The sequence below is a fragment of the Nocardia sp. JCM 34519.1 genome (assembly GCF_020361265.1).
GTDB lineage: Bacteria > Actinomycetota > Actinomycetes > Mycobacteriales > Mycobacteriaceae > Nocardia > Nocardia arthritidis_A.
Map to the genome: position 1 here is coordinate 1 of NZ_JAIRBR010000036.1, position 43,639 is coordinate 43,639.

The 43,639-nt window shown below is 66.5% G+C and carries 46 protein-coding genes and 1 riboswitch; of the genes, 30 read left to right on the forward strand and 16 right to left on the reverse strand.

What is annotated here, in order from left to right:
- The first annotated feature begins 222 nt into the window (after positions 1-222).
- The 4 genes from LGY53_RS42155 to LGY53_RS42170 all read left to right on the forward strand — a co-directional run bounded on the left by LGY53_RS42155 (position 223) and on the right by LGY53_RS42170 (position 3,772).
- Positions 223-987 (forward strand): rhomboid-like protein, encoded by a 765-nt coding sequence (locus LGY53_RS42155; protein WP_225732282.1) that lies wholly within the window; start codon positions 223-225, stop codon positions 985-987.
- Positions 988-1,055: 68 nt separating this feature from the next.
- Positions 1,056-1,742 (forward strand): endonuclease NucS, encoded by a 687-nt coding sequence (gene nucS / locus LGY53_RS42160; RefSeq protein ID WP_225732283.1) that lies wholly within the window; start codon positions 1,056-1,058, stop codon positions 1,740-1,742.
- Positions 1,742-3,451: an endo-1,4-beta-xylanase gene (locus tag LGY53_RS42165; RefSeq protein WP_225732284.1), complete on the forward strand. Its 1,710-nt coding sequence runs from the start codon at positions 1,742-1,744 to the stop codon at positions 3,449-3,451. The genes nucS and LGY53_RS42165 overlap by 1 nt, the downstream gene beginning before the upstream one ends.
- A 21-nt stretch (positions 3,452-3,472) precedes the next feature.
- Positions 3,473-3,772: an ATP/GTP-binding protein gene (locus tag LGY53_RS42170; protein WP_225732285.1), complete on the forward strand. Its 300-nt coding sequence runs from the start codon at positions 3,473-3,475 to the stop codon at positions 3,770-3,772.
- 148 nt (positions 3,773-3,920) lie between these two features.
- Here the strand turns inward: LGY53_RS42170 and LGY53_RS42175 are convergent, their stop codons facing one another.
- The gene (locus LGY53_RS42175; RefSeq protein ID WP_167472533.1) at positions 3,921-4,916 is read right to left on the reverse strand and encodes a hypothetical protein; all 996 of its coding nucleotides are present in this window, start codon (positions 4,914-4,916) and stop codon (positions 3,921-3,923) included.
- A gap of 86 nt (positions 4,917-5,002) precedes the next feature.
- On the reverse strand, positions 5,003-5,464 hold the full coding sequence (gene mce / locus LGY53_RS42180) for a methylmalonyl-CoA epimerase (protein WP_225732319.1): 462 nt from the start codon (positions 5,462-5,464) through the stop codon (positions 5,003-5,005).
- 108 nt (positions 5,465-5,572) lie between these two features.
- Between mce and LGY53_RS42185 the strand changes: the two genes are divergently transcribed.
- The 3 genes from LGY53_RS42185 to LGY53_RS42195 all read left to right on the forward strand — a co-directional run bounded on the left by LGY53_RS42185 (position 5,573) and on the right by LGY53_RS42195 (position 8,091).
- Complete coding sequence (locus tag LGY53_RS42185; protein WP_225732286.1) at positions 5,573-6,751, forward strand: acetyl-CoA C-acetyltransferase; 1,179 nt, start codon at positions 5,573-5,575, stop codon at positions 6,749-6,751.
- A 61-nt stretch (positions 6,752-6,812) separates the two neighbouring features.
- Positions 6,813-7,181, forward strand: a complete 369-nt coding sequence (locus LGY53_RS42190; protein WP_225732287.1) for a DUF3817 domain-containing protein — start codon at positions 6,813-6,815, stop codon at positions 7,179-7,181.
- A gap of 61 nt (positions 7,182-7,242) precedes the next feature.
- Positions 7,243-8,091: a tetratricopeptide repeat protein gene (locus tag LGY53_RS42195; RefSeq protein WP_225732320.1), complete on the forward strand. Its 849-nt coding sequence runs from the start codon at positions 7,243-7,245 to the stop codon at positions 8,089-8,091.
- 61 nt (positions 8,092-8,152) lie between these two features.
- On the opposite strand, the gene glgB is transcribed toward LGY53_RS42195, so the two are convergent.
- From glgB to LGY53_RS42215, 4 genes are read right to left on the reverse strand one after another with little or no spacing between them, the layout of a single operon-like run.
- On the reverse strand, positions 8,153-10,309 hold the full coding sequence (gene glgB / locus LGY53_RS42200) for a 1,4-alpha-glucan branching protein GlgB (RefSeq protein WP_225732288.1): 2,157 nt from the start codon (positions 10,307-10,309) through the stop codon (positions 8,153-8,155).
- Positions 10,306-12,312, reverse strand: coding sequence for an alpha-1,4-glucan--maltose-1-phosphate maltosyltransferase (locus LGY53_RS42205; protein ID WP_225732289.1), 2,007 nt, complete (start codon positions 12,310-12,312; stop codon positions 10,306-10,308). The genes glgB and LGY53_RS42205 overlap by 4 nt, the downstream gene beginning before the upstream one ends.
- Before the next feature lie 54 nt (positions 12,313-12,366).
- On the reverse strand, positions 12,367-13,002 hold the full coding sequence (locus LGY53_RS42210) for a LysE family translocator (RefSeq protein ID WP_225732290.1): 636 nt from the start codon (positions 13,000-13,002) through the stop codon (positions 12,367-12,369).
- A gap of 48 nt (positions 13,003-13,050) precedes the next feature.
- On the reverse strand, positions 13,051-13,692 hold the full coding sequence (locus tag LGY53_RS42215; RefSeq protein ID WP_225732291.1) for a LysE family translocator: 642 nt from the start codon (positions 13,690-13,692) through the stop codon (positions 13,051-13,053).
- A gap of 121 nt (positions 13,693-13,813) precedes the next feature.
- On the opposite strand from LGY53_RS42215, the gene LGY53_RS42220 reads away from it, so the two are divergent.
- Positions 13,814-14,251, forward strand: a complete 438-nt coding sequence (locus tag LGY53_RS42220) for an N-acetyltransferase (RefSeq protein ID WP_225732292.1) — start codon at positions 13,814-13,816, stop codon at positions 14,249-14,251.
- On the opposite strand, the gene LGY53_RS42225 is transcribed toward LGY53_RS42220, so the two are convergent.
- From LGY53_RS42225 to LGY53_RS42235, 3 genes are all read right to left on the reverse strand, one after another.
- The gene (locus LGY53_RS42225; RefSeq protein ID WP_225732293.1) at positions 14,230-15,603 is read right to left on the reverse strand and encodes a cytosine permease; all 1,374 of its coding nucleotides are present in this window, start codon (positions 15,601-15,603) and stop codon (positions 14,230-14,232) included. The genes LGY53_RS42220 and LGY53_RS42225 overlap by 22 nt on opposite strands.
- Positions 15,594-15,711: riboswitch (TPP riboswitch) on the reverse strand. Its footprint overlaps the gene before it by 10 nt.
- 367 nt (positions 15,712-16,078) lie before the next feature.
- The gene (locus tag LGY53_RS42230; RefSeq protein WP_225732294.1) at positions 16,079-17,413 is read right to left on the reverse strand and encodes a tyrosine-type recombinase/integrase; all 1,335 of its coding nucleotides are present in this window, start codon (positions 17,411-17,413) and stop codon (positions 16,079-16,081) included.
- 30 nt (positions 17,414-17,443) lie between these two features.
- Positions 17,444-18,103: a helix-turn-helix domain-containing protein gene (locus tag LGY53_RS42235; RefSeq protein WP_225732295.1), complete on the reverse strand. Its 660-nt coding sequence runs from the start codon at positions 18,101-18,103 to the stop codon at positions 17,444-17,446.
- A gap of 148 nt (positions 18,104-18,251) precedes the next feature.
- Here LGY53_RS42235 and LGY53_RS42240 point away from each other — a divergent pair, with 148 nt between their 5' ends.
- Genes LGY53_RS42240 through LGY53_RS42250 form a run of 3 tightly spaced genes read left to right on the forward strand, consistent with a single transcriptional unit; the run spans position 18,252 to position 20,634 of the window.
- Complete coding sequence (locus LGY53_RS42240) at positions 18,252-18,449, forward strand: helix-turn-helix domain-containing protein (RefSeq protein ID WP_308103110.1); 198 nt, start codon at positions 18,252-18,254, stop codon at positions 18,447-18,449.
- Between the two features lie 53 nt (positions 18,450-18,502).
- Positions 18,503-19,222 (forward strand): bifunctional DNA primase/polymerase, encoded by a 720-nt coding sequence (locus LGY53_RS42245; RefSeq protein ID WP_225732296.1) that lies wholly within the window; start codon positions 18,503-18,505, stop codon positions 19,220-19,222.
- Positions 19,219-20,634, forward strand: a complete 1,416-nt coding sequence (locus LGY53_RS42250) for a DUF3631 domain-containing protein (RefSeq protein ID WP_225732297.1) — start codon at positions 19,219-19,221, stop codon at positions 20,632-20,634. The genes LGY53_RS42245 and LGY53_RS42250 overlap by 4 nt, the downstream gene beginning before the upstream one ends.
- Positions 20,635-21,036: 402 nt before the next feature.
- On the opposite strand, the gene LGY53_RS42255 is transcribed toward LGY53_RS42250, so the two are convergent.
- The gene (locus LGY53_RS42255; protein ID WP_225732298.1) at positions 21,037-22,194 is read right to left on the reverse strand and encodes a helix-turn-helix domain-containing protein; all 1,158 of its coding nucleotides are present in this window, start codon (positions 22,192-22,194) and stop codon (positions 21,037-21,039) included.
- 172 nt (positions 22,195-22,366) lie between these two features.
- On the opposite strand from LGY53_RS42255, the gene LGY53_RS42260 reads away from it, so the two are divergent.
- From LGY53_RS42260 to glgP, 4 genes are all read left to right on the forward strand, one after another.
- Positions 22,367-22,708, forward strand: a complete 342-nt coding sequence (locus LGY53_RS42260) for a hypothetical protein (protein WP_225732299.1) — start codon at positions 22,367-22,369, stop codon at positions 22,706-22,708.
- A gap of 5 nt (positions 22,709-22,713) precedes the next feature.
- A complete protein-coding gene (locus tag LGY53_RS42265) occupies positions 22,714-23,010 on the forward strand; it encodes a hypothetical protein (protein ID WP_225732300.1) in 297 nt (98 codons plus the stop codon).
- Positions 23,011-23,139: 129 nt separating this feature from the next.
- The gene (locus LGY53_RS42270; RefSeq protein WP_225732301.1) at positions 23,140-23,409 is read left to right on the forward strand and encodes a hypothetical protein; all 270 of its coding nucleotides are present in this window, start codon (positions 23,140-23,142) and stop codon (positions 23,407-23,409) included.
- A 481-nt stretch (positions 23,410-23,890) separates the two neighbouring features.
- Positions 23,891-26,461, forward strand: a complete 2,571-nt coding sequence (gene glgP / locus LGY53_RS42275) for an alpha-glucan family phosphorylase (protein ID WP_225732302.1) — start codon at positions 23,891-23,893, stop codon at positions 26,459-26,461.
- 14 nt (positions 26,462-26,475) lie between these two features.
- Here glgP and LGY53_RS42280 read toward each other — a convergent pair whose 3' ends face one another.
- Positions 26,476-26,898, reverse strand: a complete 423-nt coding sequence (locus LGY53_RS42280; protein ID WP_225732303.1) for a hypothetical protein — start codon at positions 26,896-26,898, stop codon at positions 26,476-26,478.
- An 87-nt stretch (positions 26,899-26,985) separates the two neighbouring features.
- On the opposite strand from LGY53_RS42280, the gene LGY53_RS42285 reads away from it, so the two are divergent.
- Positions 26,986-27,558, forward strand: coding sequence for a TetR/AcrR family transcriptional regulator (locus tag LGY53_RS42285; protein WP_225732304.1), 573 nt, complete (start codon positions 26,986-26,988; stop codon positions 27,556-27,558).
- Between the two features lie 43 nt (positions 27,559-27,601).
- Here the strand turns inward: LGY53_RS42285 and LGY53_RS42290 are convergent, their stop codons facing one another.
- Positions 27,602-28,288 carry a DUF3108 domain-containing protein gene (locus LGY53_RS42290; RefSeq protein ID WP_225732305.1) on the reverse strand — a complete coding sequence of 229 codons (687 nt, stop codon included), beginning with the start codon at positions 28,286-28,288 and terminating at the stop codon, positions 27,602-27,604.
- A gap of 211 nt (positions 28,289-28,499) precedes the next feature.
- On the opposite strand from LGY53_RS42290, the gene LGY53_RS42295 reads away from it, so the two are divergent.
- The 3 genes from LGY53_RS42295 to LGY53_RS42305 all read left to right on the forward strand — a co-directional run bounded on the left by LGY53_RS42295 (position 28,500) and on the right by LGY53_RS42305 (position 31,086).
- The gene (locus tag LGY53_RS42295) at positions 28,500-29,861 is read left to right on the forward strand and encodes an NCS2 family permease (protein ID WP_225732306.1); all 1,362 of its coding nucleotides are present in this window, start codon (positions 28,500-28,502) and stop codon (positions 29,859-29,861) included.
- A 186-nt stretch (positions 29,862-30,047) separates the two neighbouring features.
- On the forward strand, positions 30,048-30,581 hold the full coding sequence (locus tag LGY53_RS42300; protein ID WP_225732307.1) for a DoxX family protein: 534 nt from the start codon (positions 30,048-30,050) through the stop codon (positions 30,579-30,581).
- 103 nt (positions 30,582-30,684) lie between these two features.
- Positions 30,685-31,086, forward strand: a complete 402-nt coding sequence (locus tag LGY53_RS42305; protein WP_225732308.1) for a RidA family protein — start codon at positions 30,685-30,687, stop codon at positions 31,084-31,086.
- 4 nt (positions 31,087-31,090) lie between these two features.
- On the opposite strand, the gene LGY53_RS42310 is transcribed toward LGY53_RS42305, so the two are convergent.
- The 3 genes from LGY53_RS42310 to LGY53_RS42320 form a co-directional block, all read right to left on the reverse strand.
- Complete coding sequence (locus LGY53_RS42310) at positions 31,091-31,780, reverse strand: methyltransferase domain-containing protein (RefSeq protein ID WP_225732309.1); 690 nt, start codon at positions 31,778-31,780, stop codon at positions 31,091-31,093.
- 234 nt (positions 31,781-32,014) lie between these two features.
- The gene (locus LGY53_RS42315; protein ID WP_225732322.1) at positions 32,015-34,060 is read right to left on the reverse strand and encodes an ATP-dependent DNA helicase; all 2,046 of its coding nucleotides are present in this window, start codon (positions 34,058-34,060) and stop codon (positions 32,015-32,017) included.
- A gap of 73 nt (positions 34,061-34,133) precedes the next feature.
- Entirely contained in the window at positions 34,134-34,712 is a 579-nt protein-coding gene (locus LGY53_RS42320) for a nicotinamidase (RefSeq protein ID WP_225732310.1), read from the reverse strand.
- A gap of 98 nt (positions 34,713-34,810) precedes the next feature.
- On the opposite strand from LGY53_RS42320, the gene LGY53_RS42325 reads away from it, so the two are divergent.
- Complete coding sequence (locus LGY53_RS42325; protein ID WP_225732311.1) at positions 34,811-34,996, forward strand: hypothetical protein; 186 nt, start codon at positions 34,811-34,813, stop codon at positions 34,994-34,996.
- Between the two features lie 4 nt (positions 34,997-35,000).
- Here the strand turns inward: LGY53_RS42325 and LGY53_RS42330 are convergent, their stop codons facing one another.
- Entirely contained in the window at positions 35,001-36,335 is a 1,335-nt protein-coding gene (locus LGY53_RS42330; protein ID WP_308103111.1) for a nicotinate phosphoribosyltransferase, read from the reverse strand.
- Positions 36,336-36,507: 172 nt separating this feature from the next.
- Between LGY53_RS42330 and clpS the strand changes: the two genes are divergently transcribed.
- The 10 genes from clpS (at position 36,508) to rdgB (ending at position 43,512) form a co-directional block, all read left to right on the forward strand.
- The gene (clpS, locus tag LGY53_RS42335) at positions 36,508-36,828 is read left to right on the forward strand and encodes an ATP-dependent Clp protease adapter ClpS (protein ID WP_167472547.1); all 321 of its coding nucleotides are present in this window, start codon (positions 36,508-36,510) and stop codon (positions 36,826-36,828) included.
- 22 nt (positions 36,829-36,850) lie between these two features.
- Positions 36,851-37,420 (forward strand): DUF2017 domain-containing protein, encoded by a 570-nt coding sequence (locus tag LGY53_RS42340; RefSeq protein ID WP_225732313.1) that lies wholly within the window; start codon positions 36,851-36,853, stop codon positions 37,418-37,420.
- 63 nt (positions 37,421-37,483) lie between these two features.
- Positions 37,484-38,542, forward strand: coding sequence for a P1 family peptidase (locus LGY53_RS42345; protein WP_225732314.1), 1,059 nt, complete (start codon positions 37,484-37,486; stop codon positions 38,540-38,542).
- 117 nt (positions 38,543-38,659) lie between these two features.
- Positions 38,660-39,082 carry a Mov34/MPN/PAD-1 family protein gene (locus LGY53_RS42350; protein WP_225732315.1) on the forward strand — a complete coding sequence of 141 codons (423 nt, stop codon included), beginning with the start codon at positions 38,660-38,662 and terminating at the stop codon, positions 39,080-39,082.
- 36 nt (positions 39,083-39,118) lie between these two features.
- The gene (locus LGY53_RS42355) at positions 39,119-39,421 is read left to right on the forward strand and encodes a MoaD/ThiS family protein (RefSeq protein ID WP_225732316.1); all 303 of its coding nucleotides are present in this window, start codon (positions 39,119-39,121) and stop codon (positions 39,419-39,421) included.
- Positions 39,422-39,425: 4 nt separating this feature from the next.
- A complete protein-coding gene (locus LGY53_RS42360; RefSeq protein WP_225732317.1) occupies positions 39,426-40,388 on the forward strand; it encodes a PLP-dependent cysteine synthase family protein in 963 nt (320 codons plus the stop codon).
- A 226-nt stretch (positions 40,389-40,614) separates the two neighbouring features.
- Complete coding sequence (locus tag LGY53_RS42365) at positions 40,615-41,223, forward strand: rhomboid family intramembrane serine protease (protein WP_225732323.1); 609 nt, start codon at positions 40,615-40,617, stop codon at positions 41,221-41,223.
- 69 nt (positions 41,224-41,292) lie between these two features.
- Positions 41,293-42,057, forward strand: coding sequence for a cyclic nucleotide-degrading phosphodiesterase (locus tag LGY53_RS42370; protein ID WP_167472553.1), 765 nt, complete (start codon positions 41,293-41,295; stop codon positions 42,055-42,057).
- Between the two features lie 75 nt (positions 42,058-42,132).
- Positions 42,133-42,906: a ribonuclease PH gene (rph, locus tag LGY53_RS42375; RefSeq protein WP_167472554.1), complete on the forward strand. Its 774-nt coding sequence runs from the start codon at positions 42,133-42,135 to the stop codon at positions 42,904-42,906.
- A complete protein-coding gene (gene rdgB, locus LGY53_RS42380) occupies positions 42,907-43,512 on the forward strand; it encodes an RdgB/HAM1 family non-canonical purine NTP pyrophosphatase (protein ID WP_225732318.1) in 606 nt (201 codons plus the stop codon). It abuts the gene before it with no gap.
- Positions 43,513-43,639: the final 127 nt, after the last annotated feature.

The window sequence follows — 43,639 nt, forward strand, 5'->3', positions numbered from 1 at the left end:
CGCCGATGGTACTGCACTCGACAGGGTGTGGGAGAGTAGGACACCGCCGGAACATCTTTCACGAAAGCCCCCCAACAACTGTTGGGGGGCTTTCGTCGTATCCGGGGCCGGGCCGTAGGAGAGGATGCGCCGCTCCCAGTCTCCCAGCGTATTCACAGGGAACATGAAGCGCGCCCGGAGCGCTGGAAAAGATCATGGGTATCAGGTGGTGGAGAGCCGCCGGTGCCGAGCCAGACGGAGGTGGACATGGTCACCGCGACGACATCTGTCGATCGTGTGTCGACGGATCATGTTTCGGTCGAGTCCGATAAACCCTCGCGTCGTTGGCGTCTCCCGTTGCCGGTGACGCTCGGGTATCTGGCGGGCCTCGTCGTGGTCGCGATGGCGCTGTCCGCGTTGAGCGAATCCGAGCAGACCGGTGTCATCCTGCACACCAGCACGAACCTGCACAATCTGTTGCACGGACATATCAGCACGCTGTTCTCCAGCGCGTTCGTGATCGGCGACGCCGCCGTCGCGCTGACCATCCTCCCGCTGCTCGCCTGTCTGCTCGCGCTGGCCGAATTGCGGTTCGGTTCAGGACAATTGGTGCGTATTTTCCTGGCAGGTCATATCGGTGCCACGCTGCTCGTCGCGGTCGGGCTCTGGATCGCGGTGACCGCGGAATGGATGCCGCAGAGCATCGGCCGGGCAGAGGACGTCGGGATCAGTTACGGCGCGATGGCGGTGCTCGGTGCGTTGGTCGCGGTGTTGCCGAGGCCGTGGCGGATCGCCTGGATCGTCGGCTGGTTCGCGGTCGCCGTGGAAGGCGCGGTGGTCGGGCAGACGTTCACGAATGTCGGCCACCTGCTATCGCTGCTCATCGGTGTCGCAGCCGGCTACACGATGCTGCGCACCCGTCAGGTCGCCCGCCGCAGGTTCACAAAAGTGGAATGGCTGCTGCTGCTCGGCGCGGCCGTCCTGGCCGCCGGTCTCCTCCTGGGCTGACGCCGCGCCGCCGACACGCGCGGCGGGCTGCCGGAAACCGGTGCGGGGCGCTCGCCTAGAGTGCTTGGGTGCGCCTCGTGATTGCTCGTTGCCAGGTTGACTATGTCGGTCGGTTGACCGCTCATCTCCCGATGGCCCGCAGGCTGCTGCTGATGAAGGCGGACGGCTCGGTGCTTGTGCATTCGGACGGCGGCTCGTACAAGCCGCTCAACTGGATGAGCCCGCCCTGCTGGTTGGAGGAGCGCGACGGCGCCGATATTCCCGAAGGGGCGCAGGCGCTTTGGGTGGTCACCAATAAGGCGGGGGAGGAACTGCGGATCACCATCGAGGATGTCGAACACGACTCCTCGCATGAGCTCGGCGTCGATCCGGGTCTGGTGAAGGACGGTGTCGAAGCCCATCTGCAGGAACTGCTGGCCGAACATGTGCAGACGCTCGGCGCCGGTTACACGCTGATCCGCCGCGAATATATGACCGCGATCGGCCCGGTGGATCTGCTGTGCCGGGACGCGGGCGGCGCCACCGTCGCTGTGGAGATCAAACGGCGCGGCGAGATCGACGGTGTCGAACAGCTCACCCGCTACCTCGAACTACTCAACCGTGACCCGCTGCTGGCGCCGGTCGCCGGCGTATTCGCGGCGCAGCAGATCAAACCGCAGGCCCGCACGCTGGCCGAGGATCGCGGCATCCGCTGTCTCACCCTCGATTACGACGCCCTGCGCGGCACGGAGAGCAACGAGTTCCGTCTGTTCTGATGTCGGGCTCCAGACGCGCCAGAGCGGCGTTGGTTGTCGCAGGCGCGGTGTTGGTGGCCGCGGGCGGAGCCGCCTGTGCGGATCAGCACGCCGATGCCGCCGCTGCGGTGAAAGATCTGCTGCACGGCCATGATTGGACACATTTCACGGGTGCCGAGGTGGGTGTGGAGGGCCTGCGCATCACGCCGCTGGACCGAAAGATCGTGCGGCAGGACGGATCCGGTGGTCAACCGAATCCGCCGGTGAACCTGCGCGGGCCGCGGCTGCGGATCGACGGTGACTTCGAAGTGACCGCGACGATGCGCGATATCGGATCCCGCGGCGCGTATCTGCAGCTGTATTCGGGTGTTCCGGTCGTATACGACGAGTGGCGTTACGAGCCGCCGTCGCTGCGTTTCGGTATCGCGGGCGGCAAACTACAGGTGGCCGTGTGGGATGGGCGCTCGGACCGGCCCGCGCAGACCCGGTCGTTCGGCGCCGATCTGGCGGGCGCCGCGACGGTGACGGTACGCACCGACGGCAATATCGCCGTGCTGTCCATCGACGGCAAAGAGGTCGGTAGCGTGCCGGACGGCGATATCTTCGACGGCGCGACGGTCTGGTTCGGTGCGGACGCCGAACTCGACGGCGGCTGGACCCTGACCTCGCTGACCGCGCGCCCGGAGCCGGGGCGGCACCTTTCGGTGCTGGATTCGCTTGCACCGCAAGAGAGTTCGGCTTCGAAATCGCTGCGTACGGACGCGGCGAAACTGTCGCGGCCGTTCGAGATGGGTACGGCGCTGGCCAGTGGTCCGCTGGCGAGCGATGCGGACTATCGCGCCTTCGCCGCCGCCCAGTACGGAATGTTCACGCCGGAAAACGATTTCAAACCCCAATTCCTGCAGCCCCGGCGCGGAGTATTCGCCTTCGCCGAGGCCGACGGGCTCATCGATTTCGCCCGCGCCAACGCGATGAAGGTGCACGGGCACACCCTGGTGTGGCATGAGGCGCTGCCGCAGTGGATGCGCGAGGTGTCGGGCCCGGATGCGGTGCGACAGACCATGTTCGACCATATCGACGCGGTGGCCGGACATTTCCGCGGACAGGTCGCCGAATGGGATGTGGTGAACGAGCCGATCTCCGATGATCCGGCCGATTATGCCAACGGCAACAATGGAATTCGGTCCGCGCGCAATATCTGGTTCCAGGCGCTCGGCGAGCAGTACATCGACGAGGCGTTCCGCCGGGTGCGCACGGTGGATCCCGATGCGAAGCTCTTCATCAACGAATACGGTGTCGAGGCGGACGGGCGGCGTTGGGATGCGTTGCTGGCGTTGGTGACTCGGTTGAAGGAGCGCGGTGTGCCGATCGACGGCGTCGGCTTCCAGGGGCACGAATACACCGAGGATGACCGGATTTCGGGCGAAACGTTCCGAAAACACGTGCGCGCCTTGGCCGCGCTCGGCGTGCAGTCGCGGGTGTCGGAAATGGATGTGCTCGTCGAGCCCGATGAGCACGATATCCAGGCGAAGCAGTTCGCCGAACGGTTGGCGGTGTGCAAGGACGAACTATCCTGCACGAGCTTCAGCACATGGGGATTCACCGACAAATACGGATCGACCGCGACACCGCGAAAGTATCCGGTCGCACCTGCCGATGCGCTGCCCATCGACGCCCGAATGCGCCCGAAACCGGCCTATTCGGCCATGCTGGCCGAACTGCCCGGCTGAACCCTGTTTAGTCTGGTTGCTATGCCTCGACGAAAACCGCGCGCAGGCCGTCGGGAACTGTCCGGCGGCGCACCGCTCGGCGATGTTTTCGGCCGGACCGAGCCGGGTCCGGAAGGCGATGAAACCTACGTCGTGCGTACCGTTCCCGGTACCCGCGCCGTGAAAACTTATCGGTGTCCGGGCTGCGACCACGAAATCGTCCCCGGCGTAGCGCATATCGTCGCCTGGCCCGCCTACGGCGGCGAGGACGACCGCCGCCACTGGCACCGCGGCTGCTGGGACGGCCGCCAAACCCGCCGCATCACCCGCCGCTGGTCGTGAAAACCATTGGGCCGGAGCCGGAAACGCCGGATTGATCCAGACCATCTGGTATGTCTGATTGGCCCGCAAATAGGGAAAGCCGCCCCGGGGTGGGGCGGCTTTCGGCTGAGTGGTGGTACGTCGTCGCCGTTGTTTCTCGGATCCGACGTCAGGAGATGTCGGCGTTCTCGCGCTCGTCGGCGTCGATCTCCTCGTCGGAGCCGACCTCGGGGATGGCCTTGGTCCGCGAGCCCTGGACCGACTTCTGCGAGCCGCCGATGGATTTGCGCTGATCCGGAACCCCGTCCAGCAGTTCGCTTTCCCGGTTGACGGCCGCCAGCATGGCGGGCACCGAGTCGAGCTGGCCGCGGATACCGAGCAGCTGGGCCAGGACCCGGCCGCGCAGCACGCGCATCTCCTCGGCCAGTTCCTTGGCGTGCGCGATCTTGCGCTCGGAGGTCTGGGTGGCGGAGGTGATGAGGCGGTTCGCCTCGTCGGTGGCGTCCTTGATCCGCTGCGCCGCCTCGGCGCGGCTGGTGGCCTCCAGCTCCTCCATGGCGCGGGTGAGCTTGGTGCGCCGCTCGGCCATGGTGACCTCGAAGTCCTGCTGGGCCGCCTTGCGCTTGGCCTCGGCCTCCTTACCGAGGCGGTCGGCCTCGGCCTGCGCGGCCTCGATGATCTTCGCGGATTCGGTGCGCGCGTTGGCCAGGGTCTGCTCGAATTCGATCTCGAGCGCCTCGCGCTTCTCCTTGGTTTCCGCGAGCAGCGACTCGTATTTGCCGCGCATTTCGGTGGCCTGCTGCTCGGCGATCGACACCATCTCGGCGGCCTCGGCCTGCGCCAGCGCGCGGACCTCGGAGGCCTCGTCCGAGGCGAGGCGCAGCATGCGCGAGATGCGGTCGGACATACCTTCCGCGGTGGTCGGCGGAACGGAGAGCCGGTCGACCTCCTTGCGGAGTTCGTCGATCTCGTCCCGCGCGTCCTCGAGCTGCGCGGCGAGGTTACGTGCTTGTGCCGCAGCGGCATCGCGGTCGGTGGCGGTGACCCTTAGCTCCGCATCGAAGCGGTCGAAGTAGTTACGCACCTCGTCTTGCGCATAACCCTTGCGCACAACGGTGAAGGGCAGTGCAACGAAGCGATTGCGATCGGACTCAGGTGACGACATGGCACACAAACTACAGCCTACTGAGACCTCATGGTGACTCGACCGCGAATGTGATTCCAACGAGTTTTTTGGACCCGATCTTGATACTAGTGCGTAACATTCGCGTTCGGCTCGACCAGCTCGACCAGCACACCGCCAGCATCCTTCGGGTGGATGAAATTGATGCGCGAATCAGCGGTACCGGACCGCGGTTCGTCGTACAGCAAACGCAGTCCGCGACCGCGCAGATGAGTGGAGACGGCATCGAGATCGGTGACCCGGTAGGCGAGTTGCTGCAGGCCGGGGCCGCTGCGATCGATGAACTTGGCGATGGTCGACTCCGCGTTGAGGGGCGCCAGCAACTGCAGGGCAGTGGCGTCGTCGGCGGCGCCGGGGAGCGAGAGCATCGCCTCGTGCACGCCCTGGCTCTCGTTGACCTCGCGATGGGTCTCGATCATGCCGAGATTCTCGGCGTACCAGGCGATTGCGGCATCCAGGTCGGGTACGGCGATGCCGACGTGGTCGACGGCGATGACGTAGTCGCCCGGGATGAAACCGGATGGATCCATAACGTTGCTCACTACTCGAAAGTAGCGCGTACCTGCGTGTCGGGGTGTTGGCGACACCGGTTACCGTTGAGTACAAAGACCGTGCGATAGAAAGTGCGAGGCCTCGTCGTGACTACTTCCGTGATCGTCTCCGGTGCGCGTACCCCCGTCGGACGACTGCTCGGCGGGCTCAAGGACTTCAGCGGTTCGGCCCTCGGCGGGCTGGCCATCAAGGCCGCGCTGGAGAAGGGCGGCGTCCGGCCCGAGCAGGTCGATTACGTCATCATGGGTCAGGTGCTCACCGCCGGCGCGGGCCAGATCCCGGCCAGGCAGGCCGCGGTGGCCGCGGGCATTCCGATGGATGTGCCCGCGTTGACGGTGAACAAGGTGTGCCTTTCGGGCATCAATGCGATCGCGCTCGCGGATCAGCTGATTCGCGCCGGTGAATACGAGATCGTGGTGGCCGGCGGTCAGGAATCGATGAGTCAAGCGCCGCATCTGCTCGAAAAGAGCAGGGAGGGTTATAAATACGGCGATGTGACGCTGCGCGATCACATGGCCTACGACGGTCTGTACGACATCTTCACCGACCAGCCGATGGGCGCGCTCACCGAGCAGCGCAACGATCTCGACCCCATCAGCCGCGCGGATCAGGACGCGTTCGCGGCGGCCTCGCATCAGCGTGCGGCGGCGGCGTGGAAGAACGGCGTCTTCGACGAAGAGGTGGTGCCGGTGTCGGTGCCGCAGCGCAAGGGCGACCCGGTGCTGGTGACCGCCGATGAGGGCATTCGCGCCGACACCACGGTGGAGTCGCTGAGCAAGCTGCGTCCGGCGTTCCGCAAGGACGGCACGGTGACGGCGGGCAGCGCCTCACAGATCTCCGATGGCGCGGCCGCGGTCGTGGTGATGAGCAAGGCGAAGGCGCAGGAGCTCGGGCTGAGCTGGATCGCCGAGATCGGCGCGGCCGGTGTCGTCGCCGGTCCGGATTCCTCGCTGCAGGAGCAGCCGGCCAACGCGATCCTGAAAGCCTGTGCGAAACAGGGCATTTCGCCCACTGATCTGGATCTGGTGGAGATCAACGAGGCATTCGCCGCGGTCGGCGTCGCCTCGACCCGCAAGCTGGGGATCGATCCGGCGAAGGTGAACGTCAACGGCGGCGCCATCGCGATCGGGCATCCGCTCGGCATGTCGGGTGCGCGGATCCTGCTGCACCTGGCGCTGGAGCTGAAGCGGCGCGGCGGCGGGATCGGTGCGGCCGCGCTGTGCGGCGGCGGCGGTCAGGGTGATGCGCTGATCATCAAGGTGTAGCCGTAACGGTGTGAGCCGTTCGACTACGACCGCCTGTAGTGCATCGGGCAGAATGGTGCCCATGGGCAACTTCTTCGACTTGAGCACCGTGGCAAAGCGGTTCCGCCTCATCGCGGTGCTGGAGGCGATCTCCTGGGTCTTCCTGATCGTCGGCATGGTGTTCAAGCGGCTCCCCGAGCCGGTGACCTGGCCGGTCAAGGTATTCGGCATGACGCACGGGATCATCTTCATCCTGTTCGTGCTGACCGCCGTGCTCGCTGCCCGCGAGCTGGCCTGGACCTGGAAGACGACGGTGCTGGCGCTGCTGTCCAGCATTCCGCCGTTCTGCACCGTGCTGTTCGAAGTGTGGGCGGTGCGCACCGGAAAGCTCGGTGAGCTGAGCAACAGCGTCGCGAGCGATACTGCGGCCCCCGCATCCGCGACGTCATGACAAACTGGAAACCGTGACTCGACCTGCTTCCCGTCGTCCCTCGCCCGCCGTTGCCGCCGCCATGTCCGGTGCGGTGGATCTCTCCAGCCTGAAGCAGCCCGCCGCCACCGCCGCCGGGGCGCCCGCCGGCGGTTACGCGGTAGGTGAGGCGGACTTCGAAGCGAAGGTGCTGCGGCGCTCGCTGCAGGTGCCGGTGGTGGTGGTGCTGTATTCGCAGCGCAGCCCCGGCAGCGTCGAGCTGGTCCGCACACTGGAGCGGCTCGTCGAGGCCGACGGCGGAACCTGGGATCTGGCCACCGTCGAGGCCGAGGCCAATATGCGGATCGCGCAGGCGCTGCGGGTGCAGGGCATTCCGACCGTCATCGCCATCGCCGGTGGTCAGCCACTAGCGGATTTCGAAGGGGCGCAACCGGAACCGCAGGTGCGCCAGTGGCTCAACGCCGTCGTCGACGCGGTGGCGGGCAAGTTGGAGGGTGGTGCGCCCGCACCGGAGCCGACGGAGGATCCGCGATTCGTCGCCGCGGAGGAGGCGTTGGAGCGCGGCGATCTGGCCGGTGCCGAGGCCGCCTACGAGGCGGTCATCGCGGCCGAGCCGAATAATGAAGAGGCCAAGAACGCGCTGCGTCAGCTGCGTTTCCTGGCCCGCGCCCAGGAGGTGCCGGAGTCCGCGGTCGCCGCCGCCGACGCCGATCCGGCGAATCTGGATGCCGCACTCGACGCCGCCGATGTCGAAGTGCTCAATCAGCGGCCCGAGGCCGCCTTCGATCGCCTGATCGCCCTCATCAAGCGCACCAGCGGCGACGACCGCACCAAGGTCCGCACCCGCCTGCTCGAACTCTTCGAATTGTTCGACAAGGCAGAGCCTTTCGTCGTCGCGGCCCGCCGCAAACTGGCCACCGCCCTGTATTGATCCCGGCTGTTACTGAACCCGGAAGGCCCTCCGGCGCGGCGTCTTTCACGCCGCGCCGGAGTCACGGTTCGGGGGTGAGCCAGACGGCGCTGTTGGGGGCCAGGGCTACCACGGCGGAGGCGGGGCGGCCGTGCCATGGTTCGTCGGTGGCTTTCACGCCGCCGAGGTTGCCGATGCCGGAGCCGCCGTATTCGATGGCGTCGGTGTTGAGGATTTCGCGCCAGGTGCCGGTGCTCGGCAGGCCGACGCGGTATTCGCCGTGCACCGAGCCGGAGAAGTTGTAGACGCAGGCGACGACGGAACCGTCGGAGCCGTAGCGGAGGAAGGCGAGCACGTTGTTGGCGCGGTCGTCGGCCTCGATCCAGGAGTAGCCGCCGGGGGCGGTGTCCTGGCTCCACAGCGCCGGATGCGCGCGGTAGACGGTGTTGAGGTCCCGGACGGTGGTCGAAATGCCTTCGTGCAGGGGATTTTTCAGCTCGTCCCAGTCCAGGCCGCGGTCGTGCGACCATTCCCGGAACTGGCCGAAGTCCTGGCCCATGAACAGCAGCTGTTTGCCGGGATGCGCCCACATGTACGCCAGTAGCGCGCGCACCCCGCCCGCCTTCGCGAAATCGTCGCCGGGCATGCGGGTCCACAGCGTGCCCTTGCCGTGCACCACCTCGTCATGGCTGATGGGCAGCACATACGTTTCGCTCCACGCGTACACCAGCGAGAAGGTGATCTCGTTGTGGTGCCATGACCGGTGGATCGGGTCGCGGGACAGGAAGCCGAGGGTGTCGTGCATCCAGCCCATATTCCATTTCATGGTGAAGCCGAGACCGCCGACATCGGTGCCGCGGGTGACGCCGGGCCATGCGGTGGATTCCTCGGCGACGGTGACGACGCCGGGATAGCTTCGGTGCACGTTGTCGTTGAGGTCCTGCAGGAAGTGCACGGCCTCCAGATTCTCCCGGCCGCCGTACACATTGGGTTCCCAACCGCCCTCGGGCCGTGAGTAATCCAGGTAGAGCATGGAGGCGACGGCGTCTACCCGCAGCCCGTCGACGTGGAATTCCTCGATCCAGTAGCGGGCGTTGGCGACGAGGAAGTTGCGCACCTCATGCCTGCCGAAGTCGAAAACGTAGGTGCCCCAGTCGAGTTGTTCGCCGCGGCGCGGATCGGCGTGCTCGTAGAGCGCGGTGCCGTCGAACCGGGCCAGCGCCCATTCGTCGCGCGGGAAATGCGCGGGCACCCAGTCGAGGATGACGCCGATGCCCGCCGCGTGCATGGTGTCTACGAAGGCGCGGAAATCGTCGGGGGAGCCGAAACGCGCTGTGGGAGCGTAATAGGAGGTGACCTGGTAGCCCCACGAGCCGCCGAACGGATGTTCGGCGATGGGCAGCAGCTCGATGTGGGTGAACCCGGCCGCGTGCACGTAATCGGCCAGCTGCCTTGCCAATTCGCGATAGCCGAGGCCCGGCCGCCAGGAGCCGAGATGCACCTCGTAGATGCTCATCGGAGCCTGGGTCGGATCGGTCTGTGCGCGGGTTTCCAACCAGCCCTTGTCATTCCAGACGTAGTGGCTTTCGGTGACCACCGACGCGGTGGCCGGCGGCAGTTCGGTGGCGAAGGCCAGCGGGTCGGCGTGGTCGACGGTGCGGCCGTCGGCGCCGTGCACCCGGTACTTGTATTTCGTGCCGACCCCGACGCCGGGGATGAAGACCTCCCACACCCCGGAGCGGCCGAGTGAGCGCATCGGCGCGGTATTCCCGGCCCAGCCGTCGAAATCGCCGATGACGGTGACGCCCCTGGCATTCGGCGCCCACACCGCGAACGAGGTGCCGTGCACCTCGCCGTCGAGCGTGGTGTAGCTGCGCGGGTGCGCGCCGAGCGCCTCCCACAGCCGTTCGTGCCGTCCCTCGCCGATCAGGTGCAGGTCGAGTTCGCCGACGGTGGGTAGGAAGCGGTATCCGTCGGCGCCGATGACGGTTTGGCCGCCGGGGTAGCTGGTGACGATCCGGTAGTCCATGAGGTCCGGATACGGGAGCACACCGGCGAAGATGCCGTGCCCCAGCGATTCCAGCGGATGGTCGACGCCGCCGACGCGGGCCTGCACCGTCTCCGCGTGCGGGCGCAGCACCCGGACCATGGTGCCGTCCGGATGCGGGTGCGCGCCGAGCACGGTGTGCGGATCATGGTGTGTGCCCGCGGCGATGAGCAGCAGATCGCGGCGGTTCATCGGAATGTCCTGCGGTAGGCCAGTTCCGTGCGCTGCTGCTGCGGGACGGGCGGCAGCGCGAGGATGTGCGCGACCGCCTTCGGTGGGTCGAGTCGCACGTAATTCGTTTGGGCCCAGTGGTATTCCTCGCCGGTGACCTCGTCGACAACCACCGGGTGGTCGTGCCATTCGCGGCCGATCGCGGGCAGATCCAGCGAAATCATGCCGTGCTCGGTGCCGTACGGGTTGAGGTTGACCACGATGAGCACGGCGTCGCCGCTGATCGGATCGATCTTGGAGTAGGCGAGCAGCGCCTCGTTGTCGACGGGATGGAAGTGGATGCAGCGCAGCTGCTGCAGCGCGGGATGGGCGCGGCGGATCTCGTTGAGCCGAGTGAGCCAGGGCTCCAACGATTCCTCGCGCGCCAGCGCCTCGCCGAACGGGCGCGGGCGCAGCTCGTATTTCTCCGAATCGAGGTATTCCTCGCTGCCGGGACGCACCGCCTGATGTTCGAACAGTTCGAAGCCGGAGTACACGCCCCAGGTGGGCGACAGGGTCGCGGCGAGTACCGCGCGGATGGCGAACATTCCGGGCCCGCCGTGCTGCAGGCTCTCGTGCAGGATGTCGGGCGTGTTCACGAAAAGGTTGGGCCTGGCCTCATCGGCCTTGTCCGCCAACTCTTTTCCGAATTCGGCCAGCTCGCCTTTGCCGACCCGCCAGGTGAAATATGTGTAGGACTGGCTGAATCCGCGCCGGGCCAGGCCGTAGAGCCGGGCGGGACGGGTGAACGCCTCGGACAGGAAGATCACATCCGGATCGGTGGTGCGCACCTCCGCGATCAGCCATTCCCAGAAGTCGGCGGGTTTGGTGTGCGGGTTGTCGACGCGGAAGATCTTGACGCCCAATGCGATCCAATGTCGCACCAGATGCAGTACCGCCGCGTAGATGCCGTCGGGATCGTTGTCGAAATTGATCGGGTAGATGTCCTGGTACTTCTTGGGCGGGTTCTCGGCGAAGGCGATGGTGCCGTCGGGCAGCGTGGTGAACCACTCCGGATGCGCCCGCACCCACGGATGGTCGGGTGCGCACTGTAAGGCCAGGTCCAGCGCCACTTCGAGGCCGAGTTCGGTTGCGGCGGTGACGAATTCGACGAAATCCGATTCGGTGCCGAGGGCCGGGTGGATGGCGTCGTGCCCGCCGTCGCGCGATCCGATGGCCCACGGCGAGCCGACATCGTCCGGTTCCGCGGTGAGGGAATTGTTGCGGCCCTTGCGGTTCACCTCGCCGATCGGGTGGATCGGCGGCAGGTAGACGACATCGAAGCCCATGGCGGCGATGCGCGACAGTTCCTTGGTCGCGGTGGCGAATGTGCCGTGGATCGGTTTGCCGTCGGCGTCCCGGCCGCCGGTGGAGCGCGGGAAGAATTCGTACCAGGAGCCGTAGAGCGCGCGATGCCGCTCGACGTACACAGTGTGCTGCAGCCCGCGGGTGATCATGTCGCGCAGCGGGGTTTCCCGCAGGATCTCCGCGACCTCCTCGGCGAAGGCGGGTGCGACCCGGGCGGGCAGCTGCTGCTCCTCGTCGCGCAGGGCGGCGGCGACCGCGCGCAGCCGGAGGAATTTAGCCTTCGGCAGGGCCAACGCGGCGCGTTCGAAGAGTCGCGCGCCGATTTCGAGGTCGTTGGCCAGGTCGGCGGCGCTCTGGCCGACGGCCAGCTTCGCCTCGACCGCGGCTCGCCAGGTGGTGATCGGATCGCTCCAGCCCTCGATGCGGAAGATCCAGGTACCGGGCAGGTTGGGGATGAATGTGGCATTGAAGACGTCGGGTTCGAGATCCGGCATCATCCGGATCCGCGTGACTCGCGACGAACCCGGCGCGCGGACGGCCAGGGTGGCGGCCACCGCATCGTGGCCCTCGCGCCACACCACGGCGCGCACCGGGAAAACCTCGCCCACCACGGCCTTGGCCGGGTAGCCGCCGGGTATGGACGGGGCGGTGTCATCGATGGCGATGCGGCCGGTCACACCCTTCAACCTACCGGGTCATCCGGGAAGGGTCCGGATTCGCCCCGGCCGGGATCAACGGGCGTCGAACGCCAAGCCGATTCCGAGTGCGACCAGGATCGCGCCGAGCCCACGTTCCATCCGCTGCCGGATTCGGGCCTGCCGCAGCAGCTGACCAGCGCGGACGGCGGCCAGCACGATGGCAACCGAAACCACGCTGTCCATCACGATCTGGACGCCGCCCAGAATCAGCACGCTCGGTAGCACCGGGCCGCTGCTGGGCAGGAACTGCGGAAGCAGGGTGAGCCCGAAAACCGCTGCTTTCGGGTTGGCGGCGACCGAGAGCAGTGAGGCGCGGAATGCCGCGCCGACCGTCCGGCCGCTCGGCGGCGCCGCATTCGTATCGAATTCGCCTGCTTCGCCGGCGCCGCGCCAGGCTTGGATGCCGAGCCAGATCAGGACCGCCGCGCCGATCACGTGCATGGCGGTGTTCAGTGCCCGGTTCGCGACGAGCAGTACCGAGAGTCCCGCGCCGCCCGCGAGATTCCAGCAGTACATGGCTATTTCGCTACCTGCGACGGCGGACAACCCTGAGGCGCGGCCGTCGCGGATCGACCGTTGCAGGTACAGGGCGGTGGTCGGTCCGGGCAGCGCCGCGAGGATCAGGCTGGCCAGGACGAATTGCGGCAGAACTTGTACCCAGTGCGGCATCCGCCGATGCTGTCACGGGGTGGTGGGCTCTGGCCAGGTGATTTCGGATCAGCGGGCGTCGGCGGCGAGGCCGAGGCCGAGGGCCACCAGGATCGCGCCGAGCGCGCGTTCGACGCGCTGCCGGATGCCGGTGCGGCGCAACCAGGTTCCCGCGCGATCGGCGACCAGCACGATGCCGACGCACCACGCGGTGTCGATCACCAGCTGGACCACCGTCAGGGCGATGAGCGATTCGACCATCGGACCGCTGGACGGCAGGAACTGCGGCAGGATGGTCAACCCGAACACCGCTGCCTTCGGGTTGGCCGCGATCGAGATCAGCGAGGCGCGGAAGGCCGCGCCCGGGGTGCGCCCCGCGGGCAGCAGATTCGTCATGCCGCTGCCGAATTCGCCGTCCTCGCGCGCGCCGCGCCAGGCCTGGATGCCGAGCCAGATCAGCACCACCGCTCCGACGACGTGGATGGTGGTGTTGAGAAATCTGTTGGCGGTCAACAGGATCGATAGTCCGGCGCCACCGGCGAGCGTCCAGCCGAATACGCCGATCTCATTGCCTGCCACCGCGGCCAGGCCCGCCGTACGGCCGTCGCGGATCGACCGCTGTAGGAACAGTGCCGTCGCCGGGCCGGGAATGACGGCGAGTACGAGGCAGGCCAACGAGAATTGCGGGAGTACGTGAATCCAGTGCGGCATTCGCCGATGCTGCCACGTCGATGTGCCGCCGGGCCAGGAGTTTTACCAGGTAAGTGGCCTACCGGAATCGATGCGAATTGGCTCTGTCCGCATCGCGGACGGCGCCATTACCGTCGCCGGGGTGACCGAGATTCGCGAACTACCCGAGGGACAGACCAAACTCGCCGCGCAGGCCATGCTCGAGCTGCGGCCGCGCTGGGACACCGTCGACGCGATGGTGGACCTGATCGATACGCGGCTGCGGCCGGCCGGATATCGGCTGGTGGGCGCGTTCGACGGGGTGGGCGATGCGGCGGTCGCCGCGGTGGGGTTCCGCGAGAACTGGGCAACGGCTTGGGGACATATCGTGTACGTCGACGATCTGTCAACCCTGCCCGAGGCCCGCGGTCGCGGATACGCCGACCTGCTGCTGCGATGGGTCGAGGATGAGGCGCGGCGTCTCGGATGCGAAGGGCTGCACCTGGATTCGGGCGTCGGCGCCGACCGCGCGGCGGCGCACCGGCTGTATATGCGCCACCACCTGCGGATTTCGGCGCATCACTTCCAGGTCGAGCTGTAGGTGCTCACTCGTCCGATCACCCAGGCGGCCAGTACGGCGGCGAGGAAGGACAGCAGGGATGCGCTCATCCACGGCTGTTTGGTGAAGTGGAGCAGGTCCTGGATGTGGATCCAGAATTTGGTCCACGCACCGGCGTCGCCCGGGTTGATCAACTGGTAGACCGCGAAGCCGACGAGCCAGGCGAGGATCATGCCCCAGCGGGACGGCGCGTCGTCGGCGGTGTTCCAAGCGCCCTTGGCACGCAGGAAGAAGTCGGCAACCAGTACGCCGAGCAGCGGGACGAACACCGAACCGATCAGGCCGAGGAAGCCGAAGTAGTTCTCCATATTCAGGCGCAGCGCGAGCAGCGTGATCAACACGCCGAGGCCGATCGAGAGGATGCGCCGGTCGACCTTGGGTAGCAGATTCTGGATGGAGACCGCCGTCGAGTAGACATTCGCGAACGACTGATCGGCCTCACGGAATACGAAGATGAAGAAGAACAGCGCGCCGAGGGTGACGTCGAGGAACGGTTGGTAGGCGCCGCCGTTGCCGGTCGCCAGTGCGAGCGCGAAGAGTCCGAGGGTGTAGGCGACGATCTGGGTGATCGCGTACGCACCGCTCGCCGCGCCGAACGCCGCGCCCGCGCCGCGCGAGTGCCGGGTGTAGTCGGCGGCCGCGGGCACCCACGAGATCGATACCGCCAGTGCGGCATCGGTCGCGACCCAGAACAGATTCCAGTCCACCCCGAACGGTCCGTTACCCTTCGGGCCCGGATTGTCGGTCAGGTCGGGCAGGCCCGCGCGGATGAACTGGATGTAGAACCAGATCAGCGCCAGCACGACGCCGACGGTCACGAATCGCCGCAGCATCCGGACCGAGCCGAGCGGCCAGATGGTCAGGATCGTGGTGAGCACTCCCGCGGCCACCACGTACAGCCAGTGCGGGCCGCCGCCGAACAGTTCTTTCGCGGCATTCCCGATGACGATCAATTCGAATGTGCCCCAGCCGATCAACTGCGCGATGTTCAGCAGGGTCGGCACATAGCTGAGCTTCGCGCCGAACAGTCCGCGTAGCAGCACCATCGCGGGCCGTCCGGTTTTCGCGCCGGGCACGGCGGCGAGTCCGAGCATCAGCCCGCCGAGCACCGTTCCCACGATCATCGCGAGAATGCCTGCCGCGATGGAGATTTGGGCCTTGCCGTCCTTATCGGGCGCGAGCACCGTGTACGCGCCGGAGAAGGCGAGCAGGCTGACCCCGAGGTTGGCCCAGAACGCGCTCTGATCCCAGAAGGAGAGCACCTTCGGCGTCGGCTCGTCGAGGGTCAGCGGCGCCTCGCGCCGCTCGTTCGCACGCACACTCGATACGGACATCGCCCATACTCCCTACGCCGGCATTACCCGGTCAGGTTCATGCGGTCGGCGAAGCGGTCGGGTCCGCCCTCTCAGCCCGGCCGTGCCCGAGCTCCCGCGTGGTTTGTTCGATCGAAATCGTAGTCCACCCGCGGTGCCCGCCGCGTCGGCCGGACGCGGCGGGCGCGATCGAGGATCAGAAGCAGGGAGTCAGGCCGTTGGGCTTCTGACGCCCGCGAAAATCGGGGATCGAAGCCGAAACGAAAGGTGAAATAGGCCGTTCAGGGCGAGGAAATGTCTGGTTGGGCCGGATCTCTGAGCCGCTCAGGCTCGATCAGAGGAGCTGACCCCGCCCCGTGTAAGGTTCGCACGGTGAAGGCATTAAGGCGATGCGCCAGCGTGCCCGGTCCGAAATCGGTTGTGAGCTGCGAGGATTCGCCTATCTAGGCTGGGCGAAAACTGGCCCGTGACACTTTTGTGGCAGTTTTCGCCGAAATCACCGGGCGTCTGCGTAGTCGACGACGATGGTCGTGCCCATGGCGACGTAGTGCTGGGTGGTGACGGGGGAGTTCTCCTCGTGCCCCAGAATCAGCCGGGCGGCGGGCAGACCGTGCACCTCGGCCACTCGGGTGGCGCGGGTGCTACGCAAGGTCTTCAGCGTCGACCACTCCAACTCGGTGTCCTTCACGATCCGCCGCCAGACCTTCGACAGCTGCACGGTCGGCAGCACCTTGCCGGATCGGCTCGGTAGCACAAGGGTTTGGCGCGGCGCGGCGGCGAGCTTCCGCTTACGCAGCATCGCCAACGTGCTCGTGCTGACCTTGATGGTTCGCATCGAGTCGCGAGTCTTCGTGAACGGCTGGCGATACACGACCGAAATAACGGTGTCGTCGCCAAATTTCCGCCACCCCTCCGGAACGACGATTTCGTGGTCGGCCAGCTGGTAATCGTCAATGACCTTGCGGACCTGCCGAACTCGGAGTTCGGTATCCACGATCGTCCCGGCCACCGTGACCGTTCCGGCGTCGAAATCGACATCCGTCCATCGCACGGCAACGGCTTCGCCTGGTCTGGCCGCCAGCTCGTAGGCGAGCATCGTGTAATCGAGGAACCTCGGGTCTCGGCGGTACCTGCGGTTCTCCGGGCCGAAGTGCTGCGCCTCGAGGTGCCGGAACAGCGCCATCTCCTCCGGGGTGAACGGCTGGGGCTCGTCCGGGAAGTACGGGTTCACCGCTTGGCCTTTTCTGGTCTTCCAGGTGGCATTCTCGCCGCGATGGCCCTTCACGTTCGACACCGGGTTGTAGTCCCGCAACCCATCGTCGACGAGCATCTGGAATGTCATGTTCAGGATGCTCTTGTGCAGGTTCTGCTTCGTGGTGGACCAGTTGAGCTGTTCCAGGTGCAGGCGGATGTGGAAGGGCTTTACGTCGACGGCCTTCATCTTGCCGAGGTCGGACCCGACGATGACGACTTTGTCGGCCTTCGCGCGCGGGCCGATCGACGGCTCGATTTCGCGGCGGTAGGTACGCGAATTCTGCGGGCGCTTCTTCGCATTGTTCTCGTAGGACTGCAACCAAGCTCGAACTGCTTCCGCCACGGTCGATTTCGCGCTGTAGGCACCGATCTCGACGGCGCGGGGCTTCCACTCCGCCACGCGCCTTTTCAGGGCGTCCTTGGCCTGCCGCTTGGTCTTGCCCGATGCCCATACGCGTGATGGCTTGCCGATAGGTTCGCCTACCAGGCAACTGATTTGGAAGATCTTCCGTGCCTCGTTCCACTTCGGCTCGCTGAAATCGCCGGGCTCACCTGGCGACAATGGCTTGCGTGGCATTTGGCCCACCCCTCTGCGGCGAAACTGTTCTTACCGCGAAATATCCTGTCTGAGTTCGTCTTTCATTTCGCGGGTGACTTGGCCGCGTCGCTGGGCGTTCGCGTCCTTGCCCGCTCGGGCGTCTCGCTCCTCGCTGAAGGTGTGCTTCCAGCGTGCTAGTGCGAGCAGTGCGAGGTGATCCGATACGATGCCGAGATCCTTCGCCGCGCGCTGTTCGGCCTGGCCAACCTGGGCGACGGCCCGGTACACGTCCAGCATGGATACGCCCTTGGGACGCTTGCCGCCGTAGAACTTGGCGACAGCACCGAGCGCCCGGGATCGTTTGACGACCTCGAGCAAGTAGTCGTCCACCGGAATGACGGCTTCACCGCGCAGCGCGCGACTGAGCGCCTGCCCGGGAATGACCAGAGCGTCATTGATCTGGATGTTGCCGTCGTCGAGTTCACACAACTCGGCAAGGGTCACGTCTCGCTCCAGCAGCTTCGCGAAGGCCATCCCGAGAGCGTAAAGCGTTGGTAGAGAAGGCGATACGCGACCAGACTCAAGATCTCCCACCTTGCCGGAAGTCCATTTCAAGCCGCACTGTCCCGCCTGGAAGGCAACGGCCTCGAGGGTTGCGCCCGCTTCTTCGCGGAGCTTGCGCGCGTTGCGCCCGATGGCCTGCGCCAGGGTCATGGGTTCGGTCGACATGCGAGGCAGTCTACTTCATATTGGGTGACGCGACTCAATTTTAAGTGTCTTGACTTCACGGTGTCTCTCGAGCTTTTCTGAATGTGGCCACTCGAAATCGGGTGGCTTCACCCCGGGTGGGGTGGTGTGAGGCAGAGAGGTATCAACGGTGGATCAACTGCTGACGCCCGCCGAGCTGGCGGAGTACATGCACACCACGGTCGCGTCGCTGGCGCAGGACCGCTATCGAGGCCGAGGAGTGCCGTTCGTCAAGCGCGGTAGCCGTGTCCTCTACCGCGCCTCGGATGTCGCGAAGTATCTGGCGGACAACACCTTCCAAGGCACCGAACAGACGGGTGTCGCCTGATGACAAGCAGTTCTCCGTGCGGTTACCAGGAGGCTGACGCCTCGGCGGAGGTGATGGTCGAGCATGCGCTTGCCTACGCGCGCGCCGGGCTGTCGGTGCTGCCCTTGGCACCGGGCGGTAAGACGCCGATGACGAAGCACGGTAAGGACGGCGCGACCACGAACCTCGTGGTGATAGAGAATTGGTGGGCACGGAATCCGTTGTTCAACATCGGAATTCGCCCGAAGTCGGGCGTGGTGGTGCTGGATATCGACCCACGCAACGGCGGGACCACCGAGGCGCTGGGGAGCCTTCCCGAGACATGGATGGCGCAAACCGGTGGTGGAGGCTGGCATCTGTGGTTCCGGTGCGCGGGCAAGATGCGCGGTCGGCTCGAGGGCGCGCCGGGTGTCGACATCAAGACCAACACCGGGTACTTGGTCGCGCCGCCGAGCATTCATCCCTGCGGTGCCCGCTATCGCTGGCTGAACCGGGCACCGATCGCCGAACTACCTGATCGTCTCCGCGACCGGGTGCGCGCTCCGGTCGTCTCCGCCTTCCGGCAGCGGTTGTTCGGCGGCGATGGAACCAGCGCGGAAGGGCTGGTTCGTTCTGTGGCGCAGGCGCATCCCGGACAGCGCAACAACATCCTGTTCTGGGCAGCGGCGCGGGTGTTCGCCGAAGGGCGCGAGCATGAAGTCTTGAACCTCATCATCGAGGCCGCTGAAGCAATCGGGCTGTCGCACAACGAGATCGAGCGAACCATCCGATCGGCGTCGCGGAGGGCCGCGTGACGAACGTGGACTACAGCAACGCGGCACTGGAGCCGCCTGAGGATGTTTCGCCAGTCGAGCTGTCCGGGGCGGCCGTCCTGGATGAAGTGCTCGCTGCCCTGCGCACCTTCTGCGTGTTCCCCACTGTGCACGCGGAGGTCGGCGTGGTGCTGTGGGTCGCGACCACACATTTGACCGCCGCGTTCGAATACGCGCCGCGCCTGGTGCTGCGGTCGGCGGAGAAGCGGTCCGGCAAGTCGCGAGCGCTGGAAGTCATTGACGCACTGGTGTACAAGCCGCTGCGGGCGGTGAATGCCACCGTGCCGTTCATCTTCCGGTCGCTGACCGCCGACCCGCCGCCGACGTTGCTGTTCGACGAGTGCGATACCATCTTCGGCTCCAAGAAGGTCGCCGAGCAGAACGAGGACTTGCGCGGGCTGCTCAACGCCGGGTTCCAGCGCGGGTTGACCTTCGGCCGCGTTGTCGGCCCGAACCATAAGCCGCAGGAGTTCAACACCTTCGCCATGGCCGCTCTCGCGGGCATCGGGCGGATGCCCGACACCATCGAGGACCGCGCCGTCGTCATCGAGATGAAGCGCCGCAAGTCCACCGAGAAGGTATCCCCGTACCGGACCCGCCGCGACCGGCCCCCGCTCGATCAACTGCGCGAAACCCTTGCCGCATGGGCTGATTCGGTGCGGGAGGAATTGGACGGCTATGAACCTGACGACCTCGGGGTGGAAGACCGCGCCGCCGATGTATGGGAACCGCTGATCTCCGTGGCCGACATGGCGGGCGGCACTTGGCCGAAGCTCGCGCGGTCGGCGGCCGTAGCGATGGTCGCCGCCGCCGAGGCCGCCGACGAATCAACCTCGACGAATCTGCGGCTCCTCGCCGATATCCGCGAGATATTCACTACCAGCGGTGAGGTATTCCTGAAGTCGGCGGTGCTGTGCGCGAAGCTGTGCGCGCTCGATGAATCACCTTGGCAGGCCTTCGATTTCAACCCGTCCAAGCTCGGCCACCGACTCCGCGAATACGGCATCAAGACCGACTTCCGCGACAGCTACAAGACCGAGCGTGGCTACCGCCTCGATACATTCGTCGACGCCTTCGAACGCTACCTACCCGCACCCAAGCCGCCCGAAGGCGTCCAAGCCGCCCAAAACGGCACCGACCAGCAACAACGTCTGGACGGCTTCACGATTTCGGACACCTTCAAGGCGTCCGAGGATTCCGGGGCGTCCGACGATAATCACAGCTCAGACGCGGTTTCGGACACCTCGGACGGCTTCGGACGCCCTGCCAAGCGGACATGTCCGGAATGCGGTCTCGACGGGGTGCCCGGCGGACACCAGCGGCACCACGACTGCCAATCCCAATTCGAGCGCCGCGAAGCTACGGGTGCGCAGGCATCGAGACCACTGCTATAAGCCAGGCCCATCACGACCTACCACGAGGGTGTCCGCTCAGTGGACACCCGCCCAAATTCCTCGACGCACAGGGGGTGGGGAAGGGCGAATCTCTGGAGCCGTGGCGGGAGTGACCCGTTCCCAGGCTCGTGCGCGCATTGCCGAGTTTTCCGCGAATGTGTTGAAACTGACTTCCCCTCAACCGAGGGGAAGCCGGAACTCGCACCACCAAAGCCGACGAGAACGCAGAGATGACGGATCGCTGAGTCTCGGTTGAGACGACCCCCCTCCGGAATCCCTAGCTCGAGACCATCCGGACCGTTCCCCCAAGCCCTCTTACAAAAATTCCAGACGACTAAAACCCTTTTACCCGCTGGGTCCGGTACGCCAGACGTACCACACCCAGGGCGACCGAATTCGCCATCAGGATGGATAAGTGTCCCGGAATGCCTCGCGTACGGTGGCGGCGTCCGGCGCATCGCGTTCTTCGATTCCGGTTACGACCTCGGCGACGCGCCAGTAGTTGGACGGCACCAACCGACCGGAGGTGACGGCCGCGAGTGCGACATGGGCCGCCTCGTCCGGTTTGTCGGCCGCGACGAGGGCCAGGCCCAAATCGAGGTTCGCGGACGCGATGCGGCGCGGCCGGATGGCAGCTGCGCCTGCGAGATCGGCGAGAACGTGCCGTGCGTATGCCTCGGCGGCCGGATCGCCCAGCCACGACAAGGTTGTGGCTACATAGGCATCCGACTTTGCAGGGTCGTATCGGAAATGGTGTTCCGGTCGGTCCGGGACATGTAGTCCGGAAACCAGCCGGGCGACCCTGCGCAGCGCGTTGTACGTTCCTTTCGCGTCACCGAGTCGCGCAAGTGCGCGCCCCTCCTGCGCCGTCGACTGGATGAAGGCCGAGCAATCCGGCGGGGCAATGGCCTGCGCGGCACGCGAAAGCTCCACTGCCGCAACGAAACCGCCTGCCGTCAGCTGTTGCCACGCTCGCGTCTCCAAGCACCACGCGGCGATCTCCGGATGTCCGGCTTCGTCGGCGATATCGCGCACCAGGCGCAGGCGGGCCGCAGCTGCCGCCACCTCGCCCAGATCGATGTGGCAAGTACCCGCCAGTAACGAGAGCCAGCCGACAGTGACGAGCAGCCTGCGGTGTTCGACCAGGGTCTTCTTGCCCTCCATCAAGCGGGCGGCGTAGCCGAGATGCTGCTGCACCTGGGCAAGTAGCTGATCGGGCGCGGTAGTCGGGTAAGCCGAAGCCAAATCGTCGACCGCCAGTTCCAAGCGCTCGAGGGTGCCGCCGCCAATGTCCGATGCCGCAACCCGCTGTACCCAATCCAGGGCAGCAAGCTCACCATCCGTAGATCGCTCGGCGGTGACAGTTCCGGCCCCGAGTACCTTCTTGTAGGCGGCCACCACCTCGATCGTGGCAGGGCGTTTCCCGGTTTCGATCAGGCTCAGATACGAGGGCGTGAAGTGGGTGCGCCGGGCGATTTCGCGCAGGCCCATTCCGGCCGCCTCGCGAGCGGCGCGCAGCATCGAACCCAGTTCCATATGTCCCTCGTCGACTGCAAACACCCTGTCAACACCGTATCCGGGTCACCGCGAACCGCGCAGCCATAGCGTCAGTTTCAGGCCCCGCCGCCGGGCCGATGCCGATGGCACACCGATCCACTACCGCGCCGCTGGACCGGTGGCGAAAGCCCTCGGCGGCGGGTGCCTCCGACATTCGCACAGGGGAAGGAATTCCATGCGGGACAAAGCAATTGGCTTCTTGCAGCAGGAAATCTCCGGCGAGGACCAGGGGCGTGACGAGCAGCTGATCCGAGATACGGCCGCGTTGATCGGGTACGGGCTCGTCGAAATCGTCGCCGTCAACGAGGACACCTTCATGCCCACCGTGGTCGTGATCCAGCACCTTCAGCAGGAGGAGGCGTCGGCGATCATCGCGCCTTCGGCCGATCATGTGTGGCGGGCTGGTAGGGCCTACACCGAGTTCTGCGACGTAATCGCCGCCGATACCGGGCAGGTCTGGGCGCGCGGGCACCGCTGGCCGCCGCTGACGCACCGACCGGGCATTCCAGGGGCGTGAGACCGATGGAGGTCTGGCAGGGCGTCCTCGGCCTTCTCGTCCTGGCGATCGCAACCACATTGGTCCTGCTGCCCGCCAGCCCTGCCAAAGGGCCGAAGGTGCGGGTGCATTACTGCTGGATCGGCTGGCGGGTCGACGAGCGGATCGAGTGGCCGATGAGTATCGACCGCGCCCACTACCTGATGCGTGAACACCTTGTCTGCCAGGCGGAGTGGTGCCAGTGGAAAGCCGCCGCGTTCCGGCGGCTCGTTGTCGCTGGGCGCATTCGACCTGACAGCCGATCGGAGGACTACGGGCGGTGATGCACGCAGGGAAATTGCCAGGGCAAGCGAAAAGGCAAGAAAGTCAACACGTTTCGAATTGGGAAGGAAACTTCTGGTGCCGCGTGAGTCCGAGGTCAAGATGATGTCCTCGATCCGGCGCAAGTGCTCATGGTCGAGCGCACCGCGATGGGGAAGGTGATGATGCCGATCGGGGATGCGCGGGTGGAGTGTCTGTGGGTGCGGTTCGCCGGGGTCCGTACCGCGCACCAACCGTATATCGGTGGCGAATACACCGTTGTCGCAGTGCCTTTCGAGAACGTGTTGGATCTGGTGGCTGAACTCGTGGCGAACGCGTCCTGGTTCTTCCCCGATCAGATGCGCGGTGTGCGCCTGGTCAGGAACCGAGATGATCTCGGGGCGGATTCGACTAGTCCGTAGCGGCGCGGGGACGAAAGCCAAGTAGCTCGAGTCCAAGCTTTTCCCTCTGCTGAGCGGACAGCTTCCCCTCAACGGAGGGGAAGCTGTGTAATGACTTCGGTCACACCCGCCTCTACCGGCCGCCCCGGAACTGTTCGGTGAGTCCGTCCTGCGGCCAGGGGGATTCAAATCTCGGGCACATCCTCGGCAGAACCGCACAGTCAGCCGTCTCTACACGCTGACAAGCTGGCCGAAACGTTCCGCGAACCAGGGGAGGCGGATTTCCGAACTCGCCTGACGTTTGCTGATTGACCGGCGAGGGGAGCCGCTGTGACCGTTTTCGTGACGGTTTTCCGGGTGATTGTGGGTGCTCTCGGATGATCCGGTGTGAACGCGTTCCTCCTGCGGGCGGCGCATGGTCGGCCGAAAGCCCTGGTGGTTGGCCTACCAGGGTGCTCGGCCGATCACCGGGCGTCACCTTGCTCCGTGTAAGGTTCGCACGGTGAAGGCATTAAGGCGTTTCACCGTCCGTGCCCATCTTCCTGAGCGTCTGGCGGCGTTGGGCGAGTTGTCAACGAATCTGCGGTGGTCGTGGCATTGGCCGACGCAGGATCTGTTCGCCGAGCTCGATCGGGAGCGGTGGGCGGAGTTGGGGCACGATCCGGTGCGGATGCTGGGGGAGGTGCCCGCCGCGCGATTGGATGAGCTGGCGGCGGACCCGGATTACGTTCGGCGGGTGGACGACGCGGCCGATGGACTGCGCGACTATCTGACCCGGCCGCGCTGGTTCCAACGGCAGTTCGACGGTCAGGTCCGCGGAATCGCCTATTTCTCCATGGAATTCGGTGTCACCGAGGTGCTGCCGAATTACTCCGGCGGCCTCGGGATCCTGGCGGGCGATCATCTGAAATCGGCGTCCGATCTGGGTCTTCCGTTGATCGGTGTCGGATTGCTTTACCGCTCAGGATATTTCCGCCAGTCGCTGTCGGCGGACGGATGGCAGACCGAGCACTACCCGGCGCTCGACCCGCAGGGCCTGCCGCTGCGGCTGCTCACCGGCGAGGGTTCGCCGGTGCTCATCCACGTCGCCATGCCCGACCACCGGGTGCTGCGGGCTCGGGTGTGGATCGCGCAGGTCGGGCGAGTTCCGTTGCTGCTCTTGGATTCCGATATCGCCGAGAACGATCCGGAACTGCGACTGGTGACCGATCGCCTGTACGGCGGCGATCAGGAGCATCGGATCCGCCAGGAGATCCTGGCCGGTATCGGCGGTGTGCGCGCGGTGCGCGCCTACACCCGCGCCATGGGCCTGCCCGATCCCGACGTATTCCATATGAACGAGGGTCACGCCGGCTTCCTCGGCGTCGAGCGGATCCGCGAATTCGTCGCGGGCGGACTGGATTTCGATACGGCGCTGGCCGCGGTGCGGGCCGGAACGGTGTTCACGACGCATACCCCGGTGCCCGCGGGCATCGACCGCTTCCCGATGCCGATGGTGCGGCGCTATTTCGGCGGCGCGCACGGTGAAACCGAATCCGCTTTGCTGCCAGGGCTTTCCGTGGACCGGATCGTCGCGCTGGGGCGCGAGGCCGATCCTTCGGTGTTCAACATGGCGCATATGGGTCTGCGACTCGCCCAGCGCGCCAACGGCGTTTCCGAACTGCACGGCGAGGTGAGCCGCGCCATGTTCAACGGGCTGTGGCCGGGCTTCGACGCCGCCGAGGTGCCGATCGGTTCGGTGACCAACGGTGTGCACGCCCCGACCTGGGCCGCCCGCGAATGGATCGACAAGGCGCGCGAATACATCGGTTCGGAACTGGTCGAGGAGGCGCGCGGCTGGGAGCGGCTGCACGACGTCGACCTCGGCGAACTGTGGTCGACCCGGAATTCGCTGCGCGCCACCCTGGTCGCCGAGGTGCGCCGCCGGGTGCGTCGGTCGTGGCTGCAGCGCGGCGCCGCCGAGACCGAATTGGGTTGGGTGGACAGCGTTTTCGATCCCGAGGTGTTGACGGTCGGTTTCGCGCGCCGGGTGCCGACCTACAAGCGGTTGACGCTGATGCTGCGTGATCCGCAGCGGTTGCGTGCCCTGCTGCTCGATCCGGAACGCCCCGTGCAGTTGGTGGTGGCTGGTAAGAGCCATCCGGCCGATGACGGCGGAAAAGCGCTGATACAGCAGGTGGTTCGGTTCGCCGACGATCCCGAGGTGCGGCACCGCATCGTCTTCCTGCCCGACTACGACATGTCGATGGCCCGCTTCCTGTACTGGGGTTGTGATGTGTGGCTGAACAATCCGCTGCGCCCGCTCGAGGCCTGCGGTACGTCGGGCATGAAGTCGGCACTCAACGGCGGCCTCAACCTCTCCATCCGGGATGGTTGGTGGGACGAGATGTACGACGGCGAAAACGGTTGGGCCATACCGACCGCCGACGGCGTCGCCGATGAGCACCGCCGCGATGATCTCGAGGCGGCGGCGCTCTACGACCTGTTCGAACGCACCGTCGCACCGCGTTTCTACGACCGCGACGGGTCCGGGATGCCGGTGCGCTGGGTGGAGATGGTGCGCCACACCTTGGAGACGCTGGGGCCGAAGGTTTTGGCGTCCAGGATGGTTCGCGATTACGCCGTCGAGTACTACGCGCGGGCCGCGGCCGCGTTCCAGCGTGTCACCGCCGACGAATTCGCCGCGGCGCGGGCCGCGGCCGAGTACCGGCGTCGCGTCGAATCCGCTTGGCCCGCGGTGAAGGTCATTCAGGTCGACAGCTCCGGTCTGCCCGATACGCCGATCATCGGCGCGCCGATGTCGCTGCACGCCCGCATCGATCTGGGTGGTCTGCGCACCGAGGATGTCGCGGTGCACGCGGTGTTCGGCCGGGTCTCGCCGTCCGACGAGCTCTCCGAGGTGACGACCATCCCGATGACGCATACCGGATCCGATTCCGGCACAGAGCTTTTCACGGTGCAGACGCCGGTTCCGCTGTCCGGCGCCGTCGGCTACACGGTCCGGGTGCTCCCGCACAACGAACTGCTTGCCTCCGACGCCGAACTGGGGTTGATCGCCGCGCCGAGCGCGTAATCCCTACACGCGACTCAGTGCGCCGCGGCCGTCATCGCGGCGATGAGCTCCGCACCGGTGTACGCGCGTCCGCCGATACCCCACGCACCGTCGGGCGCGTTGAGAATGTTCACCCAGGTGTCGTTGCGGTCGTGACCGGTGACGGTGAGGTCGTCGACGATATCGGTGGCGGCCGCGACGAATGCCGCGCGACTGGCCGGATCGGGCAGCCCGATATTGGGCAGCTTGAGCTCGACCATGACCAGCGGCCGGTTGACGCCGCCGCCGTAGATATGCCGGGCCGGAAGCAGATGTACTGTGCCGCCGACGATTTCGGTGAAGAAAGGATTCCCGGTGCCGCCGCTGACGGCGAGCAGGGCGGCGGTGAGCCGCGGCAGGATCTCACGCTCGCCGAGTTCGGTGAGCACTCCGGCCGGGGCGGTGACGGTAATGGGCATGTGCGTTCCCTTCGAAGACCGCTAGTACGTACGTACTAGCGAGAAGAAGTGTGCGCTAGGATGGCCGTACTAGTCAATGGAGGAAATATGGCCGCTGATACCCGGGAGCGGATGATCGACGCCGCCGTCGAGGCGCTGCGGCACAAAGGTGTGGCGGGCATGTCGTTCACCGCCGTGCTGGAGGCGAGCGGAGCCGCGCGCGGCGCGATCTACCACCACTTCCCCGGCGGCAAGACCGAACTCGTCGCCGCCGCGGCAACACGCAACGGAGACGTTGTGCGCGAACATCTTTCGGAGCTGCCCGGCACCGATCCACTGGAGGTGGTCGAGGCGTTCCTGGCGCAGGTGCGCCCGGTGGTCGCCGCCTCGGCGGAGGGTGCGGGATGTGCGGTCGCCGCGGTCACCATCGATCCGGAGACCAGCGCATTGCGGACCATCGCCGCCACCGCATTCGATTCGTGGACAACGACACTCGCGCATCTACTGCGCGGCGCGGGCAGCGATGCGGCCACCGCGGACGACCTCGCGACCACCTTGATCACCCTGCTGGAGGGTGCGCATGTGCTCTGCCGCGCCGCCGAATCGATCGAACCGTTCGACCGCGCCGCCCGCGCCATCCGGGAGTTGGTCGCACGGCGTTATCCGCGCCCCGAACGCTGAGCTCCGGGAACGGCTGGATCGCAACCGGTTTCGCGTCAGCGGCTCATTTCGCGCTGAGCCGGACCAATCCCTTGGGGTCCCACGGCAGTGGCCCGGTCGGAAAACTGAAGCGCAGCAGGCGATGTGGGCTCGTGGCGTCGAAATGCAGTGTGAAGGCGGGCAGTAGACCGTGCACGACCTTGTCCAGCAGACCGCTGATATGCGCGAAGCTCGGCTTGGCGCGCACCTGCCAGGCGTCGAAGCGGCCCGCCGGCACCTCGACGGTGGTGCGTTTTTCCACCCTGACCTCGACGGGCCAGTGGATGGAGTAGCCGAGCCAGAGGTTGACGGTGGCCTTCGTGCCCTTGCGGAAATCGAGGCCGCGGAAGGTGATCATGCCGCCGAGCAGCGGCGTCAGCGGTGTGGGGAAGGGCTGGACCTTGCCGCCGAATTGCAAGTGCGAGGTGCCGGCGAAATTGCCCTCCTCGCGGCTGACCACCACGTCGCGATGTCTGCTCTCGGCCCGGTAAGTGGTCGCGGAGAGGTTGCCGCCGGTGCGGTCGAAGGTCTGGGTGACGGTCATCGTGAACTCGTCGGGCAGGTCGACGGTGAGCACGCTGCGGTAGGTATCGGCGTCGTCGTACTCGATCAGCGACGAGGCGCGGTACTCGGTCGGGTCGGAGCCGACGGTCGCCACGTACTGGGACAGCTCGCCCGCCTCGATGCCTGGATCGCGAAAAGTGTTGGGCACCTTGACTTCCCCTCATCGGATTCGGTTGGTGCGCGGCCGCTGGAGTGCGCAATGCAACGGCGTCGTTTCGAAGCTAGATGAGCCTGTCTGGGATGGCTACCGTGACACTGGTCACGAACTGCCCGGTCGGTGCATGCGCCGGTTCTGGGATTCGGTGAATCGTCGGCTAACGTGCCTGAGCACCCATTTTTCTGATCCCCCTGGAGAACCCATGGCCTCCGATGTGCTGACCCGAACCCGGGGTCGCCTGGACGCGTATTTCGGCGTCAGTCAGACCGGCTCGACCGTGCGGCGCGAGCTGATGGCCGGAACGGTGACGTTCCTGGCCATGTCCTATGTGCTCGCCGTGAACCCGGCGATCCTCGGTGACCAAGGCGCGTTGGGCGACAAGGGAATTCCGATGCAGGCGGTATTCACCGCGACCGCCGTCGCCGCGGTGTTCGGCACGCTGGTGATGGGCATCTGGGCCAGGTATCCGATCGCGCTGGCACCGGGTATGGGTCTGAACGCCTTCTTCGCGTTCACGGTGGTTCAGCAGATGGGGATTCCCTGGCAGACCGCGCTATCGGGAACGTTCCTATCCGGGCTCATCTTCCTGGTCCTGGCGGTGACGAAGGTCCGCGAACGCATACTCAACGCCATCCCGATGCAGATGAAGCTGGCGGTCGGCGCCGGCATCGGCATGTTCGTCGCATTTCTCGGCCTCAAGAATGCGGGCATCGTCGTCGCGAGCAAGGCCACCTTCGTCACGCACGGTGATTTCACCAAGGGCACCACGCTGCTCGCGCTGTTCGGCTTGCTCATCACGGTGATCTTCCTGGTGCTGCGCTGGCACGGCGCGGTGCTGTACGGGATCGTGCTCACCGCGCTGCTCGGCATGATCACCGGGCTGGTCAAGCTGCCGGACGGTGTCGTCGCGATGCCGAAGGGTTTGGATCAGACCTTCGGCCAGGCCATCATTCACCTGCCGGACGCATTCACCGGTCAGATGGTCGTCGTCGTGCTGACCATGCTGTTCGTCGATTTCTTCGATGCGTCGGGCACCCTGATCGGCGTCGCCAATCAGGCCGGGCTCCTGGACAAGAACGGTCAGCTGCCGCGCGCGTCGAGCGCGCTGGCCGCCGATTCGGTCGGCACCATGGCGGGTGCGGTGATCGGAACCTCCACCACCACCGCGTATGTCGAGTCGACGGCGGGTGTCTCGGCGGGCGGACGCACCGGGCTGACGGCGGTGACCACCGCGGGCTGGTTCCTGATCGCGATGTTCTGTTTCCCGATTTTCTCGGTGATCGCGGGTTCCGGCGAGGTGACCGCGCCCGCGCTGATCGTGGTCGGTGTGTTGATGGCGCGGGCGCTCGGGGAAATCGACTGGAATCGGCTCGAATATTCGGTGCCCGCATTCATCACCGTGGTGGTTACGCCGCTCACCTATTCGATCGCGTACGGCCTCGCCATGGGAATGGTGTTCTATCCGGTGGTGATGGTGGCGCGCGGCCGGATCAAAGAGGTGCATCCCGCCATGTGGGCGCTGATGGTCGTATTTCTCGGTTATTTCTTCTTCCTGGCGGAGTGAACGGGCGTCATTTCGGGTCGATCGGGGCATAATCCCCAGTTGTTGGACAGTTGCCGCGGTCCGTGCAATGATTCGGACCGCAGTCCGCTTCATTGGTGAAGTTGGTTTCTCGGCGGAGATACGCCAGCGCGCTGCGCCGGGTATGCGCACACGAATACAAATCGCAGGCACGGATGAAGGACGAGCATGTCTACCAACACAATTCAGCGCGCCACCGGCGCAACAAGCGAGCTGGACAAGGTATCGACCGACATCGGCCTACTGGTGCTTCGAGTCGGCTTCGGCGGTGTGCTCGCGGCTCATGGTGCACAGAAGCTGTTCGGCTGGTTCAACGGCATGGGCTGGCAGACCACGGCCAGCGTCTTCGACGGGATGGGTTACAAGCCCGGCAAATTCTTCGGCACCCTCGCCGGACTGTGTGAGTTCACCGGCGGGTTGTTGCTGGTGCTCGGCCTGGTGACCCCGCTCGCGGCCGCCATCGTGATCGGCACCATGATCAATGCGATCAACGTGACCTGGGGTCCCGGCCTGCTCGGCAAGGGCGGATGGGAGGAGCCGCTGTTGTTCGCCCTCGCCGCACTGACATTGGCCTTCACCGGCCCGGGCAAGTTCTCGCTCGACCACGGACGCCTTTGGCACCGGCAGGGATTCATCTGGGGAGCCGGGGCCCTCGTACTCGCGGTGGTCACCGCGGCGCTCACCCTGCTGGTCAAATCCTGAGACCCCACGGCGCGGTGATCCAGGATCACCGCGCCGTGTCACAGTCCGGGATGCTGCATCGTCTTCCTCGTGTTGTCATGAACGACTACAACCGAGGAGTGATGTGACCATCGAGATCAGCAACCCGGCGGAACTGCACGACCCGACCGGCTTCGGCTACAGCCACGTCGCGCGGGTGCGCGGCGAGTTGGTTTTCATCGCGGGGCAGTACGACTCCGACGCCGAGGGGCACACCACCAGTGACGATTTCGCGGTTCAGGTGGACCGCGCCTTCGCGAATCTCGGTGTGGCACTGCGGTCCGTCGGACTCGACTATGCGGATGTCGCCCAGTTGCGCAGCCATATCGTCGATCACGACCTGGACAAGCTGGCCGTGCTCGGCCGCAAGATCGCCGAACTCTGGGGCGATCGCCCGCCGACGCAGACGCTGAGCGGCGTTGCGGCGCTTGCCCTTCCGGGAATGCTATTCGAGGTGGACGCGATCGCGGTGCGCGGGGAGGGATAGTCCGTCAGCGCAGCACCAGGATGGTGCTGGCGCCGTGGTGGAATTCGAAGTCCACGTCCCGCAGTTCGGTCTGGAGCCCCTTGTCGTGCAGTTCTTTTCGGAGCTTGTCGACCAGGGGGTCCAGGTTGGCGCCGGTGTGGTCGACCAGCGGGTAGATCCTGGTCTCACCGATAGCGACCCTGGCGAGCTCCACCAGCGCGGCGAGATGGAAGTCGGCGTCGAGCCGGTCGGCGTAGCTGAAGAGCAGATGTGAGCTGAGCACGAGATCGAAACTCTTGTCGGGGAAGGGTAGCGAGGGTAGTCGGGCGCCGATGTAGCGCTCCGGATGTTCGGTGAGATCGGCGCCGAAACGGCGAGCCGACGCGGTGCGCATGCGCAGATGTTCGGCCGGGCTGCCGTACCAGTCCCACCGGCGACGATGCGAATGCCTTGCCGCCCAACGGGTTGCACGATCGCACTCGCGCAGCGCGGTCGCCCTGAGGTCCTCGGCGGACCGGGTGTATATGGGATCGACGGCGATGACCTGCGCGCCGAGATCACTCGCCTCGGCGGTGAAACCCGCTGCGCCACCGGGACAATCGAGGATACGACCACGCAATTCGCTGGCGGTGAGCCCGAAAATCGCTCGGTATTCCGCCAATGATCTTGCGCTGATGATGAATTCGCCGAGTGTTTCGGTATCGGGGTGCGTCATCTGGCCACGGTCTCATGGAAAGGCCGGGCGTGAGAGGGATTTTGTTGCGGGGCAACGAGATTTGTATGTCCCCGCGCCGCGTGCAGGGCTTGGCGCGGGGACGACCGATACATTCGGTGTGGGAATTGGGGGTTCACCGAAGTACCACAACCCAACTTACTTCTGATCGGAACTAAATCCAGTTCTTGTGAGTGGTATCACAAACCGGTCGTCCTATGTATGGTTTGCTCACGTTTACGGCGCGGTGGCGGTGAGGCGCTGCAGCGCCTTGATCACCACCTCCGGATCCGCTGTCTCCCAGTACGGTGGCAGCGAAGCGCGCAGGTAGCCGCCGTAACGGGCAGTGGCCAAACGTGAATCGAGAATCGCGACGACACCGCGGTCGTCCACGCTGCGCAACAGTCGCCCGGTGCCCTGCGCCAGTAGCAACGCCGCATGATTGGCGGCCACCGCCATGAAGCCGTTGCCGCCACGCGATTCCACCGCGCGCTGCCGCGCCGTCAACAGCGGATCGTCGGGGCGCGGGAACGGAATCCGGTCCAGGATCACCAAACTCAGCGATGGGCCCGGCACGTCGACGCCCTGCCACAGTGAGAGCGTGCCGAACAGCGAGGTCGCCGGATCGTCGGCGAACTGGCGGACCAGCTGACCGGTCGCGTCGTCACCCTGGCAGAGCACGGGCGTATCCAACCGGGAGCGCAACGCCTCTGTCGCGGACTTGGCCGCCCGCATCGAGGAGAACAGTCCGAGGGTGCGACCACCCGCGGCGCACATCAACCGCTCGATCTCGTCGAGGTAGGCGGGCGAAAGACCGTCCCGGCCGGGGGCGGGCAAATGCTTTGCGACGTAAAGGATTCCGGATTTGGCGTGATCGAACGGGGAGCCGACGTCGAGCGCGCTCCAGCGCACCTTCTCGTCGTCGGCGGGCGCCTGCGCGCCATTGGCGAGGGCCGCGTCGGATTTGTTCGCCGACTGCGCGGGCAGCCCCCAGGTGATCGCGAGACCGTCGAAGGAACCGCCGATCTGCAGCGTCGCCGAGGTCAGGATGACCGTCGCGGTGCCGAAAAGCCTGCTGCGCAACAGTCCGCCGACCGCGAGCGGCGCCATCCGCAGCGTGCGCCGGGTGACCCCGCGAATCTCCTCGGCGGACAGCCAGATCACATCGTGGCGCTTGGCCGGATCGGGCTCCTCGAATGCGGTGAGCGCACGCACCGCGCCGTCGTGCACCTCGTCGATGGCGGCCAGTGCGAGATTGCGCTGGGCGGCCACGTCGGGATCGCCCTGCGCGGTGGTGCCGCCGGGCGGTGCCAGCGCGGTGCGCGCATTCCACGCCGCATCGCGGACCAGCGCGAGTACCGGGGCGATGCCCTCGGGAAGGGTGTCCCAGCGGGCGGCAGGCAGCTCGTCGAGCGCGGCGTGCCAGGCCTCCGCGGCGGCCTCCAACCGGTCCACCTCTTGCTCGTCGACGAGTTTGGCGCAGCGGCGGGCGGCCGCGCTGATCGCGGCGGGCGCGAGTTCGGCGGTGGCCACGCCGGTGACCCGGTCGACGAGTTCGTGCGCCTCATCGATGACGACGACATCGTGTTCCGGCAACACCTGGATACCGCTGATGGCGTCGATGGCGAGCAGGGCGTGGTTGGTCACCACCACATCGGCCTGCGCCGATTCGGCGCGGGCGCGTTCGGCGTAGCAGTCCTGGCCGAACGGGCAGCGGGATTTGCCCAGGCATTCGCGGGACGACACGCTGACCTGTCGCCACGCTCGATCGCTCACCCCGGGTACCAGGTCGTCGCGGTCGCCGGTTTCGGTATTCGAGGCGAACTCGTTGAGCCGCTGCACCTCGCGGCCGAGCCGGGAGATGGCGAAGGCGTCGAACAGCTCGGCCTCGGCCGGTTCGTCCGGAATGACGCTATTGATCTTGTTGAGGCACAGATAGTTGTTGCGGCCCTTGAGGATCGCGAATTTCGCGGTGCGGCCCAGCGGCCCGCGCAATGCCTCCGCCAGGCGCGGCAGATCCCGGTCCACCAGCTGGCGCTGCAGTGCGATCGTCGCGGTGGACACCACCACCGTGCGCCCGGTGCGCACCGCGTACCGCAGGCTCGGCACCAGATAGGCCAGCGACTTACCGGTCCCGGTGCCCGCCTGCACCGCCAGGTGCTCCTTGGTGTCGATGGCGTGATCCACCGCGGCCGCCATCGTCAGCTGGCCGGTGCGTTCCTTCCCGCCCAGCGCCTCGACGGCGGCGGCCAAAAGTTCGGGTACTGGCGGGAGTTCGGGCACGCGCAGCAGCCTACTGGCTCGCACCGACACGAAGATCGGCCGCCGCGTTGGCCTGAATGAGACGGCCGGTGTGTCACTGGGCGCGTCGCGTGCCGACCGCGCCTTCCAGTTCGACGCCGGCGGCGCGCAACTCGCCGAGGGCCGCTTCGGTGGTGTCGGGCGCGACGCCCGCGGTGAGGCCGAGCAATACCCGGGTGCGGAATCCGGCGGTGCGCGCGTCCAGCGCGGTTGCCCGGACGCAGTGATCGGTGGCGATGCCGACCACGTCGACGGAATCGATATCCCGGGCGCGCAACCATTCGGCGAGGTCGGTACCGTCGGGCGCCGCGCCCTCGAAACCGGAATACGCGGCGGAGTATTCACCCTTCGAGAAGATTTCCTCGATGGGCGCGGTATCGAGATTCGGGTGGAAATCGGCGCCCGGCGTGCCGACCCGGCAGTGCGGCGGCCAGGAGTCGACATAATCCGGGTGGTCGGAGAAATGCGCGCCGGGATCGATGTGATAGTCGCGGGTGGCGACGATCGCGGCATAGTCGCCGCTCACCAGATAGTCGCTGATCTTGGTGGCGACGGCCGCACCCCCGGTGACCGCGAGCGATCCGCCCTCACAGAAGTCGTTCTGGACATCGACGACGATCAATGCTCGGCTCATGAGACACCTCCTGCTGTTCGCAGCGTAGAACGGAATTGAACGAGAAGTCCCCCGCGCCCGTATCCACTGTGTTGTCGAGGATTCGTCGGAGGGCAGCCATGGCTCGGATAATTTGGGCGTTTCTCGGTTTGGTCGCGTTCGCCGCGATCGGGATAGGTCTGGCCGAGGCATACGGAAGTGCGGAACTGGTCGGCGCGGTGGTGCGCGGATCCCTTTTCGGGCTGGTGGTTTTCGTGGTCCTCTCGCTGGTGCAGCGGCGAAATACGAAGGGCCGCAACAAATAGCGATTCAATTCACGAACGTCGTCGGAATCGCGGGCTCCCCGTCGGATAGTTTCAGCCCCTCCCACGGCAGGCTGATCAATCCGCGCGCGACCAGCTCCCGGCTCCGCTCCAGCGCCGGTTTCTCGACGATCGATCCGGCGCGCACCAGCGGCACCAGCAGCTCGCGGGATTCGAAACCATTTGTGGCGGGCGGCTTTCCGGCCGCGGGGTAAACGATCTCCTCGACAATGGTTCCGGTGTTCCTGGCCAGCCGGACCGCGCGCTTGGTGCCGCCGCGCGACTCCTTATGGCTGCTGCGCTTGGCCACCGGCAGCCCGTCGACCTCCACCAGTTTGTAGACCATGCCCGCGGTCGGCGCGCCGGAACCGGTGACCAGCGCGGTGCCGACGCCGTACGCGTCGACCGGTTCGGCGCGCAGCGCGGCGATGGAGTATTCGTCGAGATCGCCGGACACCACGATCTTCGTCTTGGTGGCGCCGAGCCCGTCGAGCTGATCGCGCACCTGTCTGGCCAGTACCCCGAGATCGCCGGAATCGATTCGCACGCCGCCCAATTCGGGCCCGGCGACCTCGATGGCGGTGGCCACGCCCCTGGTGATGTCGAAGGTGTCCACCAGCAGTGTGGTGCCGATGCCGAGCGCCGCGATCTGGCTGCGGAACGCCGCCGCCTCGTGCGCGCCGTCGGCCGCGCTGTGTAGGAGTGTGAACGCGTGCGCGCTGGTGCCCGCGCTCGGCACGCCGAAGCGGCGCGCGGCCTCCAGATTCGAGGTCGCGTCGAATCCGGCCAGGTACGCGGCGCGGGCGCTGGCCGGCGCGGCCAGTTCATGGGTGCGCCGGGAACCCATCTCGATCATCCGCCGCCCGGCCGCCACGCTGACCATCCGGGCCGCGGCCGAGGCGATCGCGCTGTCGTGATTGAGGATCGACAGGATCAGCGTCTCCAGCACGACGCATTCGGCGAAGCTGCCGCGCACCGAAAGTATCGGGGAGCCGGGGAAATACAGCTCACCCTCGGGATAGCCGTCGATATCGCCGGTGAATCGGTAGTCGCCCAGGAAGTCGAGCGTGCGGTCGTCGAGGAAGCTGGCAGCCGCGAGTTCCGGCGCGCCGAAACGGTAGTGCGCCAACGCGTCCAGCAGCCTGCCGGTGCCCGCGACGACGCCGTAGCGGCGGCCGTGCGGCAATCGCCGCGCGAACACCTCGAAGCTGCACCGCCGCCATGCCGAACCGTCGGCGATGGCCGCGGCGAGCATGGTCAGCTCGTACTGGTCGGTGAGCAGTGCGGTGCTGAAACCGTCCGCCGCGACGTGATAGGTGTCGCCGGGGCCGCCGTCGCGGATGCTGGTTTTGCCGTCGCGGATATCCACCCAGTCACTGTATGCGGCCGGTTCACTGAGACCGGCGCTGCCGCCGTATCCGGCGCACGCCGATGGCCGGCGTGACGGTCACGATGGCGCGCTGATGTCCGGCCGGGGTGTTGTGTATTCGGAGTCGGCCCGTACCCTGGATGTTATGGGCTTGTGCAACACGAACGCGACGCTGTCCGCGGCACAGGCGACCCCGGAAGCGGTCGAGTACACCGAGATCCTGGAGGCGGAGGACCGCCCCTGGGTGACCGTGGTTTGGGATGATCCCGTCAACCTCATGCACTACGTGACCTACATTTTTCAAAAGCTGTTCGGTTACAGCAAGAGCAAGGCGACGGAGCTGATGCTCAAGGTGCACAACGAGGGCAAGGCGGTGGTCTCGTCTGGCTCGCGGGACAAGATGGAGCACGATGTCCAGCGACTACACGCCGCCGGACTCTGGGCGACCATGCAGCGGGACGACTGACCGGGACGACTACCGTAGCGACGTGCGAAAGTGGAGCCGGAAGAACTCGTTGAGCGGTCTCAAGCTGCGATCCGAGATGGATGCGCGTGAGGCCAGCGTGTTGCGTTCGCTGGTCGGCGCCGTCTCCGGGCTGTTGACCGAGCGGGCGAGTTCCGCTCCCGAGGACGATCTGGCCGCGCTCACCGGGCTGCGCACCGGCAACACCATCCCACCCGACGATCCGCGACTGCGCCGCCTGCTGCCCGACTTCCACCGCAGCGAACCCGGATCCCCCGACGCCGACCGCGCCGATCTGAACAGCGCGCTGCGCGGGCTGCACGAGCCGGAGATCATCGACGCCAAGCTGGCCGCCGGTTCGGTGGTCCTGGACACCGTCCCCGCCGACGGCGGGCGCATCATCCTCACCCCGGAGCAGGCCGATGCCTGGCTCACCGCGCTCACCGACGTCCGGCTCGCGCTCGGCACCGTACTCGGCATCGATGCCGAGACCCCGGATCAGCTGAATCCGGACGATCCGCGCGCCCCGCACCTGGACGTCTATCACTGGCTCACCTGGATGCAGGACTCACTGCTACAGGCACTTTCGCCGTAGGACACGCCGAAATATCTGTGCGCGAACAGGTCTCGTCTGGAATAACGGCAAGGAGGCCGGATCGTGAATGCGCAAGCGGGAAAACGTAATTCGCTGACCGATGTCGAAGGCATTCTGGTCGGTCACCATCATGTGCTCGATCCGGACGCGACGCTCGGCTCCGGCGCGGCGACCGGATGCACCGTGGTGCGCATCCCCGGCGGTGCGACGGCCGCGGTCGACGTGCGCGGCGGCGGACCGGGTACCAGGGAGACCGATCTGCTCGACCCGGGCAATACCGTGCGTCAGGTACACGCGATCCTGCTCACCGGCGGCAGCGCCTACGGGCTGGCCGCGGCCGATGGCGTGATGCGCTGGCTCGAGGAGCACGGCGAGGGCATTCCGATGGATCCGGCCGATCCGGGCCGGGTGGTGCCGATCGTGCCCGGTGCGGTGATCTTCGATCTTCCGGTGGGGGAGTGGGGGATTCGGCCCACCGCGGAATTCGGGTACCGGGCGGCCGATGCGGCGGCCGCCGAATTCGACCGCGGTTCGGTCGGCGCGGGCGTCGGCGCGCGGGCGGGTTCGATCAAGGGTGGAATCGGTTCCGTCAGTGTGGTTCTCGCCGAGGGTCCGGCGGCGGGCGTCACCGTTTCGGCGCTCGTGGTCGCGAATCCGGTCGGCTCGGTATTCGACCCGCGCACCGGATTGCCTTGGGGCGCGGGCACCGACGGACCGGACTATTTCGGATTGCGTTCGGCCACACCGGAACAGCTCGCGCACGCCAATGCGCTTCCGGTGAAGGGCACGGTCCTCAACACCACCATCGGCGTCGTCGCCACCGACGCGGCCCTCGATCCGGCCGGCTGCCGCCGCATGGCCACCACCGCGCACGACGGCCTGGCCAGGGCGACCCGCCCGGCCCATTCGCCGCTGGACGGCGACACCCTGTTCGCGGTGTCCACCGGAACAAAGGAAACGGCCGACCTGCCGCTGCCACCGGCCTTTCCGGGCAATCTGCTGGTGCTGGACGCGGTGTGCACCGCCGCTGCGGTGTGTGTGGAACGCGCCATCGTCGATGCCATCCGCACCGCGACCCCGGTCGCCGGGATCCCGACCTACACCGAATTGTTCGGCCGGTGAATTCCGGGGCGAACCGATCCGGTCGGCCGGTATTCGGGAATAGCCGAATATCCTGACTCGTTGTCGAGTGCGATGGGTCGGCCGGGTGCTGTACCGATGTGTGGAAGGGTTTGACTCGTGCTGGTGATAAGGGCCGACCTGGTCGAGGCGATGGTGGCGCATGCGCGCGCCGATCATCCGGATGAGGCCTGCGGTGTCATCGCCGGTCCGGAGGGTTCGGATCGGCCGGAGCGTTTCATCCCGATGATGAACGCCGAGCGCTCGCCGACGTTCTACCGCTTCGATTCCGGCGAGCAGCTGAAGGTCTGGCGCGGGATGGACGACGCCGACGAGACCCCGGTGGTGATCTACCACTCGCACACCGCGACCGAGGCCTACCCGAGCCGCACCGACGTGTCCTACGCATCCGAACCGTTCGCCCACTACGTGCTGATCTCCACCCGCGATCCCGAGCGCCACGAGCTGCGCAGCTACCGGATCGTCGGCGGCGAGGTCACCGAGGAGCCGGTGCACATCGTCGATGCCTACGAAACCGCCTGACCGCCAAGAGTTTTCCGCTGAATCGGAGGAGTATCCATGCCGGTAACCGTGTCCATCCCGACCATCATGCGCGGCCTCACCGGAGGTGAGAAGCGGGTGCAGGCGCAGGGCGCGACGCTGTCCGCTCTCATCGACGACCTGGAGGCCAACCACCCCGGCCTGGCCGAGCGCCTGCTCAAAGACGGCAAACTGAACCGCTACGTCAATATCTACGTCGACGACGAGGACGTGCGCTTCGCGGGCGGACTGGCGGCCGAGGTGCCCGAGGGCGCCAGCGTCACCATCCTGCCCGCCGTTGCCGGAGGCAGCGAATCGGGCACCGCCGCGGGAGTCCATTGATCCCGTGGCGCGTTACGAATCGCTGATCGCGACCCTCGGCAACACCCCGCTGGTCGGGCTGCGCACCCTGTCCCCGAACTGGGACGGGGAGAATCACGTGCGGCTGTGGGCCAAGCTGGAAGACCGCAACCCCACCGGGTCGGTCAAGGACCGTCCGGCATTGCGGATGATCGAACAGGCCGAGGCCGATGGCAAGCTGACACCCGGTTGCACGATTCTGGAACCCACCAGCGGCAATACCGGAATCTCGCTGGCCATGGCCGCCAAGCTCAAGGGCTATCGGCTGGTGTGCGTCATGCCGGAGAACACCTCGGTGGAGCGGCGGCAGCTGCTGACCATGTTCGGCGCGCAGATCATCGATTCGCCGGCGGCGGGCGGCTCGAATCAGGCCGTGGCACTTGCCAAGCAGATCGCCGCCGAAAATCCGGACTGGGTGATGCTCTATCAATACGGCAACCCGGCCAACGCGCTCGCGCACTATGAGACGACCGGCCCGGAGATCCTGGCCGACCTGCCGGAGATCACCCACTTCGTCGCGGGCCTGGGTACAACGGGAACCCTGATGGGCACCGGGCGCTTCCTGCGCGAGAAGGTGCCGGGCATCGAAATCGTCGCCGCCGAACCGCGTTACGGCGAACTGGTTTACGGGCTGCGCAATATCGATGAGGGCTTCATCCCCGAGCTGTACGACGAATCGGTGCTGACTACCCGCTTCTCCGTCGGACCGTTCGACGCGGTCAGGCGGACCCGCGAATTGGTGCTGGAGGAGGGCATTTTCGCGGGCATCTCGACCGGCGCGATCCTGCATGCCGCGCTCGGCGTCGCGCGCAAGGCGCAGCGGGCGGGCATCCGCGCCGATATCGCCTTCGTCGTCGCGGACGGCGGCTGGAAGTACCTGTCCACCGGTGCTTACGACGGCACGCTGGAGGAAGCGGAGGAGCGGCTCGACGGCCAGCTCTGGGCGTGAAGTTCGGCACGGCCCGCGTTCAGTTCCCAGCGCACCCGGGTACGCGGCGTGGGTCGCGTCGGTACCCTCGGAAGAGCGGGGAACATTCCCGCGATACGAGGAGGTTGCGATGACCGGCGGCGCTGGACTCGGTCCGTCCTTCGATCCGGATCGGCTCGCGGCCGTGCGGGCCCGCCTCGGCGATTCCGGTACACAAGTGCCAGTTGCGCCCGCCCCGGCGGGGAATATGGCCGCGATAAAGCGGCTCTGGCTGCGCGCAGGCATCCTGATCTGCGCATTCGTCGCCCTGCTCTACGGCGTCGAGGGCGTCGACACCCTCGACAATCACCAGCTCGACCGCAACGGCATCGAGCCGCGTCACCTCGACGGCCTGTGGGGCATCCTGTTCGCCCCGCTGCTGCACGCGAATTGGGCGCATTTGATGGGCAATACGCTGCCGGTGCTCGTCCTCGGCTTCCTCGCCCTGCTCGCGGGCATCGGCCGCGGCATCGCAGCGACGGCCATCATCTGGCTGATCGCCGGGCTCGGCACCTGGCTCACCGGCGGCAGCGGCACCGTACACCTCGGCGCGTCCTCGCTGGTGTTCGGCTGGTTGACATTCCTGATCATTCGCGGCTGGTTCGCTCGCAGCGTCGGGCAGATATTGCTGGGCCTGGCCGTACTCGCCGTCTACGGGTCGCTGCTGTGGGGCGTATTGCCCGGTCAACCCGGAATCTCTTGGCAGGGCCACCTTTTCGGCGCGGTGGGTGGAGTGCTCGCCGGCTGGGTACTCTCGGGCAATGAACGTTCGCGCCGCCGCGGCACCGGAGCCGGACTACCCGCCGCTACCCGCTGACCCGATGGGCCGCCGAGAAATGTGGGGGATCGGTTCTTGAACGAGAAAACGTCGTGGCAGCATGGGGGAATGCGCCTTACCGTCCTCGGGTGCTCGGGCAGTGTGTCCGGCCCGGAGTCCCCAGCGTCCGGCTACCTGTTGACCGGGCCGGATATGAGGCCGGTGGTCATCGATTTCGGGCCCGGTGTACTCGGTGCGCTGCAGCGTTACGCGGATCCCGGCGAGGTCGACGTTTTCCTCACCCATTTGCACGCCGATCACTGCCTCGATATGCCCGGTTTGCTGGTGTGGCGGCGCTACCACCCGAACCCGCCCGTCGGCACCGCCATCGTGCGCGGCCCATCCGATTCGCCGCTGCGCATCGGCAATGCCTCGGCGGAGAACGGCGGCGAAACCGACGACTGGTCCGATGTCATCGATTTCCGGCCGTGGACCGAGCACGAACCGATCGAATTCGGTCCCGGGCATACGGTTGTCGCGCGGCGGATGTACCACCCGCCGGAGGCGTACGGGCTGCGCATCACGTCCGCGTCCGGGCGCACCTTCGTCTACACCGGCGACACCGCGATGTGCGATGCGGTGCACGAGCTGGCCAAGGGCGCCGACGTGCTGATGTCGGAGGCGTCCTGGACGCACGACCCTGCCAATCGTCCGCCGGGCATACATCTTTCGGGTACCGAGGCGGGTCTGATCGCCGCCGAAGCCGGGGCGAAGGAATTGCTGCTCACCCACATTCCGCCGTGGACCTCGCGGGAGGACGTCATCGCCGAGGCCAAGGCGGTATTCGCCGGGCCCGTGCACGCGGTGCTGCCGGGCGAGACATTCGATCTCTGAATCCGATTGGGCCGTTCACTCATGTCCCGTATGGCCGGTTGCCCGGGTAACCGGTCGGTGCCATAGGCTGAGGTCGTGTCGAGACGAGCCGATGGCAGGGCGGACGATGAACTCCGCGAGGTCAGGATCACCAGGGGTTTCACCACCCATCCCGCCGGATCGGTGCTGGTGGAATTCGGCCAGACGCGGGTGATGTGCACCGCGAGCGTCACCGAGGGTGTGCCCCCGTGGCGGCGCGAATCCGGATTGGGCTGGCTCACCGCCGAATACGCGATGCTGCCCGCCGCGACGCACACCCGCAGCAGCCGCGAATCGGTGAAGGGCAAGGTCGGTGGCCGCACCCAGGAGATCAGCAGATTGGTCGGCCGGTCGCTGCGCGCCTGCATCGACCTGGCCGCGATCGGTGAGAACACCATCGCCATCGACTGCGATGTGCTGCAGGCCGACGGCGGCACCCGCACCGCCGCCATCACCGGCGCGTACGTCGCGCTCGCCGACGCGGTGACCTGGTTGGGCGCCGCGGGCGGATTGGCCGACCCGCAACCGATTTCGTGCGCGATCGCCGCGGTCAGCGTCGGCGTCGTCGACGGCCGGGTCCGCCTCGACCTGCCGTACGAGGAGGATTCGCGCGCCGAGGTCGATATGAACGTCGTCGCCACCGACACCGGAACCCTGGTCGAGATCCAGGGCACCGGTGAGGGTGCGACCTTCCCGCGCTCCACCCTGGACAAGATGCTCGATGCCGCGCTCGCGGGCTGCGAGCAGCTGTTCGCGGTGCAGAAGGAGGCGCTGGCGCTGCCGTATCCGGGTGTGCTGCCGGAACCGGCCGATTCGGCGAGGCGCAAGTAGATGGCGCGGGTACTCGTCGCCAGCCGCAACGCGAAGAAGCTGAAGGAGTTGCGGCGCATCCTCGATGAGGCGGGTGTCGCGGGCATCGAGATCGTCGGACTCGACGACGTGCCCGCATACGACGAGGCGCCGGAGACCGGCGCCACCTTCGAGGAGAATGCGCTCGCCAAGGCCCGCGACGGTGCGGCCGCCACCGGATTGCCTTGTGTCGCCGACGATTCCGGTATCGCGGTGGACGCGTTGAACGGTATGCCCGGTGTGCTTTCGGCCCGCTGGTCCGGCAGGCACGGTGATGACGCCGCGAACAACGCGCTGCTGCTGGCCCAGCTCGGCGATGTCCCGGACGAGCGGCGCGGCGCGCGATTCGTCTCCGCCTGCGCACTGGTCGTGCCGGGCGGCGCGGAAACCGTTGTGCGCGGCGAATGGCCGGGTGTCGTCGGACGTAAACCGTTGGGGGAAGGCGGGTTCGGTTATGACCCGCTGTTCTTCCCGGACGGCGGAGAGGTCAGCGCGGCGCAGCTCACCCCGGCCGAAAAGGATGCGGCATCCCACCGAGGGCGGGCGCTGCGTCAGCTGCTGCCCGCCCTTTCGGCATTGGCCGACTAGGGCGTGTTTCGAAGTAGGTGATGGGGTGGGGCCCCGGGTGGGGGGGCCCCCCCACCATGTGGTGTGTGGGGGGGGTTGGGCCCGGGGGGGGATGGGGGGGGGGGGCGGGGGTTGGGGGTTGCGGCCC

Coding starts and splice junctions, on each gene's coding strand:
- LGY53_RS42165 (WP_225732284.1), top strand. CDS start 1,742: ATGTCGGGCTCCAGACGCGCCAGAGCGGCGTTGGTTGTCGCAGGCGCG.
- LGY53_RS42170 (WP_225732285.1), top strand. CDS start 3,473: ATGCCTCGACGAAAACCGCGCGCAGGCCGTCGGGAACTGTCCGGCGGC.
- LGY53_RS42175 (WP_167472533.1), bottom strand. CDS start 4,916: ATGTCGTCACCTGAGTCCGATCGCAATCGCTTCGTTGCACTGCCCTTC.
- mce (WP_225732319.1), bottom strand. CDS start 5,464: ATGGATCCATCCGGTTTCATCCCGGGCGACTACGTCATCGCCGTCGAC.
- LGY53_RS42190 (WP_225732287.1), top strand. CDS start 6,813: ATGGGCAACTTCTTCGACTTGAGCACCGTGGCAAAGCGGTTCCGCCTC.
- LGY53_RS42195 (WP_225732320.1), top strand. CDS start 7,243: ATGTCCGGTGCGGTGGATCTCTCCAGCCTGAAGCAGCCCGCCGCCACC.
- glgB (WP_225732288.1), bottom strand. CDS start 10,309: ATGAACCGCCGCGATCTGCTGCTCATCGCCGCGGGCACACACCATGAT.
- LGY53_RS42210 (WP_225732290.1), bottom strand. CDS start 13,002: ATGCCGCACTGGGTACAAGTTCTGCCGCAATTCGTCCTGGCCAGCCTG.
- LGY53_RS42215 (WP_225732291.1), bottom strand. CDS start 13,692: ATGCCGCACTGGATTCACGTACTCCCGCAATTCTCGTTGGCCTGCCTC.
- LGY53_RS42225 (WP_225732293.1), bottom strand. CDS start 15,603: ATGTCCGTATCGAGTGTGCGTGCGAACGAGCGGCGCGAGGCGCCGCTG.
- LGY53_RS42230 (WP_225732294.1), bottom strand. CDS start 17,413: ATGCCACGCAAGCCATTGTCGCCAGGTGAGCCCGGCGATTTCAGCGAG.
- LGY53_RS42235 (WP_225732295.1), bottom strand. CDS start 18,103: ATGTCGACCGAACCCATGACCCTGGCGCAGGCCATCGGGCGCAACGCG.
- LGY53_RS42245 (WP_225732296.1), top strand. CDS start 18,503: ATGGTCGAGCATGCGCTTGCCTACGCGCGCGCCGGGCTGTCGGTGCTG.
- LGY53_RS42260 (WP_225732299.1), top strand. CDS start 22,367: ATGCGGGACAAAGCAATTGGCTTCTTGCAGCAGGAAATCTCCGGCGAG.
- LGY53_RS42265 (WP_225732300.1), top strand. CDS start 22,714: ATGGAGGTCTGGCAGGGCGTCCTCGGCCTTCTCGTCCTGGCGATCGCA.
- LGY53_RS42270 (WP_225732301.1), top strand. CDS start 23,140: ATGGTCGAGCGCACCGCGATGGGGAAGGTGATGATGCCGATCGGGGAT.
- LGY53_RS42280 (WP_225732303.1), bottom strand. CDS start 26,898: ATGCCCATTACCGTCACCGCCCCGGCCGGAGTGCTCACCGAACTCGGC.
- LGY53_RS42285 (WP_225732304.1), top strand. CDS start 26,986: ATGGCCGCTGATACCCGGGAGCGGATGATCGACGCCGCCGTCGAGGCG.
- LGY53_RS42295 (WP_225732306.1), top strand. CDS start 28,500: ATGGCCTCCGATGTGCTGACCCGAACCCGGGGTCGCCTGGACGCGTAT.
- LGY53_RS42300 (WP_225732307.1), top strand. CDS start 30,048: ATGTCTACCAACACAATTCAGCGCGCCACCGGCGCAACAAGCGAGCTG.
- LGY53_RS42310 (WP_225732309.1), bottom strand. CDS start 31,780: ATGACGCACCCCGATACCGAAACACTCGGCGAATTCATCATCAGCGCA.
- LGY53_RS42320 (WP_225732310.1), bottom strand. CDS start 34,712: ATGAGCCGAGCATTGATCGTCGTCGATGTCCAGAACGACTTCTGTGAG.
- LGY53_RS42325 (WP_225732311.1), top strand. CDS start 34,811: ATGGCTCGGATAATTTGGGCGTTTCTCGGTTTGGTCGCGTTCGCCGCG.
- clpS (WP_167472547.1), top strand. CDS start 36,508: ATGGGCTTGTGCAACACGAACGCGACGCTGTCCGCGGCACAGGCGACC.
- LGY53_RS42355 (WP_225732316.1), top strand. CDS start 39,119: ATGCCGGTAACCGTGTCCATCCCGACCATCATGCGCGGCCTCACCGGA.
- LGY53_RS42365 (WP_225732323.1), top strand. CDS start 40,615: ATGGCCGCGATAAAGCGGCTCTGGCTGCGCGCAGGCATCCTGATCTGC.
- LGY53_RS42370 (WP_167472553.1), top strand. CDS start 41,293: ATGCGCCTTACCGTCCTCGGGTGCTCGGGCAGTGTGTCCGGCCCGGAG.
- rdgB (WP_225732318.1), top strand. CDS start 42,907: ATGGCGCGGGTACTCGTCGCCAGCCGCAACGCGAAGAAGCTGAAGGAG.